Raw genomic sequence first — 57,671 nt, 5'->3', positions numbered from 1 at the left:
CGCATACTCATGAGCTTGTCCTCATGGTTCATGGTATTGGTGGGATAGGAAATGATAATGTCGCGGCCGCCGAGAAAAAACGGGTTGACCAGCTGGCGCTCAGGTGTCATCATCTGCATTCCCCAGGTTTCATCGGCGATTTCCGGGTATTGATACAGGTTGTTTTTGGTGATAAATTCTTTCGCATCGTTGTAGAGCTTCATGATCAATGCGGGTTGCTCACCTTCCGGCACAAAGCTGTTCTTTACCTTTTCCTGCGCCTTTTGCCAATCTTTACCAAAGCCCATTTCCTGCGAAGCTTTCAGCAGTTCTTTATCGCACCAGGCAAATTCCTTGTCAGCCAGTTCAATCAGCTCCTCCGGCGTATAGCTGATCATCTCTACGCCCAGTTGCCGGATCAGCTCGTCGCGACCAATTGGTACGCCTTTGATGCCGCTTTTATCCTCTTTTTGCGTGGTATTGAGTTTGCCTTTGCTTTTGATCGATTTGGCATAAACTGTCAATGCACTGTCCAGAGCCTGGTAAGGCTTCGGCACCCACCAGGTAAACATCGGGTCATAACCATTGTAAAAGTCATAAACCCCTTTCAACCGCTCCTCCATTCCCTTGATCGCGTCTTCTGCGCGGGTAGCGAGGGGCATATCGATATTGTCAACCTTTTTCAGGGATTCGGAAGCAGCATTTACTTCTTTCAAAACTGAATTAAGCTCGGCTGCTACTTTCTGTCCTTCTACGGTAGCCCCGCGCCTGCGCTGCTTTTCCAATGCATAAATTTTGTCTGCGAAAGGAATGTACTTCGTAATGAGGTTGTATTCCTTTTCTTCTTGTGCGAGGCTGAACAGATGGTCATCGATATTTCTTTTTAACAAAATATAATCCACCTTGCCGTAAATGCTCATGGCATCGAAATCCACTTTGGAAAGCCTGGCCAGATAATCCTTGTCAACTTCGGTCAGTCTTTTCCGCTGCTCGGGAGAGTTCAACACGTAGGAAGGCGCCGCAAATCCGCGACCGCGGACGAGCATAGGAGAGTAAAAAGAACGCACTGCCTGAATATCCGCATCATACTGCATCACCAGCCCGGCAGTCTCACTTGTCTGTTCGTAAAGGTTGAACTTTGACTTTTGAGCGAGGGAGTCGTTGCCGGCAATACAAGCAAACGCCAGACTGAAAAGCAGGGAGTAGTAGTGCTTTTTCAAAGGTGGGAGTTATGTTTAAAGGTTAGGAATGTATCTAGGCTGTAATGTTGCGTGGTGCACTCCCTTCGACCGCCCGGCGGCCCGGTGCGCTCAGGGTGACAAAGTGTGTTACTAATTATACCGCTCCGGATTGTACAATACCGTACTTACCGAAGTCGCGCTTCTATCTGCCAGCTCTGCTACTACTTTTCCGGTTGCAGGCCCGAGGCTGATCCCCATCATGCCGTGGCCGCCGGCTACGATCAGGTTTTTCAGTTTTTTACTATATCCCAGGTAAGGCAGTCCGTCTGGCGAGCAGGGACGGAAACCGTACCATATCCTTTCTTTCGACGGAACAGCTACATTCAGCTCCGGGTAGTATTTCGGAATCGCATTCACGATCCCTTCCACCCGGTTCATGTTAATTTTGTCGTTCACAGCCGCGAGCTCCATTGTACCGCCAAAGCGAACTTGTCCGTTCATGGGCGTCACCGCAACGCGGGCTTCGATCAACAAGGCGGGATGTACAATCGGATGCGCTGCATTGGGCTGCATGAAGGAATATCCCTTGCCAGGCATAACAGGAATGGAAAGTCCGGCGAGCTTCGCCAGCTGCGGCAGCCAGGTACCTCCCGTCATCACCACGATATCACTTTCATATTTACCCTGCGTAGTTTCAACAGCTTTTACTTCTCCATTCTGAATGGAATAACCGGTTACTTCTGCATTGGTAATAACCTTTGCACCTTTTGATTTAATAAATTTCAGGAGCTGGTTAAACAATGCAGTTGGATACAAATGCGCATCGCAATGGTAATGCACCGCGCCCGCTACATCGAGCTTCAAACCGGGCTCAATCGCTTGCACCTGCTCTTTGGAAAGCATTTCAACATCCAGCCCGAGCTTTTGCGCATCTTTGCCTACGTGGATTTCTTCCTCTCCCGCTTTTTCGGTTTTATAGAGCATTAAAATGCCTTTTTCTTCCAGACCGAAATTGAAGCCTTCTTCTTTCGCGAGGTCTTCGTACAATTTCTTACTGAGCAAGTGGTAATCGCGCAGGTAAGGTGCTGCGCGTTCGACATTGGCGGGAGTGGCCGCTTTCATAAATTTCAATCCCCACGAAATCAGTGAAAAATCAAGGGAAGGTTTTACGTAAAAAGGGCTGCGGCTATCAAACATCCATTTAATGCCTTTGGAAACCATTCCTGGTGCAGCAAGCGGAATAAAGTGGCTCGGCACGATCATACCCGCATTTCCATGTGAGCAGTTGTCGCTTAGATCACCCTTATCGAGCAAAGTCACATTCCAGCCACTTTTCTGTAAATAATAAGCCGAAGCCAAACCCATTATGCCGCCTCCGATAATGGTAGTGGTGCCTTTGTTAGCTGTCGGCTGTCGGCCATCGGCTGTCGGCCTTTCGTTGGTGCTTGCCGGAATGATCGTTTGTGTTGAGGAAGTTGACATGATGTCTTTATTATTATGCTAAATCAAAAAGCTGACTGCCGACTGCCGACAGCCGAAGTAAACCAACAGCTTCTCAAATCACCTGAAACCCATACGCATACGGATCTTCTTCGTCGTCGATGAAAATGTTGTTGTAGCCTGTCACTACGGCCCAGCCTTCGATTCCTGGTATGATGGCGGGTTTGTCGCCTATTGTTACTTCGTCTTCAACAGTTCCGGTGAATTTGGAACCGATGATGCTTTCGTGGATGAATTTGTCGCCTTTTTTGAGCTTGCCTTTTGCGTGCCACTGGGCCATTCTTGCCGAGGTACCTGTGCCGCAGGGCGAGCGGTCGATCGCCTTATCTCCGTAGAAAACGGCATTTCTGGCCGTTGATGTGTTGTCAATTACTGCGCCTGACCACAGTATGTGGCTTAATCCGTTGATATGCTCATTTTCAGGGTGAACAAATGTGTATTGTTCGTTCAGGCGACGGCGTAGCACGCGCGACCAGCTGATCAACTGGTCGGCAGAGTAGTTTTCAAGTCCTTTGAAATTCTCCTGCGGATCAACGATCGCGTAGAAGTTACCTCCGTAAGAAACGTCAACAGTCAATGTACCCAGGTCAGGGCATTCAACTGTAAGGTTTTCGGCTGCTAAAAAAGACTTGATATTAACCAGCTTGACAGAAGTTACTCTTTTACCTTCCTGCTTGTATTCCACCAGAACCAATCCGGCAGGTGTTTCCAGCCGCAGCTTTCCTGGTACTTTGGGCGTTACCAATCCTTCCTGAATGGCAATGGTTACTGTTCCGATCGTTCCGTGGCCGCACATCGGCAGACAGCCGCTCGTCTCGATATACAGCACGCCAATGTCATTCGCAGGATCCACAGGCGGGTACAAAATGCTCCCGCTCATCATATCGTGACCGCGCGGCTCGAACATCAGCCCTTTGCGGATCCAGTCAAATTCTTTCAGAAAATGAAGCCTTCGCTCCATCATGCTATTCCCATTCAGCAAAGGACCGCCGCCAGCAACTACCCGAACCGGGTTGCCGCAGGTGTGGGCGTCGATACAAAAAAAAGTTTTGCGCATAAATATGGTCACTTCGGCTTTTGGCCATCGGCTATCAGCCTTTTTTAAGATCAATAAAAAACTAAATACCCAGTCAAAAGCCAGGACATCCAAAAGCCGGCTGCCGAAAGCCGACAGCCGAAGTATCTAAACCGCCTCCCTCGTCACCTCATTATTCACTGTCCGCCATATTCCCAATGGATTGGCGTTTTGCAATTCTTCGGGCAACAGTTCGTCGGGCCAGTTCTGGTAGCTCAATGGTTTTGTGAAACGTTTGATCGAATCCGGGCCAACTGACGTGAACTGGCTGTTGCTTGAAGATGGGAACGGGCCGCCGTGGTGCATGGATTTACATACTTCCACGCCCGTCGGGAAATTGTTAAAAATGATCCTTCCGCATTTATTCCGGATCACACTGATCAGCTCAGGATTTTGTGCAAGATCTTCATTCGTCGCGAGTAAGGTTGCAGTCAGCTGACCGTGCAACTTTTCGGCTACAGCCAGTACTTCACCTGCGTCTTTGCATTGAACGATCAATGCGAACGGACCGAAAACCTCGGTTTGCAGATCGTCGTTGATCAGGAAGTCTACACCGGAAACAGTAGCAACAGTTGCTGCTCCGTAACCTTCTTCGGCTTCGGCGGTAGCAGCAGACAGGATTTGCACACCGTTCAGCCCGGTTACTTTTTCACGGTTGGTGGTATAGCCCTTCGCAATTCCCGCATTGAGCATCGGAGCGGGTAGTGCTTTTAGTATTTCTTCATTTAAGCTTTCTACAAACTGATCCAGACCAGTGCCCTGCTCAGCGATTACCAGGCCGGGATTGGTACAAAACTGACCAACACCGAGTGTCAATGAGCCTGCATATTGCTTCGCCAGCTCTGCTGCTGCGGTCTGCAATTTTCCCGAAAACAGGAAAACAGGATTGATACTTCCCATTTCGGCAAATACCGGAATGGGCTCCGCACGCTTATTTGCTGCTTCCACCAACGCCAGACCGCCGCGGTTTGAACCTGTAAATCCAACTGCTTTGATCACCGGGTGTGTTACCAGTGCCTGTGCCTCTTCATTGGTCTCGCAAAAAATATGAGAAAAGGTGCCGGCAGGAAAACCGCTTTTTTCAACTGCACGCGATATCGCGTCAGCCATTATTTGCGATGTTTTCGGATGCCCGGGATGCGCTTTTACCAGGACCGGACAACCGGCTGCGATCGCGCTGGCAGTATCTCCGCCGGCCGTCGAGAATGCAAACGGGAAATTGCTTGCCCCGAAAACAGCTACCGGACCGAGCGCTACATTGGTTTTACGGATATCAGGCTTGGGCGGAGTTCTGTCCGGATTGGCAGTATCAATGCTCGCGTCCAGGCTGTACCCTTTTTCAAGCGCTTCTGCGTAGCTTCTCCATTGGAAGATTGTCCTGGCTTTTTCGCCTGTCAGTCTCGCCTCCGGCAAATTTGATTCTTCACGGGCAGTTTGTATCAGCTCGGGGCCAAGTGCTTCAATCTCGTCGGCGATCGTGCGCATTAGCTGAATGCGGCGGGCTATCGGATATTTTTGTATTTCTACGAAGGCTTGCTGTGTTATTTGCAACAGGTTTTCTAGCGTTTTCTGGAATGTGTTCATTTTGATATATTTTGATGTGGCTTGAAACGGCGGCTCGTGCGGAGTCCTTATTTTCCAAAACTACATTTTATCTAGAAAAGTCCCCTCTGCTAGCCTTGTCACCGATGTTTCGTCACTAGGCGACTGGTTCGCTTGCGGCTGCACCTGCTTGTTACCGATATTACGTCGCTATGCGACTGATGGGTTTGCGGGCTAGTTTTAGAAATCTTAAACCTGACATCAAGCCCCATCGGGGCAACATATCGGCACCACAACTATGCATACTTCCACCTGCCCCATCGGGGCAAAATATCGGTAACAGCAACTATGCATACTCGCACCTGCCCCATCGGGGCAAAATATCGGTAACAGCTAATCCGTGACTATGCCAGAGCAGTATCCGCCGTCAGGTTAAGGTAATCGGGCAGCACTGGTTGTGTTTCAATGGCTTTATCGATAATAGCCAGTACCCTTTCTCTTTCCTCACCTTTGAGTACCATTCGGGGCGCACGTACATACGCTGAACCGATTCCGGCTCTTTCCGCGGCCAGCTTGATGTTCTGAACCAGTTTCGGGTGAATATCAAGTTCCAGAAGCGGCAGGTACCAGCGGTAAACGGCCAATGCTTCTTTGTAGTAACCTGCTTTAACGAGGTTGAAAATGGCAACAGTTTCTTTCGGGAATGCATCTACCAAACCACCTACGACACCGTCAGCACCCAGCATCACTTCTTCCATAATCAGGGTATCGACGCCGCAGAAAATACGGAAACGATCTCCGAAGCGGTTAAACAGGCGCGTTACATTGCTTACATCGCGGGTAGACTCCTTGATCGCAACAACATTCGGCTCTTTCGCCAGTTCCTCAAACATTTCGAGCGTCACCTCGATCTTGTAATCGACCGGGTTGTTGTAAATCATCAAAGGCAAAGCAGTGCTCTGCGCGATGGTTTTGAAGTAAGTTACGGTTTCTTCGTCATCCGCTTTGTAGCGCATTGGAGGAAGCACCATCAAACCATCTGCACCGATTGTCTCAGCTTCTCTGGCAATGCTCACTGCCTCGGCTGTCGATTGTTCGGCGATACACAGCACGATCGGCATGTTTGCAGGAACCACATTTTTGGCGTATTTGACCAGCTCCATTTTCTCAGCTCTGGTGAGGGTACTGGCCTCTCCCAGCGACCCGGCCACGATAGCGCCGCTGATGCCTGCTTCTATCTGGGCTGCAAGATTTTTGCCGAACAGGTCAAAATCAATTGTGTCATCTGCTTTGAATGGAGTTAACAACGCAGGAAAAATGCCGTACCAGGATTCTTTGTTCATATCAATAAGTGATGTTGAAAATTCGAATAATGAATTTATTTCAAAGGTAAACGAATCACGCGACGCTGCTTTCTCATGTTTTAATCAATTATTTACCGATTTTAACCTGGATCGAAATAGTTGCCTTCTTGCATTCATCAGGCCCTATTCTCCCGAAAAACAGATTTTATCGCTATTTTTGACACTCAAAGCAGGTTAATCCTGTTATTCCTGTAATTACAGTTCTACATTCCTTCTTACCCGAAGTCTTAACATTACTATTCAATTATGTCATCTTTTGAAAACAAAAGCGCTATCCGTGTACTGGTTGTAGGTTGCGGTAATATGGGCGCTTCGCATGCATTTGCTTACCAGCTGCTGGACGGTTTCGAAATCTGCGGGATCGTTTCTACCGGTAAAAGCAAAGAGGTTTTGAACGAGAAACTCGGCGGCGGTTACAGTCTGTACAGCGACTACGAAACTGCATTGCAGGAAACAAAGCCTGATGCCGTTTGTATTTCCACTTACCCGGATACCCACGAGGATTTCGCGATCAAAGCATTGAAAGCGGGCGCGCACGTATTTATTGAAAAACCGCTGGCCGACAGTGTTGAAGGCGCCAAGCGTGTCGTTTCTGCGGCAATCGAAGCTGGCAAGAAGGTGGTAGTGGGGTACATCCTGCGGGTACATCCGTCTTGGGCAAGGTTTGTGACAGAAGCACAGAACCTGGGCAAACCGCTGGTTATGCGTATGAACCTGAACCAGCAAAGCCACGGCTATATGTGGGGCGTACACCGGAACCTGATGAAAAGCCTGAGCCCGATCGTGGACTGCGGCGTACACTATATTGATGTAATGTGCCAGATGACGCGCTCGACGCCCCTTCGCGTGAATGCGATCGGTGCGAGATTGACAGAAGATATTCCTGCAGGAAATTACAATTATGGTCAATTGCAGATCTGGTTTGAAGATGGTTCAGTGGGCTGGTACGAAGCTGGCTGGGGACCGATGATCAGTGAAACTGCCTTTTTTGTAAAAGATGTAATCGGACCGAAAGGCTCTGCTTCCATTGTTGCCAAAGATGCGGGAGGCGCTGGTAAATCTTCTTCTGTGGAAGCGCACACCAAGACTGAGTCAATCCGCATTCACCATGCTGACCTGAACGACAAAGACGAATTTACACAGGAAGATACCTGGATTAACCTGGAAGACGAACCCGATCACCAGGAACTCTGCAACCGCGAGCAGCTGTATTTCCTGAAAGCGATTACCGAAGATCTTGATCTGTCGGAGCACTTGGAAGATGCAGTAAGAAGCTTGCAGATCGCATTTGCATGTGATGAATCGGTACGTACGGGACGCACTGTGGATTTGATCTGATCAGCCGCAAGCCGGTAAATACATAGCAGTATAAAAAAGCCTCTTTGCAATATTGCAGAGAGGCTTTTTCTGTTTAATATCGTAAGTAACCTCTTGATTATTAACGTCTTAAAGGCCTGATTAAGTTGAAATTATGCAAACGTTTGCACAAATAATTATGTTTTGGCTATCGTAATAATAAAACTATGTTATAATATTGTAACTCCTTTTTAATACTTTATAATAATTCAAGCTGACACCATCAATTTTAAAGAACACTAAAGGAGCTGTTAGCAATCTGCTAAACTTCGCACCCGTGGTCAGAAAAGGCGTTTCATCACCGTACCTCCGTGATTAATTGAAAGAACTTGCCGGATTAATTTGAAAATCTTGAAAAACAATCAGCGCATCATTCTGGCCAAACCTAAATAGGAATAAAATCACATTTAATATCACTCTCATCGTTCTATACTCAATTTAACCAAAAATCCTTCTATGACTAAAAAATGAGCCAAGCTACAAAACCTAATTTATGAGAAACGTTTAACTAACCTTTAAATGAAAAATACCAATACCAAACAATGGTTGTTCCGCATGCGGGGCATCCGGAATTCTCTAGTACTCCTGCCCGCACTTTCATGTTCGGTCGTGGCAATGGCAGGTGTAGCTAATAACAACCGCACTTCAACTGTGATCGCAGTCGATAAGACGATCAAAGGAAAAGTAACAGACAAGGAAAATGGCGAGGGACTACCTGGCGTGAACGTTGTTTTGAAAGGTACCAGCACCGGAACAACAACAGACGGGACAGGAAACTATACACTGACTGTACCTGACAATGGCGGAACACTCGTGTTCAGCTTCGTTGGATATGTAGGTCAGGAAGCAGAAGTAGGCAACAGAACTACGATCGATCTGGCAATGGAATCTGATTCCAAAGCACTTAGCGAGGTAGTTGTAATTGGTTACGGTACTGCTAAAAAATCTGATTTAACAGGTTCAGTAGGCTCGGTAAAAGAAGAGCAGCTGAGAGAAAGACCAACTCCTTCATTGAACCAGGCATTGCAGGGTAAAATCTCCGGTGTACAGGTAAACGTGAACTCCGGACGTCCGGGTGGTCGTTCCAACGTACGTATCCGTGGTTTCAGCTCGATCAACTCTTCTAACAACCCATTGTATGTGGTAGATGGAGTTATGCTGCCGCAGGGTAACCAGAACCAGCAAAGCCAGGCGATCGACTACATTAACCCAAATGATATCGTATCGGTTGAGGTTTTGAAAGACGCATCTTCTACTGCGATTTACGGAGCAAGAGGAGCAAATGGTGTGATCATGATCACGACCAGAAGAGGTAAAGCCGGCGAAGGCGTTATCACTTACGGTCTTGACCTGAGCGTACCTACTGCTGGTCCTAAGAGAGCGAAAGTTTTGAATGCCCAGGAGTATCTGGACGTTGAAGATCTTTCCTACAGAAACATGGAGAAGTTCGACAAGGCAGGTTGGGACGCCGGCAAGTATCTAACACATAATCCGCAGGTTCGCCGTGCAAAGCTGGCACTGGACCACCCTGATGTTTTTACAGTTACGACGAACCCTGACGGTACAAAAAAATACGCTCCTAACTACGACACCAACTGGTTTGACGAATCTACCCAGCACCGTGTTTCTCAAAACCACCAATTGGGTTTTAGCGGCGGTAACAACAAAACCACCTACTCGCTGTCACTTAACTACCGCGACGACCAGGGTCTGATCAAAACATCTTACCTGAAACGTTATGCAACCCGTTTCAGCATCGATGATCAGGTTAAAAAATGGCTTCGCATCGGAGGTACATTGAGCTACAACAATCAGGCGGAGAACCTGGTAGATATCAACGACGCAGTGCCTCGTCAGATGGTGGAAGATTTTCCTTTCCTTCCTGTTAAATATCCTGACGGAACATTTGCAAACAACCGTGACTATCCTGGTGCAGAAGGTGCTTTCAGCTCAGTTCACCGTTTGAACGGACGTAAATACAACCTGAACACGCAGACTACATTGGGTAGCCTTTATGGAAACGTTACCCTGGCTCCTGGTCTTGAATTCCGCTCGGTGCTTGGTGTTAACATCATCAACCAGGAAGTAAACCAGTCACAGACCCGTACTTTGACTCCCAACGAATTGGGTACTGCCAGAAAAGAGAACAGAAAAGAGACTTTCTGGTCTTGGGAAAACTTGTTGACTTACAACAAAACATTCGGAATCCACTCCATTAATTTGCTTGGAGGTATTTCATGGCAAGAAACCAATATTTCAACTACTGCTATTGGTGCACAAAGCTTCTCTACTGATTATTTCGGTTTTGATAACCTTGGTGCCGGTGCGGTTCTGCCTTCTTCGAATCCATATCTTTCAGGTGCTTCACGTTTTGCATTTAACTCTTACTTCGGTCGTGCAAACTATACCTTGCTTGAAAAATACCTTTTCACAGTAACAGGTCGTGCAGATGGTTCTTCGAAATTTGGGGATAACCACAAATTTGCATTCTTCCCTTCTGCTGCATTCGCATGGAAAGTATCTGACGAAGAATTCCTGAAAGGTAACACGCTTATTTCAAGCTTGAAACTTCGTACCAGCTACGGTTTGACAGGTAACTCGGAGATTCCTCCATACTCGTCACTTCCTTTGCTGAGATCTAACTACGCAGCTGTTTACGGTGACACACGTATCGGTGGAACTGGTATCAACAGGTTGGCAAACAACGATTTGAGATGGGAAAAAACAGCTCAAACTGACGGAGGTCTGGAAATTAGCTTCCTGAAAGGAAGAATCTCTTTCGAGGCTGACTACTACTACCGCAAAACAACCGACATGCTTCTGGATGCACCAGTTCCACGTACAAGTGGCTACGCGGTGATCAGAAAGAACATCGGTTCAATGGAGAACAAAGGTTTTGAATTTGCATTGAACACAGTAAACTTTGAGAGAGCTAATTTCTCATGGAATACCAACTTCAATATCTCGTTCAACAGAAACAAAGTATTGTCGCTGGCTACACCGGCTGATATCTTCGGAGTGGGTGGTCCTTCGATCACTAACCAAACCAGCATCCTGCGTGTTGGAGAGCCGGTGGGTGCATTCTGGGGTCTTACCCGTCTGGGTACATGGAGCGAAGCGGAGGCTGACGAAGCTGCTAAATTCACCAGCTACCGTGGTAACCTGCAAATGCTGCCTGGTGATATCAAATACAAAGACCTGAACGGCGATTACAAAATCACTGACGCCGACCGTTCGATCATTGGTAATGGTAGTCCAAAAGGCTGGGGAACACTTTCCAACTCTGTGCGTTTCGGAAACTTCGATATGACACTTGACCTGCAATTCTCGTACGGAAACGACCTGATGGACATGAACCTGCATGCTAGTGAAGACCGTCAGGCGCTTGCCAACAGCTACGCAACTGTACTGAATGCATGGACTCCGCAAAATCAGAATACAATGATTGCCCAGATCCGTGATACAAAAGCAGGTTACGTGACGAACGTAGATACGCGCTGGATCTTTGACGGTTCATTCCTACGTGGACGTAACTTGTTGTTCGGGTACAACTTCCCGTCGGAAATTGCCAGCAAAATGAAAATGAGCAGACTGAGACTTTACGTATCGGCTCAAAACTTCTTCCTGCTTAGCAAATACCCACACGGTGACCCAGAGCAAACGCCTATCCGTGGTGGAGATTCAGACAACGTATTCTCGCAAGGTATGATCTGGCACAGCTATCCAAGACCAACCACTTACATGGGAGGTATACAGGTATCATTCTAACAACCAGATTATTGGGATTATCAAAAATGAAATTCAGTATGAAACTATATAATAAAAACTTTTCTAAGCTACTGCTTTGCGCGGCGATCCTGCTCGGCCCGACAAGCTGCTCCGACTTCCTGGACGAGCAAGACCCGTCGAACCTTCAACCGGATACGTTCTATACCATTCCTGACCACGCGGAAGCGGCTGTTGCTGCTACTTATGCAGAGATGCGTTTCTACGGACAAGGTGCTGGTATTTTCTCAGCCAACTGGCAAATGCTGGAAGCCGTAACAGGTACAGCAACAACAGAAACCGGCCAGAACTCGGATCTGAACAACTTGTATGCATTGATCTACGATGGGAATACAGGTCACATTGCCAACTTCTGGAATGGTCTGTACCGCGTTATTGCGAATGCAAACCTGGCGATCGAAAAGATTCCTGGTATTCAGTTCCCTGCTGCGAATGAAGCGCAGAAAACACGCTTGATCGGCGAGGCAAGATTTCTCCGTGCATGGGCGTATTTTTATGTGGTAAGACTTTGGGGTGACGCGCCTTTGATCACAAAGCCGCAAACTGCCGGTTCAGAAGATTTCTTCCCAACCAAAGCACCTCAGGAGGAAATTTACAATCTGATCGTGGAAGACCTTGCTGCTGCCGAAGCTGCTGGTCTGGCTGATTTCAACACCAACGGACGTGCTTCTAAAATGGCTGTGAAGTCGTTGATGTCAAAAGTATATCTGACAATGGCTGGATTTCCTTTGAGCAAAGGCGCATCGCACTACAAGCTGGCTGCTGACAAGGCACTGGAAGTGATTAACTATTCAAAAGCGAATCCTTCTACGCTGAATCTGTTTGCTACCTACAAGGAATTGCACCAGGAAAACCTGAAAAACCGGGTTGAGCACATCTTCCAGATCCAGTACAACACTGTAGTTGAACCTTTCCCTTTGAATGACTTCTTCCCGAACTTCAAGGCGGTAACCTATGCGGGTCCAAGTGGAACAGGAAGTACTGTACCTACGCGTTCGTTCTACAACTCTTACGAGACAGGCGACCTCCGTACCAAAGATCAGGAAGGCTGGTTCTACACATCTTACTATGAAAATGGTACAGGAGCTAAGTTTGATCTTGGACAGCCTTACGTATTCAAGTATTTCAACATTGCAGCGCTGGGTGGACCTGGTATTACACCAACAAGGCTTAATAACCTGAATGTTAACCAAATTCGCTTTGCAGAAGTATTGCTGATTTATGCAGAAGCTCAAAACGAACTTGGTGGCCCGAATGCAGAAGCATACGATGCCTACAAGCGAATTCGTGACCGTGCACAGCTGAAAACACCTGCAATGGCAACATTCTCGAAAACGAGTTTCCAGGAAGCAGTTTGGCGCGAGCGCTGGTATGAATTTGCATACGAAGGTATTACCTGGTTTGATATGGTACGTCTTCGTAAAGTGTTCAACGAAACCACTAAAGGCTTTGACAATTTCGTTGGTCACCGTAACCTGAACGTGTCAGGCGGAGCTCCTTTGCTCGAAAGACACCTGCTGTTCCCCATTCCCATCCCGGAAATCAGAAACAGCCCGAAACTGACCCAAAACCCGGGTTACGACGGATAGTCTATAAAGTTTTGCAGGAGCCGGTTCCAATTTGGGGCCGGCTCTTTTTGTTTTAAGCTATATATTGGCAGGATCAATCTTGAAAGAGAAAAAGCGTTATAAAGTCTGCGGCAAGAAGATCATCGTATGAAAATTTGGAAGTTTACTTTCTGGCTCCTGTTAATCCTTGCATTGCATACTGCAAAGGCGCAGGTTGCGGTCTTCTCGCCGGTCAACAACCAGGTCATGCAGCGGGATAGCAATGGCCGGGCGCGCATTCCGGTTACAGCTTACGCCTATTTTCCGTATTCCAGTATTAAGGCTTCGCTCTTTCCTGTTGAAGGTAACTCCAATGCGGTAAAAGAAATGACATTGCCAGGAGAGCAAATCAGTCAGGGGTTTCTCCATTTTGATTTCAATGTAGAAAGTGGCTGGTACCAGCTTAAAATAATCGCCCGCTCCGATCAGGGCATTGTGGATTCGGTTATAGTACCGAGAGTGGGTGTCGGAGAAGTTTTTCTGATATCAGGTAACTCCAATGCAATGGGACTGCCCGGCCTGGGTGCCAAAGATGCTTCTTCCAATGTGATCTCTTTCAACAAAACCAACAAAACACTCAACAGCGAAAATATCACGGTAGCCCCTGATGCGCCGATGCCGGCACCTGCATTTGAAATACTCAAAAAAGACAATTATGTATTCCCAAATGGCGAAACTGCCTGGTACTGGGGCGAACTGGGCGTAATACTCTCCCAACGCTGGAAATGCCCCGTATTGTTTTTCAACACTGCCTGGGCTGCCGCCAATTCAGAAAATTACCGCGATGCGGCAAGTGGCAAAGATGCTTACAATCTTTATGTAGGTAAGTTCTGGCCGAACCGTCAGCCTTACAGTAATATTATCAATACCATCAAATACCTGACAGCTTCTTCCGGCGTGCGCGCTATCCTGTTCTCTCACGGTGAAAACGACGCGCAACTGGGCTTCAAGGAAAATGATTATTTCAATTCGATCCGCACATTGATTGAAAACAGCAGGCGCTATACGGGCTACAACATTCCCTGGCTGGTGGCGCGGAACTCGGTGAGCCAGCTGCTGCCCAATCCCTATCTGCCCGTTTTGGAGGCGCAAAACCGATTGGCAGAGTTACCCGGTTTTAATGTATTTAAAGGACCTTACCTGGATACGGTACAGATCCCCAGACCAGTTTCCGGCCATTTTGAAAGTCTCCCTGGCGGAGTACCCGGACTTACCCTGGCCGCGACAGCCTGGAACCGCAGCCTGTCCGACTCGCTGGTTAAACAGCTTCATCCGGTACAGCCCGCATACTCCATTCACACCGGCGTAGTGCCTGCACTAGCCTATCCCGGCGCTGCTTTTTCACTTCCCTACACTGTGAATGAGAATGTAGTTAATCCATTGATCCAGGCGGAGCTGCTTGATCGGGAGGGAAATTTTGTGGATACATTAACTATTGCAAATAACAACCCGCTACGCATTCAGCTCCCGCGGGACCTTGCCAACGGGACTTACCGCATCAGGCTGGCGGGGATAAATCCTACCATTCCCGGCAGCGTTTCCGATTCATTTTATGTAGACAGGAGCTATTTCCAGGTCGATTTTGTCAGCAGGATTTCAGCCCGGCTTGCCGGTACATCGATTTATGTTTCGTGGCTCCTGGCAGTAGACCCTCAACTTCGTGAAATAACGTTACAGAAAACAACCGACGGGATCAACTACTCCGATCTTCAAACATTCAATACGTCACAGACACAGTCGGAGGTATTTGGTTATCGGGACACTGACGCAGAATCCGATGCTATTTTTTACCGGTTAAAGATGCAGTACAATAGCGGCAGTACCTCGTTTTCGCGCGTTGTCACATCCTTTCGAAACGGTGGCCCTGCAGATTTCACGGTATTTCCGAACCCAGTAGGTCGCGGCATTTTTTACCTGAAAACCAAAGAAGAAGAACCTGTCTCATGCAAGCTATTTGATGCAGCCGGGCGGCAGCATCCCATTCATTTTTCAGACCGTGAAACGATCGGATTAATTACAGTACGGCCAGTTGAGGTACTTCCGGCGGGTATTTACATTCTGAAAATTACCACCGCAACTAGCAGCGTTTCCCGGCGGGTCCTGGTAAAATAAAAAAGGCAGAACCAAGTTCTGCCCATTCTTATTCTTACATAACTTTTCTCTATTCAAACAGGTTGCCCAAGCCCCCGATAATGGAGCCGCTTTCCTTATTTGCATTCGGTCCGGCAGTGGAAAGCCGCTGGATCAGCTTGGAAATCGGCATAGACTGGATCCAGCAACGACCGGTACCGCGCAAGGTTGCCAGGAACATTCCCTCGCCGCCAAATACCATGGATTTGAGTCCGCCTGAACGCTGGATATCGAAGCTCAGTGATTGCTCAAACGCCACCACGCAACCTGTATCTACGCGCAGTGTCTCATTGTTGAGCTGGCGTTCCATTACCACGCCTCCGGCATGCACAAACGCCATTCCGTCGCCTTTGATCTTTTGTAAAATAAAACCTTCCCCACCAAACAACCCTGAACCAAAACGCTGGTTGAAGTGGATTTTCATGCTGGTACCCATTGCAGCGCAGAGGAAACCATCTTTTTGCACGATCAGCTCATTTCCATAAATCTTGGAAAGGTCGATCGGCATAACAGTTCCCGGATAAGGAGCCGCAAATGCCACCTTTTTCTTGCCTACACCGCGATTCGTAAAGTGCGTCATAAAGAGCGACTCCCCGGTTATCAGACGGGTACCTGCCTGGAAAATCTTGCCCATGATGCTCTGGTTTGCTTCGGAACCATCGCCCATCTTGGTTTCAAACTGGATACCGTCCTCCATGAAGAGCATTGCGCCGGCTTCTGCAATCACGGTTTCGTTAGGGTCAAGCTCGATTTCTACAACCTGAATATCGTCGCCGATAATCTTGTAATCAATTTCGTGTGAGATCATTTTTCGTAAAGGTTATCAGTAAAATATCAATCACTACATTAAACCACGTCAATCCTCGCTACTCCTCTTCTTCCTCTTCTTCTTCAGATGTTTTCTTCTTCGACTTACGCGTTTTTCTTCCCGGAATATCCTCCCGGTCGCGCAGCTTCTTGTCGTCCACATTCTTGTTCAGAAATTCATTGATCTTATCCATATCGAAGCTCGTTGTAATCTCTCCGAATGAATTGATCTGAATGTCAAAACCATCCAGGTCTTTATGCACCCTCGGTTTCTCGGAAACCGGTTTGGAAGAATCGTTTTGTTTCTTTTTAGCCATTTTGTTTAAAGGGCAACAGAATTACTCGCGTAACCTGGATTTCAATGTTTACGAAAATAGATATTGTCAACCTGCAACCAACAGAAATTGATTGTTCGGTAATATAAATGCTATGCCAATCGTATTTGCTGTGACAGGCGGTTCAAAGCGTTTTCGAGCCGCTGTACTACTTCCTGCTTCCCTAGTATTTCCATGATGATCATCAGGTCGGGGCCGGCACCTGCGCCGGTAACTGCAAGCCGGAGTGCCTGCATTACTTTACCCATTTTGATTCCAAGCTGCTCCATCGTTGCCGATATCACTTCTTTGATCTCATGCGCTGTAAAGTCTCCGTTGTATGCTGCGAAAGCATCTTTCAAACCATTGATCGCGGTAACAGCTTCTTCATTCCATTTTTTCAATGCAACCTCCGCGTCGTAAGTCTCAGGCGCGCTGAAAAGGAAGAGCGACTCGCTCACGATCTCTTTCACAAAATGCACCCGCTCTTTCAGTAAATGAACGATCTGGGTAAGCTGGCCGCTGGTCACTTCTATACCTTGTGCAGCGTAAAGCGGTTTAAGCTGGTCAATCACAGCCTCGTCGCTCAACTGTTTCAAATATTGCTGATTGAACCAGTTGGCTTTTTGGATATCAAACCTGGCACCCGCTTTATGCACTCTTTCGAGGCTAAAAGATTGGATCAGATCTTCCATACTGAACAGTTCCTGCTCGGTACCTGCATTCCACCCAAGCAATGCAAGGAAGTTCGCAGTAGCATCTGGCAGGTAACCTTCCTCCCGAAACCCTTTTGCTTTGTCACCCGTGTTAGGATCGGTCCATTCCAATGGGAAAATCGGGAAACCACCCAGGTCTGCGTCACGTTTCGAAAGCTTTCCGTTTCCGTCTGGTTTGAGCAAAAGCGGCAAATGCGCAAACTGCGGCATTGTACTCTCCCAGCCCAGGTATCTGTATAACAAAACGTGCAGCGGAGCAGAAGGAAGCCATTCTTCCCCGCGGATCACGTGGGTAATTCCCATTAAATGATCATCCACAATATTGGCAAGGTGGTAAGTCGGCATACCGTCGGATTTCAGCAGGACTTTGTCGTCGATCTGCGAGGAATGCACCACTACCCAGCCGCGTACCAGGTCATTAAACCGGATTTCTTCTTTCGGACTGATCTTCATACGGATCACATAAGGATCGCCGCTTTCAATTCTTGCCTTGGTTTCGCCGATAGACAATGTCAGTGAATTGGTCATTTCCATGCGTGTGATCGCATTGTACTGTGCTGCTGCAACTTTGGCTGCTTCCAGTCGCTTCCGCATTTCGTCGAGCTGCTCGGGGGTATCGAAAGCATAGTAGGCCTTTCCCTCCAAAACCAGGCGCTCGGCGTATTCACGGTATATTTCTTTTCTTTCTGATTGCTTGTACGGCGCATGCGGACCGCCTTGCTGCGGACCTTCATCGATCCCGATACCCAGCCAGGAAAGCGCTTCCAATATGTAGTTTTCAGCGCCGGGAACAAACCGGTTCTGATCTGTATCTTCAATACGGAGCAACATTTGCCCACCTTGCTGCCGTGCAAAAAGGTAGTTATACAAGGCGGTACGAACTCCACCAGCATGCAGCGGCCCCGTAGGGCTGGGCGCAAATCTTACTCGAACTTGGGGTTTTGACATTGGTTGGAATATTAATACTTAAATTTTGTCATTATTGCTCGGTTGTTGTCATCAATGACAATAACAACACACTACTCTACTGCAATCACTGAAATCTCCACATTCACATCCTTTGGCAGTCTTGCTACCTGAACTGTTTCACGCGCAGGAGGCTCCTGGGTGAAAAAGCTGCCGTAAATTTCATTAACAGCGGCAAAGTCGTTCATATCCTTCAAAAAGATGCTGGCTTTCACCACGTTCTGAAAGCCAAGCTTCGCTGCACCCAGAATATGACCGATGTGCTGCATGACCAAACCCGTTTCCGCTTTGATATCGCCCGACTTGGCAGCTTCGGCAGCGATCTGGCCCGACACATAAAGTGTTCCATTCACTTTTACAGCCTGGCTGTAAGGACCAATCGGTGCCGGTGCTTTATCTGAGAATATAATTTCTTTTGGCATAAGTAATAAAGAGTTGAACCGTAAAATTACCAAATAATGGATGCAGATGAAGTTAGCCGGCCTGAAAAAGCGCTTTGAGCTCAGTAGCATCTGCGGGGTTCATCCTGTTGGCGAGTACCAGCCGCAATTGGCGTCTTCTGAGTGCGCTGAGATACAGCTCGTGTTCCTCGTCGGTTTCAGGTTCCAGCGGCGGAACTTCAATGGGCCTTCCATTTTGGTCTACGGCGACGAATGTGTAGAATGCACGATTGGTACTCACCCGCTCGCCTGCCGGTATATCCTCCGCCCAAACTTCCAGAAAAACCTCCATCGAAGAATTGAAAGCACGCGTAACCTTGGCGCGCATGGTCACGATATTGCCCAGGCGGATCGGTTCGGAAAAGGACACATTATCCACTGAGGCTGTCACCACAATGCGGTTGGAATGCTTCTGCGCTGAAATTGCGGCACAAATATCCATCCAATGCAGCAGCCGCCCGCCCATCAGATTGTTCAATGTATTGGTATCGTTTGGAAGTACCATTTCGGTCATTGTTACCTCCGACTGGTGCGGGTGCTTTGGTTTCAGCATGATGTTTTTTGAATAAACTTAAAATTTAGGGCAACGTGTTTTCTTTCTTTCCCTGGCCTGCATCCGGTTCCCAATCCGGTAAGCTGCCTTGGCCTGCAGAAATAAGTAGCTGTCTTTGCTGTCCGGATTTCCCCGGCTGAATCCCGGCTGCCGGGCAGGCTGGCCGATCTCGGGAGCTCGGTCGGAAAGTCGGCGCGCGAGATCGCTGGGCAGTAAGTCGGGACTTGGGTAAACGGTACTTACATCGTCGAGGTAATCAGAATTGACAAAATTACTGCAGATCTCAATACCCAGATCAAACCGCTCGGTTACCTGAAAAGATACGCCGATACCCGCTGTAAAAACGAGCGGGAGCCTTTTGTACTTGACACCTTCGGTAGTTAGCGGCGCCAGTTTTTGCCAGGCACCGTCGATCTCTGCTTTCGGGTTCAGCAAGGTAAAACCAATGCCGCCGAGTAGATAGGGATTAACCCGCGCCTGCCGGTTAAAGGAAAAAAGGTCTGCCTTGATGCCGATATTGAGATCCGGGTTGAATGTCTTGAAAGAAAGGTTATTCTGGAAGTTCTTGGAGTATTGCTGATCTGCCTTTACGCCATAAAACCGGAGCTCTCCTCTTGCACTGAAATGCTCTGTCAACCGGTACAAGGCACCAATGGAAATGGCTGGCCCTAATCCCAAATGCTTCATACTTACTCCGTCACGCAAATCGCCCATGTAATAGGCAACGCCCACGCCGGCTGTTAAACTCAGATCCCCGAACGGACTAACATACCGCCCTCCAAACCGGGACCTGCCTTGTGCATTACTGTTTGAAATTGTTCCAAAAACCAGGATCAAAATGGTTGCCGCAACCAGCCGGAACGTTTGGGTAGACTTACTTCTCATCCCTCAAAAATTTTAATACTTACTAGAATAATGGCTTATCCGAATAGTTTGTAATAACGACCAATTTCAGAAAAAGAGGGAAGGTTAACGTGCGTAAATATATTACTCTTGCCTTAATAAGTTGCTTTTGGGATTTGGCATAAAACAAAAAAGCCGGACTAAGCCGGCCTTCTTCTTCTTCATGGTGAACTTGAAACGATCACTCCCCTCTTTTCACAGAGCTCGCTCCGGAAGTACTGGAATGAATATCTTTTGCGCCGCCCGAGTAGCGGACGCTGCTTGCGCCGGAAGCTTCTGCGTGCACGGCATTGCTTGCAAATACTGCCGCGCTGCTCGCTCCTGATGCATCTATATTAACTTCTTTGGTTTGAAAATTGCTGCCGCGGAATGAAGAAGCACCCGATACTTCTCCGTCCAGAATATCACAATTCCCATTCAATGTAAGCGACGACGCACCTGACAAGTCCATAGTCACCTTCGCAGCCGTGAGTTCCATATTGACCTTGGAGGCTCCACTCACTTCGATTTCCATGTTTTTAACGCCGGAAAATTTAGCTACCTGCGCATTGCTGGCTCCTGAGAAATCAACACCCTGCAAATTCGGCATTGTAATACTTACATTCACTGTTTTACGGTTTCTGTTCCAGCCATTTCCCTTGTAACCCAGTTTCAGCTCGCCACCCGAGATATTGGCTTCCATATCCTGAAGATCCTCTTCCCGGCCCGTTGCGGTTACACTATAGTTACTGCCTTGTTTCACATCAATTTTGAATGCACTGCCCATCGCCAGCCTGTTGAAGTTCGAAACGTTGAATTTCCTGGTGGTCTGCGCTATCGAACTTAGTGAAACTGCAACGAGCGCGAGCAGGGTGATGTGAAATACAAGTGCCTTTTTCATGATAATGATCTGTTAGTTTTTTCGAAAGATGATTCCGCTTTACTGAAAGTTGCACGAATGCATTTACTCCTGGATATTAATTTTGCTCGCTCCGCTGGCGTTTCTGTCCAGATTAGGAATCCGGCCCAGCTCTACCTTGGAAGCACCCGATGCATCTACATCCGCATTCTGAATAATCATTTCATTGGCAGTCAGCTTACAAGCTCCGTGCACATCAAGCGAGGCCGACTTGGCAGATCCGCGCAATGTAGCTTTTGAAGCACCAGACAGGCTCAGTGTCAGCTGATCGACGTCCACATTGAATTCCGATTTGGATGCGCCGGATACCTCTACATTCAGCTTAGGCAGCGCTTTGAAGCCGGATACCAGCGTTTTATTAGCTCCTGACAGGTTTACCGATTCCACCGTTGGCATTGTGATCACCAATCCTATTCTCTTCCAGTCGTTTCCAAAAAGGTTGAAATCAGCAGAGCGTTTCACTCGTAACGTACCTTCCTCAACTGTCACTTTCAGATCGTCGATCTCCTCCTGTCCCTCTGAGTCAGCGGTTACATTGAACTCACTTCCCTGACGAACTACGATCGAGTATGCACCTCCGATATCTATTTTGGTAAAATTGCTTACTGGGAACTGCTTGATGTAGTTACCTCTTTCTCCCAGATCGAGATCACTGTTGTAGTCATTTTCAAAAGAATAGTTCGCATTTTCATTATCCTCCTCACTTCTCAGGAAACGCGCAGGTATATTGGTACATACCAGTCCAGAGTCACGTTTTACAACCCAGATCAGGTTATCCCATTTTACATCTTCATCATCCAGACTATACCGCTCCATTCCCTGCGACCCGGATTCCCATTCATTTAACGAATAGTAAAAATCGCGGGACATAATGAACGGTTTGTTATAAGGCACATTCAAAGTCAGATCAATGCGCTGGTCGCGGAAAAGGCGGTTTGACAATGCAGGTCCGTCATTAAACAGGAAGACAGAATCTTTCACTTCCACATTGTATTCCAGCATTTCGGCATTATGCTGTGCATCTTCCCTCGTGCGGCCACGGGCATGGAGTGTTTTTACAAGTTCGAGACTGTCTGATGCATTGAATCCGGCCAGCCTGATATCTATGTCCACATTGTCATCTTCGTAGCTTGGATTATAGTTGAGCGTCAAAGTACCATTGGGAACAGGGTAAAATACGGATTGTACCACTTCACCCCGCTTCGCAAAATTCCTCTGAAACGAAATCCCGCCGATCGTCGAACCGATGATACCTACGATCCAGAGCCCCAGCATGGTCAGCCACACCGTACCGCCCACAATCCTTTTATTCGACAGAAGTGTCAAGCCCAGGATCAGAAAAGTAGCCAGCGGAATAGCAGCTACCAGCATTCCCGAGAGAACGAGCGTACCCGGAAGTTCCTGAAAAATACGGAATCCGATAGGCAGATCATCAAAAACAACCTCGTTGGCCAGCCCGAAAGCAACTCCCATTCCCACGATCAGTGAAAACAAACCAAGTACCGACATCGCGATCAGGAATGCGCCAATGGTAACCCTGAGAATGGGACCCAATCCTTTAAGCAACTTCCCCAGCGCAGCGATGATCAATGCAATGGCACGAAAAGGGAAAAGAAGAATTTTGGTAATCCCGTGCTCCTCGCCCCCTTTTTCTTCCAGGTTAAGGCTTTGTTTGATATTTGATTCGATATTGGATAATGTGATCGGCTCCCCCTGCATTTCCATTTTCTCGGTAAGGGTATTCGCCACCGGAGCGATTACCCAAAGCACGATATAAATGATCACACCAGTTCCGAATAGAAGAATGGACAATACCCATAGAAACCGCACAACACCCAAGTCAACCCCGAAATAGGAAGCAACGCCCGCCGCTACACCCCCGACCACTTTTCTGTCCGGATCACGATAGAACTTCTTGATCTGGGTATCTTCCTCCAAAGTGGAAGATCCCGGAAATGCTACCCACATGGCAATGTAGACCAGCACCATAAACCCTGCAAACGGGCCAAACTCGTCTTCCATGTTCAGGCCCATCATACCCGAGCCGGCGGGTAAGCCGATTACTGCAAACAGGAACGCAAGTCTGACCCAGATCGGATCAATGGTAAAATGGTGCGCCAGCCCGGCCGCTACACCACCCAGCAGCTTACGGCGCAAATCGCGGTACAGCTTGCGGGGCGCTACGGGCTTGACAGGCTCTGTAACCGGTGGAATGTAAGAAGAGGATGAAGTACTTTCAAATGACGGACCTGCATTCGACGAGTAAGCCGAAGAAGCTGTTTCCTGAGCCGGTACCGCAGTTCTGCCAGCTGTTTCCAGCGGATCTGCAAGAATATCTTCCGCTTGTTCGATGGCTTCAAAATCGGCTACCGTACCCATTGCAGCAATCAGCTCGTCTACATCCGAGAGCGAGATTACCTGCTTTACTTCTGCTTTTTGTTTGTTGATAAACCGTTCTGCGACGCGGCCCTCAATATCCGACACGATCTCCTTGCTGTCTGCAAACGAGGAAAAGTACCGCTGGATCGAGTTGAGATAACCTTTTAATTTCTCGTACCCGTCCTCCTCAATATGGAAGATGATACCGCCAATATTTATGCTGATTGTCTTTTTCATGGTTGAAATAATCGAATGTCTTGTATGATCAGTTAGGGTCAGGAAGATTGCCAGGAGCTGTTTTGCTCAATTCCTCTGTACGCCGAATAACGGTTGTGACCGATTCTGCCAGCTCAAACCAGGTAGCTTGCATCGCATCGAGAAATACCTTCCCCTCATCCGTCAAAACATAATATTTCCTGGGCGGTCCCGAAGAGGATTCCACCCATTTGTAGTCCAGCCAGCCCGAATTTTTTAACCTTGTCAAGAGAGGGTACAACGTGCCTTCCACCACCATGATGTGAGCCGATGTAAGTTCATCCAACATATCCGAGGCGTAAACCTCGCCCCTGGATATGATGTGCAGAATGCAGAACTCCAAAATTCCCTTTCGCATCTGCACTTGGGCATTTTCAATATTCATGTGGTTTCATGTGTTAATTAAATGAATAAGTTCATGGCTAATAGATAGAAATTCATTCTAACACAACAAAGGTATACACAGGTACTTTGCGATGCAAGGTACCATGCGAAAAAGATGTGATGCTTGTGAGGAATGGTATTTTTGTTTGATGACCGGTAAATAGTAATGATCATGACTGAACAACCCTTTAACACGAGCTCCCCATTAAGCCGACCCGCACTCTATATCATTGCCGCAATGAGTGAAAACCATGTGATAGGGAAAGAAAATCACCTTCCCTGGCACCTGCCTGATGAATGGAAGCATTTCAAGGAAGTTACCGCAGGCAGGGCATTTATCATGGGCCGCACCAGCTTTGAGGCACCGGATGCGCTGCATTCTTCCAGGCTGAATGTAATCCTGTCTTCCAGAACGGATCAGCCGGAAACACCTGGAACCGTGTACGCCAAAGATATTCCGCAGGCACTTGCGTTACTTTCCGGCGAAAAGGAAGTATTTATATTAGGAGGCGCGCATGTATTTGAACAAATGCTGCCGCTTGCCAGTAGACTATATCTGACCATTGTTCACGCTCAGCTGGAAGGCGACGCGTTTTTCCCGGTAATCAATCCGAATGAATGGAAACTGACTGATTCTGAGTACCACGGAGCAGATGAAGCGCATTCCTATTCGTTTTCGATGAATTTATATGTGAGAAAAACAGCGGACTGACCTGCCGGATTTTCTCAAACCAAATGCACAAAAAGCAAGTACACACTATCTTCCTGTTTCTGATCGCTGGTGTTAAAGCCTTCGCCCTGCAATATGCAGGTGATGAATGGATCAACGATCAACAGAATTATTATAAGGTTTCTATCGTAAAAACAGGTTTTTACGAGCTTAGAACTTCCCAGCTCCTGAACGCAGGAATTCCTGTCTCCGCCATTCCATCAGGCGCATTTCAGATCTTCACAGGCGGAAAGGAAATTGAACTTGAGGTATCACAAGATGCCGGACAGCCGCTTTCCGGTGACGGCAACATTCGCTTTTTTGGAAAGGGCAACGACGGCGCAAACGATACCTCACTTTACATTCCACCCGCTGTAATGCCCCATTCACATTATAGTTTGTATTCAGATACGGCATATTACTACCTCACCTGGAAACCGGATGGTAAAGCTGGGAAAAGAACCGCGTCAGTGGCAGGAGATTCCACTTCCATTAAATTCAGAGAGGTACTGCAATTGTACAACTCGCATTACCTGCCTGGCAGGTTTTATCCAAAAGGCAGCGGCTTCGATAGCGGCTCTGTTATGTCGGTTTATGATACCGGCGAAGGCTGGACGGGGCCGGAGTTAATGGAAAATAAACAGTTCGGGCTCACGATTCCCACAGAGGATGCAGATTTCAACAGATCAGATTCTATTTCATTTGAAATGCTGCTGGCAGGGTGGTCAGCCGGCCGGCATTTGTTTGAGTTTTGGTTAAAGAAGGAAGGCAGCTTGTTACGAAAACTGGCTGACGTTCAATTTGACGACTACGATACCCATTTGATCCGGTTGAAAATCAGCCGCGCAGACCTGGATAATGCAGGAATTTTCCACGCAGCCCTCGTTCCGGCCGGTGCAGGCGGGCACATTTCAGTTTCTTACTATCAATTTACTTACCCACAAAAGCACAATCCTGAGGACAAGGTTGTCTATGAACAACTTACTGAGCTTACTCAGGTACATTTCCGCCAGATAGAAGCTGGAAAGGCCGACTACCTGATTATCACACATCCGTCCATGCGCATTCCGTTACTAGGCGAAGATCCCGTAGCTGCTTATGCAAAATACCGCGCATCGTCCGCTGGCGGCAATTATAAGCCTCTGATTGTTCATACGAGTGAAATTTTCGACCGGTTCAATTATGGGCTACCCGGACCGGCCGGCCTGAAAAACCTGATTAACAAACTGGCGCCGGATTTGAAGTTTGTACTGCTGATCGGCAGGTCGGTAGATCCGCAAAAAGCACGGAAAATCTCAAACCCTCGTGAGGCAGATATGGTGCCCAATGCGGGCTGGCCAGGGTCGGATCTTTTGCTCGCCATTAACAAGAAGTCTCTGGTTCCCGTCGGCCGGATCAATGCAGTGACTTCGCGGCAGGTCTGGGATTATTTACAGAAAGTAAAAGCAATGGAAGCCCAGCCAGCAGCAGCTCCCTGGCGAAAAAAGATATTGCATTTGAGCGGCGGCAGGTCACGGCAGGAGCTCTCTGTTTTCAAAGATTATGTAAAAGGTTTTGAACAGAAAATCAACGGTTCGGCTCTCGGCGCGGCTGTTGAAACCATCTCGAAGGAAACAGACGATCCGGTTGAGAAAATACCGCTTCATAAACAATTGAATAAAGGCGCCGCATTATTGACCGTTTTCGGGCATTCCGGCCCGGACGTAACAGATATCGACATTGGCTTTGCCAGTGACCCCTCGCAGCAGTATCGCAACAAACCTTTCTATCCGGCCGTGATCGTGAATGGTTGTGCGTCCGGCAGCATCTTTTATTCACCCAAAACCCTCAGCAGTGACTGGATATTTGCTCCTGATAATGGCGCAGTTCTTTTCCTGGCGCATACTTATAATGGCGTTTCGACGGCGTTGAGGCGGTATACCGACTTTTTTTACGAAGTATTGGCCGACCCTGCATTCACCAGTCTTCCTTTTGGAATGATCCAGCAGGAGGCGATCAGGCGAAACCTCACAGGCGGGGCGAACATCTATGATACAATTACTACGCAGCAGATGAACCTCCACGGTGATCCTGCAATCCGCATTTTCCCTGCCCGGCTTCCGGATTATACCATCGACTCCACTTCGCTGGTCATTTCAGATGGTACTGGTGGAACTTTCAATGCAAAAAGTGACAGTTTGCTTGTCAGCCTGGCTGTTCTGAATAATGGAAGGTACCGGAATGATCCGTACGGTTTTTCGTTCCGCATCATTCGTGGCTCTACCATTCTTGCGACTTATAAACTGAACAGGCAGGCGGTTACTTTGTCGGATACGCTGCAGTTTTCCATTCCTAACCATTCGCGATTTCAAGAAACCGATTTACTGGACTTTGAAATTGATGAAGACGATGTGTTAGATGAAGAGAATGAGAGAAATAACCGGTATACTGTCAACATTTCCAAACCCGGAAACAGCGCTGCGCGACCCGACCGCAGCCCGCCTGCGCTACTCGTCAGGCTGGACGGAAGGTTTATCGAAAATGCTGATCAGATTGCAAACGGAGCTCTAATCGAACTATCATTAACAGATCCGGGCGCTACGGTTGCCAGGCAAGATACCGCCGGCATTGTTATGTGGCTCAAACCTTTGTGCGACGGCTGCGAGGAACAGCGGCTTTATTTCACAGGTGCTGCCTGGCAGAATGCAGGTCCCGAAAATTTTTATCTCACAAAAAAACTGCCAGACTACCTTGCTCCCGGAACCTACCTTTTGACGGTCAGAGCACGGGATTTGAACGGAAACTTTGCACCGGATTACCAGATTACATTCAATATTTCGGAAAAAGCGTCCATTGGACGCATTGAACTTACACCTAACCCGGCTACAAAAGCGTTTGTATTCAGGGCGACGATCTCCGGATCAAAAGCACCGGAAAAGGCAACATTAATAGTCACAGACCTTTACGGACGAACAATTTCGACGTTGCACCTCCGTCCGCATATTGGACGTAATGAATGGGTTTGGGAACCCGGTAACCTTGTAGCGGGCGTATATATCTACAAAATCGCATTCAATGACCTGGTGCCTGTATTTTCATCAGCGGGCGAAAGCGGGGTGAGCGGCAGATTATTATGGTTTCCTTAAAGATTTCTTTCGGTAAAAACTTCTTATTTTTGTCCATTACATAAATAATCCATTGTCTTGAAAGAATACGGTAGTAACGTACAAAAGCTTGCCGACCACATTGTTAAAATGGAGGATAAGGCAAAACGCAACCTTTACGCGCACATCCTGATTGAACTAATGCGGCAGATCCATCCTAATATGAGGGATAACCAGGATTACACCAACAAGTTGTGGGATGACCTGTACATTATTTCCGGTTTTGAGCTCGACGTTGACAGCCCGTTTCCCCCTCCATCCAAAGAGGCGCTTGGTAAAAAGCCCCTCAAAGTAGGCTACAACCAGCAAAATCTGACTTATCGCCACTACGGCAGAAATATCGAGCTGCTGCTCGAAAAGGCAATTCAAACCGAAAACCAGGAGGACAGGCTTGCTTTTGTTTCCTACATATTCCGGCTGATGCGCTCATTTTTCAATGCCTGGAACAAAGACAATCCCGAGGATAACGTATTGCTGGGACAACTCGAACAACTTAGCAAAGGCGCTTTAACAGAAGAAATCGACTACATTCGCCAGAACGGTCCGGTGGATGCTGCTCCTAAAGACCGCAACAACAATGGCGGCGGACAGGAAAGAAACCGCGGCAATCACGCAGGCGGCGGATTTAAAGCACAAGCCACTCACAATTCGGAACGCCAGGGCGGCAATAGCCAGGGTAATTCAAACAGGAACAGGCCAAACAAATTTGCTGGCCGCAACGGTAACAACAACCGTAACAACCGCAAAAAATCCGGAATGTAAATTCCGGTGCATTGTATTTCTTCAACTGCCCAACCAATCATGGCTTCATTTAAAATAACCGGGGATAGACGTCTCAAGGGTGAAATCGTACCGCAGGGAGCGAAAAACGAAGCGCTCCAAATTATATGCGCTGTACTCCTGACCAAAGAACCTGTAACAATTCATAACATTCCCAACATCCGGGACGTAAACCAGCTGATCAACCTGCTGGGCGACCTTGGTGTTCAACTGACCAGATTGAGTGAAAGCTCCATTCGGTTCGAAGCAAGTAATATCAACCTCGATTATCTTGAATCTGATTCATTTCGCCAGAAAGCGGCTGCTTTAAGAGGCTCAGTAATGCTGCTTGGCCCAATGCTGGCACGTTTCCGCAAAGGCAGGATTCCTCGCCCGGGAGGTGATAAAATCGGCCGTCGGCGACTTGATACGCACTTTCTAGGTTTTGAAAAGCTCGGTGCAGAATTCAGTTATGACGAAGAAGACGGCGGTTTTTACAAAGTCGATGCGGCAAATCTGAAAGGAGCATATATGCTGCTGGACGAAGCCTCTGTTACCGGAACTGCCAACGTATTAATGGCAGCGGTAATGGCCGAAGGAACCACGACCATCTACAATGCCGCCTGCGAGCCTTACCTGCAGCAACTTTGCAAAATGCTCAACAGAATGGGCGCCAAAATTTCAGGTATCGCATCCAATTTACTCGTAGTGGAAGGTGTAAGTGAGCTGAATGGTACAGAGCACACGATGCTGCCCGACATGATCGAGATAGGCAGCTTCATCGGTCTTGCCGCAATGACGCAGTCGGAAATTACGATAAAAAATTGCCAAATTCCTCAGCTTGGCATTATACCGGATGTTTTTCAGCGATTGGGAATTAAAATGGAGTTTCGCGGAGATGATATTTTCATACCTGCGCAGGAACATTACCGCATTGAAAATTACCTGGACGGATCAACATTATCTGTTGCTGACGCTCCCTGGCCTGGCTTCACGCCCGACTTGCTCAGTATTATCCTGGTAACAGCTACACAGGCGCAAGGCACTGTGCTGGTTCACCAGAAGATGTTTGAAAGCCGGTTGTTTTTTGTAGATAAACTGATCGAAATGGGTGCGCAGATTATTTTGTGTGATCCGCACCGCGCTACTGTCATTGGTCACAACCGCGAAACGCAGCTAAGAGGAATCCGCATGACTTCCCCTGATATCCGCGCCGGAGTAGCATTGCTGATCGCTGCAATGTCTGCAAAAGGAGTAAGTATCATCGACAACATCGAACAAATCGACCGCGGCTATCAGAATATCGATACCAGACTAAACGCGATCGGGGCGGAGATTGTGAGGCTTTAATAGGCTATCGGCTGTCGGCGGTCAGCTTTCGGCTATCAGCTTTAAAAACAATTTTGTCACACTGAGCGTACCGGGCCGCCGGGCGGTCGAAGTGCTAGCACTTCGACTCCGCTCAGTGTGACAAACAAAAACTGCCTTCATTAGCTGATTGCCGATAACCGACAGCCGAAAGCAAAATCACTTCTTCCCGTAGCTACACTTCCCATTATCCGCCTTCACGAAATAACTTTTGTAGTTAGTTGCTGTCGGGTCCATGCAGCCTTTCAGGTCTAATATCTCTACTTTCCTGAACTCTACCGGGTGGCTTTCGCTTTGCAGGGAAATGGAGCCGTGATCCAGTAACTTGCCGGCGATGATCAACGAAGGATCATTTCCGCTTACATTGCCACCGCCAAGCTGCGGCTTATTGTACTCCAGTACCATTTCACCATTTGCAAAATGCTGAATAAGCGAGTCGCCCAATACAAGTACTTCTGCTTTTACCCATTGATCCCCATTGTAAGTTTTCGATTTGGAGTTCACACAATGCTGGGTGATTAACTTTCCATCCATTACCACATTCGTCCCCGGCGTGCATAGGTTGCAGGTAGTGCGTACTTTGTCATTTCCTCCCAAAAGCTGTACCTCAATGGAGGCAGGAAAATCCTGGTCTTTGCCCATTGTTGCTGCGGGCTGTCCGTGTACCATGATACCGCTGTTGAGCCACGCCCAACCTTCTCCTTTCGGCGCCTGTTCGCCTACAAAGCGATATTCTACTGAAATGCGATAGTATGAAAAATCTCCTTTGTAGAAGATATGCCCGTATTTCTGTTTAAAATCATCATACTTGTCATACCGTACCACCATTTTTCCATCCTCAACCCTGAACGTGTTATTGTAGTTATCGTTGAGTTCATACCCGCGGATCTTGATATCCCACCCGTCGAGGTTCTTTCCATTAAAAAGCTGCTTCCATTCCTGCTTGTCGGCATTCTTTTGCGCAGATACACTCAGCCAGATCAGGCTGAAAAGCATGGTTAATTGTAATTTCATCTGGTAAATGGTTTTTAAAAGTTTTGGCCGGGTTTTTATGTGATATACTGAGCAACCCGCCGCATTGCCGGATAAATATAGTTTACTTCGGATTTATTCGTGCCTTGCCGAACTCATTACGTTAGAAGATTTCATGAGCCTGACAAAAAAAGAGAAAATCACACTATTCTGGTTCCGCCGCGACTTACGGCTGGAAGATAACGCCGGTCTCTATTATGCATTGAAGTCGCCATACCCTGTTGTCCCACTGTTTATTTTTGACAGGAACATCCTCGACGATCTTGATGGAAAAGACCCCCGCATTACATTCATTTACAACGCCATTGAAAAAATCAGAAAAGAGCTAAAACAACACGGTTCAGATATCCTGGTCTATTACGACTATCCACTGAAAGTATGGAAGCGGCTCAGTGAAGAATTTGAAATCGCCGAAGTATATACCAATACGGACTATGAGCCTTACGCGCTCGAAAGAGATCGCGACGTTTTTAATATTTTAAAAGAAAAAAAGACGGTTTTCAAAACAGTAAAAGACCAGGTGATCTTTGAAAAAAAGGAAATCCTCTCTGGTCAAAATACGCCTTATACTGTATTCACGCCTTATAGCCGCGCATGGAAAGAGAAACTGAATGACTTCTATCTTTCCTCCTACCCCACTAAAAAGTACCTCAAAAATCTGCAAAAGTGGAGCGGTTCTTCCATTCCGACGATGGGGGAAATGGGCTTTGAAGTTTCCGAATATCACTTTCCTGATGATGAAGTAAGTGAAACGCTTTTAGAGGATTATGCAGAGCAGCGGGACTTCCCCGCATTGCAGGCGACCAGCAGGATCGGCATACACCTCCGTTTTGGCACGGTGAGTATCCGCCAGCTGGCGCGAAAAGCAAAAGACCACAGTGCGGTGTTTTTAAGTGAATTGATCTGGCGGGATTTCTATCAGCAGATTTTATCCAATTTCCCCGAAGTCGGGAAAGGAAAAGCATTCAGAAGCGCATACGACCTGATCAGGTGGCGCTATGATAAGGATGATTTTAAAAAATGGTGTGAGGGAAAAACAGGCTACCCTCTCGTAGATGCAGGAATGCGGCAACTCAATGCGATCGGCTTCATGCACAATCGCGTCAGAATGGTTACGGCCAGCTTTTTATCCAAACATTTATTGATCGACTGGCGGCTCGGAGAAGCTTACTTTGCCGAAAAGCTGCTTGACTATGATATGGCGGCAAATAATGGTGGCTGGCAATGGGCAGCGGGATCAGGTACGGATGCCGCTCCTTACTTCCGCATTTTCAACCCCGCAGCACAGGCACAACGCTTTGATCCCAAAGGCGAATATATCAAAAAGTGGGTACCTGAAATCGGAACATCAGAGTATCCCGAGCCTATGGTTGACCATAAAATGGCCCGGGAGCGATGCCTTGAAGCATACAAAAAAGCGCTTGATAAGGCGAGGTAATTACTTACCGCCTGCAATGACCACAATCATATCTTCCGGTTGCAGGTACAAATTCGCCATGGAAATAACGTCCTCACTTGTTACTGCCTGGATCTTATCTATATAATGATTAAAAAAGTCACCTGGCAGTCCGTCCAGCAAAAGGATTTTCTGACGATCCGCTACCTCGAAGGCGGTATTTAGTGAACCGGCAAACTCTCCGGCCATAAAATTCTTGACCGTTGTCAGCTCTTCCGGACTTACCGGTTCTGTCTGCAGGCGATTGATCTCTTTTTTCATTTCGTCAATGGTAAGTTGTGTAAATTCTTTCTTCACATCAGTCCCGATCATGAAATAGCCTGCATTGCGAAGGGTAACCACGTGAGAGGAAATCCCATAGGTAAGCCCTTTTTCTTCCCGTATGTTCTTCATCAGCCTCGACCCGAAATAGCCGCCCAACAGTTCGTTGGTAACAAGCATTTTGAAATAATCTTCGTGGTGCCTGTTGAAAAGAACGCGCCCCATTCGGATAGAGGATTGCACGCTTTCTGCCTTTTCTATTACTTTCTCTTCGCCCTGGTAAGACGTAGAAACCAGGAAAGCAGGTTTAACCTGTCCTCCTTCCACGGGATCTTTTCCGAGGGTTTGGTTAACCAGCGCCACGTCACTTTCACTCACCTGCCCGGCCAGTACAACTGTAAACTTGCCGTTTCTGATAAACCGGTTATAATGGTCGAGAATCGCGTCAAGTGTCAATCGCTCAATGTTGGCTTCTTCCTGGCTTTGTCCGTAGGGATGGTCGGTACCAAACAGCCGCGCCCGGAATTCTGTTGTGGCCAGGTATGCGTTCTTTTCTTTGTTTACTTTGAGATTTTGCAGCGTGATATTTCTCAGCTCCTGCAACTCGTGCGCCGGGAAGCTGGCTTCGTGGATCAGCTGGCTGATCAATGGAAGAACCTCAGGTAAAAAGCGTGAAACGCAGTATACGACCACTCCTATACGGTCAGATGTATGTGTAAGTTCAGTAAATGCACCCAGCCGGTCAAAGGCTTCACTGATCTCGCCTGAGCTTAGTGAAGTGGTACCTTCCGGCAGCATTTTTATCGCAAAATAAGAGGCGCCTATTTCCTTTTCATACCAGTTACCTGCTTCAAAAATACACTCGATCCGTATTACCGGCTGTTCACCAATGTTGATCACATGCAGCGGCACACCATTGTCCAGGGTATGAGTCTGCGCTTCCGGCAAATGAATGGAGTTGATTACTTTAAAATCAGGAGCTATGGTGCGATCGAGTAGCATTACAATGGGGATCAAATAAAAAACGAATGACATTGCAATAACGCCATTCGTTTCGAAAAAATTAAAATATAGTATTCTTAGTTATCCGTGTCGCTCACATCCAGTTTCTCCGCTTTGTTCAGGCCAAGAGAAAGTGTGATACGGAGTGTGTTGGCAAGTGGACTTGTTTGTGAAACAGGGAAAAGGTAGGCGAAATCCACCGAGTACCTGTCCATAAAATGAATCCCGGCACCAGCAGTGAAGAATTTGTTATCTCCTTTCAGCTTGTTTTCGCCGTGGTAACCGCCTCTTAGTGCGAAAATGTTATTGTACCAATATTCAACACCTGCTGAAATAGCTACTTCCTGCATTTCTTCTTTGAAACCGTCTGGTGCGTCAGAGAATGAGCCAAATACGCCTTTGAGCAATGGTCTGGCATTGTAATCCGTTCCATCCGGAGTAGGTACCATTAATTTATAAGCGTCAACGATGAAGTTGAATTTGTTACGTCCGTCGCCAGTGAATGAAAGTCCGGCTCCAAGTCTGAGGTTGGTAGGGATGAAGTTTTCAGTATCCGTACCTGAGCCGTAATTGATTTTACCACCAAGATTGGAAAGTACAGCACCCAGCGACCAGGTAAGTTCGCTGCCAGTATCTTCATTCCTGATCTGCTTTCTGTAATATGCGCTGATATCACCAGCCGCAACACGCGCCGGGCTTAATGAAACCCCTTTGATTACGGCATCGCCGGCAAGGTTAGATGAAATGTATTTCAATGTTAAACCCATTGAAAAGTTTCTTCCAAGCTGGCGGGAGTAAGTACCGTTGATTGCCAGCTCGCGTGAATTGAAGTAACCCAACTGCGTACCTATCGCGTCACGCAGATCAAGCTCGCCATTGTTAAAGTAATTAACCGATAATGCAACTGCCTGATTGTCGCCCAATTTTTTGTAAGCTGACAAATACCCAAGCCACATATCATCTACTAAATTTCTCAACCAGGGAGTATAAGAAGCTGAAATACCGAAATCCTTGGTGTTATATGGAAGCTTTGCCGCATTCCAGTAAGTTGCATTCGCATCCGGGCTTGAAGCGACACCTGCCTCTCCCATCGCTGCGCTTCTTGCGTCAGGAGCAAATGTTAAAAAAGTAAGTGGAGAAGCGGGGATTCTGGCTGAATCTTGTTGAGCAGAAACTGAGCCTAGTGTGAGAATAGATAAAAAAGAAAATGCGCCAAAAAAAATTTTCATATAGAATGGATTTGCGATAGGAAGTGCTTTGTATCAGCTTCTTTTAAAGGGTCAAAAATACAATGAAAGATAGTTATTACTAAAAATTTGCTAAGTTTTATTACATTATTGAGAGCGTATCAACTTCCCTGATTTTTGGTCGAAGGTACTATCTTTTAATGATCGTATCAACAGCTGGTAAACCAATGGAACATGATAGGGAACCCCGCTTCCAAGTTGCTGAGCGCTCAGCGTTTCTTTTATGTTCGCTTCGCTGTTATAATATGACCACTTGAAAGTACCCAGACGCTGCCCGTTTACAAGCAAAATATTTAAAATTAATTCGACATCCTCATTCGCACGATCATGGTTTAATTCAAAAGACAGATCGTTTATAAAAGGATTGGGGAAAACTTTGGCTGCATTGAGCCGGATACCCCCTGGTTTCACTACCTGAAATCCGAACGATGATTCAGAAAAGTTAGTATACGTATCCCACACTTTTAGCCTCACATTATATTCACCGGCTGGCAAATTATCAAACGGATACCGGATTGTACCAGCCCGGTAATTATCCAGATCCGCTGTGAAGTACTCGTTGAGCACGGTTGTCAGCGTGTCATTTAAAGTCAATGTAATATCATGACCAATGCCGGTTGCTGAGAGGCTCACGCCATTATCATCCTTGATATGCGCGATCAGCACGGGAGAAGTGCCAACCCGGTCTCCGCTCCGGAACGCTGGCTCATCCATATAAGCTGAGATTTCCGGCGGCGTATTATCAACAAGCAATGCAGCGCTGCCTCCTACCGTCAAGGTAAGCTGAGCAGACGCGTCGGCTGTACTGTCATTCCGTACAGCGTACACATTCGCCCTACCCGGTCCGACTCTGTAATCAATATCTTTGGGCATCACAAACTGGCAAGTGAATACACCGTCTTTCACGGTGACAGCGCCGTCAAATAACCTGCTTCGAAACTCCGAATAACTTTCCGGGTTGCCCTCATTCCCCAGCGTTTCAAACTGGACCTGTTTATCATAAATAACCACGCGCGCTTTTCCGTTAAACTGCGTGTCACGCTGGTTATTTACCTTGCTAAAAACCTCGCCTGTCAAACTCACCTTCTGCAATGCACGCAGCGTGTCAGGCGCCTGCAACCACCGGATTCCCTTCTGCCCGCTGCCGAGCCGCATTGATGGATCCCCCAATAGCGTAAAATTCCTGTTGAGACTGCCTACAAGTGCCTTATTCTTGGTTTCCCGTATCAAATCCCCCATTAACCTGCCCTCCCCTTTCGTGATCAAGGCTTCATAAAAAGCTTTGCTCAGCGTGAAATTCGTACTTGAAAAAACCGGTCTTGTCGTACTTATTGCGCCTATCGCCGCACCTTTGGGACTAAGTACCATCGTTTCGGCGCCAGATACTGTGCCCGGATCATCGTACCTGCCAAAGTCGCAGGTTGCAGTAAACAGCAGCGGCAGATTGTTCATTCCCCTCGCGCTCAGCATATCCGAGAGCGTCAGCACCTGCTCTTCCGCCCAGCCACCCACTCCTCCGTGACCTGTGTAGTTGATGATCAGCGTTCCATTGTCAATTGCATTCCTGATCTGCCTGTTTACCTCCGGTGCTTTCTGACCTTCGGGAGTAGTAGTTTGTGGATATTGATCAATGAAAATCCGCTTCGAAGAAAAATCGTTTTCGATCAGACTAGCCAGCTGATCAGCGTGTCGCTGGTGAATATTCCCGTCTCCGTCATCCGCAATGAAGCGCACGATATTCTTCCAGCTGCCCTCCGAGCTGAGTGCTTCATAGCGGATCAGCTTGTCAACTACTACCTTGGCCTCGGCTACCGATTTTACCGGTAACCTTCCTACGCCAATTTCCAGCGTGTGGTCGCCAGCAGCCTGCTCGCTCCATTCTCCTTCATTTGGCTCCATAAAACCAAAATAATCGTCGGATGAATAAGTGTAAACCGGATTCAGCGACTCCCGGCTTTCATATACCGGAACCCAGTTAGCATTTTGTGATGGCGTCTGGCTTTTTGTCAGATTTTTATAATCAAAACTGGCGTCGCCGAAAAGAAGCAGGTACCGGAGCTTACCCGGAGATTTTAAATACAAATGCCGAACATAATTCCGGATCGCAGTTACATCGGGCCGACCTCCCGCAAATTCAGGATAGATCTGCCGGGTTGTTACCACGAGTGTTTTTAAATTGTTGCGACTGCTGCGAAATGCTGCAAGCCGCTTTGCTTCACTTTCCCAAGCAGCCGGTGTGATAATCAGCAAATCGGGGGTTTCAGCGGAAGCTATGTCCTGGCTTGCAACCGGTTTCCAGGACACCGGCGCAAAAGCCTGATCTCCCCTGAACCCGATATAGCGCGCAGGTTTCCGTCCGTCTTTTCTGGTAAATGTAAATGGACCGGAAGTATTTTGATTTGAAACAGAGGCCGGTCGTGCAGCGTTACTGACATTCCAAAGGTTCCATTCTGCTGACGGATCGGTAAACTGGTAAGTTGCTATGTCTGTGGATTGCGGCAAGAGGTAGTAAATCTGCTGTTTTTCGTCAAAGCGGAGCTGCCTTTTTACCTGCAATGCAAAATAATTGAGATAACCTTGTGCAGCAGCCTGCCCATTCTTGTTGTGTGTGACTGACAAACGAAAAACGCTGGAAGGATTTGAAGGGGCTGTTAACGCTGTCGTATAATCAGACCGCAGTGCTTTTACATCGTAAGTTCCTGCACCTACCGTCCCGACAGCGGTTTCACCCGCGGTCTCTCCATTCAACTGCCACACAAACCGTGTATTTACCGGCCCCGCAGCAATCGCCGAGCTCCTGAATTTGATTTCGGAAGCCGGCAGTACGCCCGGTAGCTCAGCCTCAACAGTGAGTGGCGCGCTGCTCAGGTATTCCCCCCACCATTCCCTGCCGGATTTCAGCAGGTTACTTGCATCCTGCTCGTGGTACCAGTAATCGTCAAAAAAGTTGATCACCTTCCCCGAAGCTACGACGGGATTCTCATTCCTGATTCGCAGACCCGCTTTCTGACCGAAATTCAGGAAATAATAAGAAGTATCTGAATAGTAGTTAATCTGGTGCCTCAGCTCGGCCTTTGCAGAATCGTATGAAATGACGTGCGGACCTTCTGCATAAAAGTAGATTACATCGGAATTATCAAACCTGCCATCTTCCTCTCCCTGAACCAGAATTGCATTTTCAGTCAGGCCAGCGACCGGCGCCTGGTTGGACTGAGGCAGCATTGCGCCGCCCGTGCCGAAAACACGTATTTGAGCTGGGTCGATTGTAGCTGGTGCCACGCCCATTTGACGCAACAGTGCCGCATCAATCTTGTGAATACCAGTTTGCGTTACTGCGAGCTTGTACCACTCACCGCTCGCCAGCACAGATTGTGCAACCAGCGAGATACCAGGCGAAATGCCCAGGTAAATCAGAACCGTAGAAAGTATTAATTTGAAATAATCAGCACGCTTCCACCAATGCATGGGCAGGTATTGTATATAGACGCTGTGAAGCTTTATCAGTGCAAAGTACCCGTGTTCTCCTCATCGTACCCCGCGTAAACACCCTGTTTTGAAACATGAAACTGGTACCCTCGTGGAGCTGCGCCAACGTTATCCTGCCGGTATCTGCTGCGTGCTCGTCATAGCTCCGGAGTGCATTGAAAAGCAGCTGGTCTCCACCGGTAGATGCAGCGGGGTTTTTAGCATAACGAACCAGGTGCACAAGAATGTCTTTGGGAAAAATATTTTCGTTCAGAACTGGTTGCAGCAACACACCGAATTCGTACTTCCACTCAGGCCCGTGCGGGGCGACCCTTTTCCTTAACTTCGTTTTGTATTTATAATGAACGACGCAATGTGCTACTTCATGCAGGTAAGTAACCAGAAAACTGTATGGATTCAGGTTGGCATTTACAGTTATTTTTGGGATTAATCCGGGCTTGACCGTAAAATCACCAAGCCTTGTGCGACGTGGTCGTGATAGGGAAAATGCAAAGTGATTGGTATGAAAGAGCTCGGCGCAGTAGCCGCTCGCGGCCGGGGGAACATGCAGGCCAAAGGATATGTTTTTCATCCTTAAATAAAAAAAGAAAAGCCCTATTTTCATAGGGCCTTTCCAAGATTTCGACTTGTACGTCTGATTACTTAACTGAGTCAGCAGCAGCTGAATCAGTAGCCATTGTATCAACAGCAGTTGTATCAACAGCAGGAGTTTCAACAGTTACAGCAGTAGTGTCAGCAGACTCGTCAGCTGGCTTGCTAGTACAAGAAGCGAAAGCTACCATCCCGGCAACAAACGCAAATGCAAAGAATTTTTTCATTTCTTGGGTGTAATTAAGGTTCATTACAAAGGTAACAGGATTGAATTGAATATTCCTACATTTTGAGATTGTATTTTTCCAAGAACTTAAAAATTCCTTAGAAAAAACTTAAATCTCTTACCTAAGTCCAATATTTTCCTGGTGAATTATCAAACCTGTTCAGGCTTGGTGTTGTAAGCGTGCACGCAGGCAGCAATTTCGGGAAGTAGTTCTGGGTTTTGTTCAATTCCATTTCCAACTACAATTACATCAGCACCGGAACCTAATGCGATATCCGCTTTCTCGTAAGAGTTAATCCCGCCACCAACAATAATAGGCGTACCTACTGCTCCGCGAACCGCAGCAATGATTTCACCGGGAACTGGAAACTGGGCGCCGCTTCCGGCATCGAGGAAAATGTTCTTGAGACCCAGGTACTCGCCCGCCATTGCGGTACAGGCCACGATACCCGGCTTGTCGCGGGGCAATGGGGTAGTCCCGCTGATATAGGAAACAGTAGTGAGTTTGCCGCTCTCCACCAGCATGTAGCCGGTTGGAAGTACTTCAAGGTTGCTGCGCTTCAAAAGTGGTGCTGCAATCACGTGCTGCCCGATCAGCAATTCTGCATTGCGGCCGGAGATCAGCGAAAGTAAAAGAATGGCGTCGGCAGACGGATCAATGTGCAGGCTGCTACCCGGGAAAAGGATAGCAGGTATATCTGTGTACTCGTGAATTGCTGAGATCAGCTTGTCAATAGCATAGTTGGTGATCAGGCTGCCTCCTACGAAAAAGAAGTCAACACCATGACCAGCCGCATATTCAAGGAATTTCGGAAATGTAGAAAGATTAACTTTATCTGGGTCTAAGAGAACAGCAAACGATTTCCTTTTTTCTTCTTTACGTGTCAAAAGGAGGTCTGCGATTTGATGCTTCGCTGTTTTCATTCAGTTCTTCGTTCGTCTTCAATTAAATGCTTCAGCTTGTGCCGGGCCCAACCCACAGCCAGTGTCCAGGCCAAACTTTGAACTGCCTGCACCACCTGTGACTGTTTTTTTTCCTCTTTAAGCTTTTTATGGCTTATCAGGAGCAGTTCGTTATCTCTTTCCTTTTCCCTGGCTTTTCCGAGTTCTCTTTCCCTGTCTTTTTTGGTTTTAGGCAAAAAAGCATTCATCACAACGAATGTAGTAGCCAGTACGCCGCCGATCACAAGTGCCTGCTTACCGTACGTAGTTGCGTCTGTTTTAAGGTCGCTCCACTGGCTTTCCAGCTTATCACGGTAGATCTCTGCATCAAGCAGAAGATCATGCTTGGCTTTGTCAGTGTCTGACGAAAAAGGTTTGACTTTTACCGAAGAATCTATTGGAGTACTCATTTCATTACTGTTTAATGGTGCCCGGGGATTCAAAAGGAATCCAAAAATAGCAATTCAAGATTATTTATCAGCTAATATGCGGCTAAAAGCTTGGTCACTCTTTGTCCCCCATAAACTTTACGAGAACCGAGCGGATCATATGAACAAACTTTTCTCTCCATACAATCCAGATAATCAGTTTGATAACAAATACCCCAAGCAAAATCAGATATCCCAGGTAATCACTATCCAACCACCTGTTCAGGAAAGTTCCTAATAAAATAACGACCAGTATAAGGATTGTCAATGCAATGCAAAGTATCAGCGCACCGTACACTGCCATTACAGCGGCGCGCTCGATCTTATCCCTGGTTTCAATTTTAAATAAATCGATACGTGTCTCGAAATACTTAAAAAGCGTGTCTTTAATCTCCTCTAGTTGACTTAGCATAATCAGTAGTTTTCAAATCATGTGTATCCATTTACGACCTGATTTGCAGGTCGTTCATACACTAATCCAAAAACATACCAAGAATCGCGGAAACTACTGAAACTACCAACCCGAAGAAAAGAGCCGACAGGAAGTTACTCACGTAAAATCCATCAACCAGAAAGCTGGCGAGATAAATAATGAATACGTTAACGACAAAATAGAACAGTCCCAGCGTAAGAATGGTAATGGGGAGTGCGAGTATTTGCAGTACCGGCTTTAAGAATGTATTGAGGATTCCAAGAACAATTGCCACGATGATGGCCGTAGTAAAACTTTCAACTGCAACCCCGGGAATTAAATTGGCGCCGATGAGCACTGCCAAAGCACTGATTACAAGTCGTAGGAGTAATTTCATTCGGTAAGCAATTATTGGTGACGGCTACGAAGTACGTCAATTACCTCATCTAAGTCAATGTTTTTTTCCTCCAGAAGAACAAGCAGGTGGAAGAGCAAATCGGACACTTCATTTTTAAAAAGATCCACATCATCGTCCTTCGCCTCTATCACAACTTCGACCGCTTCTTCACCTACTTTTTGGGCGATTTTGTTGATCCCGCGCTTAAAAAGGCTGCTGGTGTAGGACTCCTCCGAAGGATTTATTTTTCGCTCTCTGATCACTTTCTTTTGAAGATAGTTGAGAAAAAACGCCTCCCCTATTCGGGCATCCTGACTATTTTTTTCCCCAAAACAGGTATCTGCGCCTGTGTGGCATGTTGGCCCTGCCGGAGTGGCTTTGATCAGCAATGTATCGCCGTCACAATCCGCAATGATCTCGTTGATAAAAAGGAAATTCCCAGACGTTTCACCCTTTGTCCATAAACGCTGTTTGCTGCGACTGAAGAACGTAACCGTACCTTCTGTCTTTGTTTTTTCAAGCGCTTCCTTGTTCATATAACCAAGCATCAGCACCTTGTCTGTATGAACATCCTGGATGATGGCGGGTACCAGCCCGTCGGTTGACTTATCAAAGTCGATGGTAGAAAAGTTATCGTTCATTTCGTCTGGTTTATCTTGTCAATCTAATGGGAAGTTTCCTGTCGCCCAGGTAGGCTTTCAGATCCGGGATGTTTATTTCCCTGAAATGAAAAATGCTTGCCGCAAGCCCGGCGTCGGCTTTACCTGTGGTAAATACATCGTAAAAATGCGCCATTTCTCCTGCTCCGCCTGAGGCGATGACGGGAATGTTGGCATTACCTGAAATCGTTGCTGTCAGTTCAAGAGCAAAACCGTTTTTGGTACCGTCTGTGTCCATGGAAGTCAGCAAAAGCTCGCCTGCTCCCCGGTCTTCCACTTCTTTCGCCCAGGGTATCGTCCTGAGGCCGGTCGGCTTGCGGCCACCGTGCGTGTGGACGATGTGCTCTTTGCCGTTTTCAGTATCTATATAACGTGTGTCGATCGCCACTACAATGCATTGACTTCCAAATTCAAGTGAAAGTTCATTGACAAGGTCCGGATTACGCACCGCAGCTGAGTTAATAGAAACTTTGTCGGCGCCGGCGTGCAGCAATGCAGAAACGTCAGCAATGGAGGATATACCGCCTCCTACCGTAAAAGGTATATTGATCGTTTGCGCAACACGTTTTACGAGCTCAATGAATGTAGAGCGGCCGTCGATCGTGGCGGTAATATCCAGGTACACCAGCTCGTCGGCACCCTGGGCGGCGTACAATGCACCCAGCTCTACGGCATCGCCTGCGTCGCGCAGGTTCACGAAGTTGACTCCCTTGACAGTCCTGCCGTCCTTTACATCCAGGCAGGGGATAATCCTTTTAGTTAGCATATTATCAGGCGGAGAATCGCATTAGCTCGGCAAGACTGATCCTGTTTTCATAGATCGCCTTTCCGATAATAACGCCGTAAATGTTCATTTCAGCTAATTTTTCAACATCTTCAATCCCGCTGATCCCGCCGCTGGCAATGATATGCAGTCCGGGACATTTATCCTGAAGATTTTTATAGAGGTCAAACGAAGGTCCCTGCAGCAAACCATCTTTCGCCACATCGGTACTGATCGTGTACTTCACCCCCTTTTCTACGTACTCTTCCACAAAATCATAAACCCATAGTGCAGTACCTTCTTCCCAGCCGCTCACCGCGATTTTCTCATTCTTGGCATCTGCCCCGAGAATGATCTTTTCGCCTCCGTAAGTTTTCAGCCAGTTTTCGAAGATCTCAGGTTTTTTAACTGCGATACTGCCACCGGTTACCTGCTTTGCGCCACTTTCAAAAACAACCCTCAGATCATCGTCAGACTGTACACCGCCACCAAAGTCTACGTGCAGGCTGGTTTTGGAAGCAATGGCTTCAAGTACCTTCCAATTGACGATTTTCTTGGCTTTTGCCCCGTCAAGATCTACCAGATGCAACCGCTTCAATCCTGCATCTTCAAACTGCAATGCAACTTCGAGCGGGTTTTCGTTGTAGATTTTCTTTTGGCCGTAATCCCCTTGTGTAAGGCGCACGCATTTTCCTTCTATCAGATCAATGGCGGGTATTATTTCAATCATGCTCGGAGTGGTTATGATTAGAGTTTCAGGAAGTTTTCGATGATCTGCTGACCTGCATTGCCGCTGATCTCGCAGTGGAACTGTGCCGCATAGAAATTATCCTTATGCAGCATTGCGCTGAATGGAAATGTGTAATCGCAGGTAGCAACTGTATACTCACAAACCGGCGCTGCATAGCTGTGTACAAAGTACATGAATGCATTCTCCGGAATGGAGTCGGTGAGAGGAGTTTTGTAGTCAGATATATTATTCCAGCCCATGTGCGGCACTTTCATGCCGGCAGTAGCGGGAAACCTTTTTACATCCACATCAAAAATCCCCATGCAGGTCGTGTCGTTTTCTTCCGAGTACCGGCACATCAGCTGCATTCCCACGCAAGTACCGAAAACAGGCTGCTTCAATGTAGGAATAAGTTTGTCCAGGCCGGTTTGCCGGAGGTAGTTCATGGTGGTGCTTGCTTCTCCCACACCCGGAAAAATGACTTTGTCCGCTGTGGTAATTTCGGTCACATCGTCGGTATAGATGTACCCTGCGCCCAGCCTGTCCAGTGCATACATGACCGACTGCACATTACCTGCATTGTACTTAATAATTACGGTTTTCATCCGGTTATACTGTTGGAAAGAATAAAAAAAGCCCGATTAGAAAATCGGGCTTCCGGGGATACTATGTATTCAACCTTATTACAACACTACTTGCAAAAACATATCACCCAAGACGACCGAAAGCCAGATGGCTATGATGAAAATGATGATATGTTTCAGCGATTATCATGACACAAATGTAAGGAAAAATGTAAATAATGTTGCCGCTACGCGTAAAAATTGCATTAAAATTTGCTTAGAGTTTTCTTCGTACCTTGCGTTTGAAAATGGCTTTATACCATCATGGAACTATCTATTTCACGTCTTTTTTTATTACTCCTTACATTGATCACCTCAAATTCCATGGCACAGTCTGACGATCTGGCCGAGAAGCTTTTCAAAGCACACCCAACCTACCGCGAAGCCGCATTGACGCAGCGAAGGTTCAAACAAAAAGATATCCTTCCCCTGATTACAAAGCGACAGGGCAATGGAATGTACACGATCGAAAAGGTCGGTGAGTCGTTTGAAGGACGCACAATCCAGATGATCAAAGTAGGTACCGGCAAGAAAAAGGTACTGCTCTGGACGCAAATGCATGGAGACGAGCCCACTGCCACAATGGCGAGCTTTGACATATTCAATTTCCTGGAAGGAAAGAATGACGGATTTGACAGCTTCCGTAAAGAGCTGCTGGAAAAAACCACGCTGTACTTTGTACCCATGCTCAATCCCGACGGTGCCGAAAGGTACCAGCGCCGCACCGTGCAGGGCATTGATATGAACCGTGACGCCGCCGCCCGGCAAACACCGGAAGCAGCTATATTGAAGGGCCTGGTGGATAAACTGAAACCCGATTACGGTTTCAACCTCCACGACCAAAGCCCGCGTTACTCCGCAGGCAGGAGCCCAAAAGTGGCTACGATTTCATTCCTTGCGACTTCCTATGATTACGAATTGTCGATCAACGATGTGCGCCAGCGCTCTATGCAGCTCATCGTGGGGATGAATAAGATTTTGCAAAAGTACATTCCCAGTCAGGTAGCGCGGTACGCCGACGACCATGAGCCGCGCGGGTTTGGTGATAATGTACAAAAATGGGGAACTACGCTTGTACTGATAGAGTCAGGCGGATATGTAGGCGACCCGGAAAAGCAATTTATACGCAAGCTGAACTTCATGGCAATATTGTCTGCATTGGGTAAGATCGCTGACAACTCCCTTACCAAGGAAAATCGCGAAGATTACTATAAGATCCCCGAAAACGGCCGCTGGGTTTATGACCTCGTAGTCAGGAATGCGACTGTGAGGCAGTCAGGGAAATCCTTTACCGCCGACCTGGGCATTAACCGTAACGAAGTCAGCTACTCGAATGCGACCAGGTTTTTTTATTACAGTAAAATAGAAGATTTCGGCGACCTGCACCCACAATACGGAAGCCAGGAGCTGGACGCAAAAGGATATACCATCGAAAAAGGCAAGGTGTACCCTACTACCTACAAAAACGTGAGCGAAATCAGCAAGCTGAATGCATTGAATCTCCTGAAAGAAGGCTATACCTACGTGCGACTTGCTGCCGACGCCAACACACGTGCACTCGGGCTTTATTTTACCACTACTCCATTGCATATACTCAGGAGCGGTCAGCCTGTACCTTCGGGAACTCCCGGCCTGGGCAATACGGCTACCTTTATCCTCAAAAAAGCAGGTAAAGTAAGGTATGCAGTGATCAATGGGTTTGTGCATGACCTGGAAGATTTCGGAGCGGAGAAGGGACAGGGAATTGTAGAATAAGTCCTTGATTTATAACAAAAAAAGCGTTTCCGAAATAACTGAGTCGTAACATACGGTTAACATTGGGGTAATATTGGCGATCTACTTTTGTGTCATAAATCTGACACAAAAACATGAAAGCTAATTTATCCCTCTTATTCATTCTCCTCTTTACTACTTCACTCGCTTTCGCGCAGACAGGCTCTGTAAAAGGCACAGTAGTAGATTTTAAAACAAAAGAAGCTGTTATCGGTGCCAGCGTGGTACTGAAAGGCTCTACTCCTCCCATTGGTACTGCAACCGACGTCGAAGGTAATTTCGACATTTCCAATATTCCCACAGGAAAGCAGACGGTTATCATCAGCTATGTATCGTACAAGCCCAAAGAAATTGCGATCGAAGTTTACCCGAACCAGGCTGTTCTGATCAATACCACCATTGAAGAAGATGTGGCAAACCTGGAAGAGGTAAAGATTGTTGGCCAGCGTCAATCCTTTACTGATGTTTCAGTAATTACCGAGATCAAGCAGGCTGAGCAGATCGCGGTAGGTATTTCGGCACAGCAGATCCAGAAGTCGCAGGACCGTGACGCTTCGCAGGTTGTGCGCCGCGTGCCGGGTGTTTCTATTCAGGATGATCGGTTCGTGATTATCCGCGGGTTGAATGAGCGCTATAACACGGTAATGCTGAATGACGCGATTACTCCTTCTACCGAGGTTGACGTAAAATCATTCTCATTTGACCTGATCCCAAGTACGGCTATCGACCGGATGATGATCTACAAATCCGGTGCACCTGAACTTCCGGGTGAATTCGCAGGAGGTATTATCAAAATTTACACAAAAACAATCCCCGACGACAACGGATTTACATTCAGCCTCACAGGCGGCTACCGCGGAAATACCACATTCAAGAATGTGCTCGACTACAAAGGCGCTGCATTGGACTGGACAGGTTTTGGCGCCCCGGACAGAGCGCTTCCAAATGGCTTTCCTTCGACAAGAAGGTTGCAAAGCGAAAATACGCCATCGGAAGCATCATTGAACCCATTCCGCAAGCTGCCTGAGTTTTATGATTTGAAATCAAAATCGGTAACACCTGATTTGCGTGCTTCACTGGGTTACAACCATATATTTGAATTGGGTAATATGAAGTTGACAACATTCAATAATGTCAACTATTCATCTACGAACCAGTTTTTACCGACAACCCAGTTCCGTTACCTGAGCTTTAATAAAGAAAAACAGAAATCAGATATTCAGAGCTCTTATCAGGACGAATTGTACCAAAACAATGTCCGCCTTGGAGTGATGTCAAACTGGGCCCTGATCATCAATCCAAATCACAAGATTGAGTTCAGGAACCTCTTCAACCAGCTGTCTAACAAAGAGACTAACTTCCGTCAGGGCTACAATACAGACAATGATGTGGAAGTTCAGAACTACGCATTCCGTTACGAGTCGAAGAGCATTTACTCAGGCCAGCTAGGCGGTACGCACGAGCTGGGCGCACGTACAACCGTGAAATGGCTGGGTGCATTGGGAACAACGTTCCGCAGCGAGCCTGATTACCGCCGCTTTATTTCAACCCGCGCAATTGGCAGCACCGGTCCTTTCCAGGTTGAACTTGTTCCGGGAAGCAACGCCAGCTTAACAAGAGGCGCAAGATTTTATTCTGAATTGACCGAATATACCAGCTCTTTCCGCGCTGATATTGAACACCGTATTGAACGCAATGGCTACGAAGATGACGAGAGCATGCAAATCAAGTTGCGTGCAGGCGCTTATGGCGAGCTAAAAGACAGGGCTTTCAAAGCAAGATGGTTTAACCTGACCAATTCCGGCAATGCTCCTCAGGAATTGCTCAGCCAGGCACCAGCGCAGCTTTTTGATTCACAAAACATTGCAGCAAACCAGCTCTACTACGCAGAAAGAACCAACACGGACGACAAGTATAATGCTCAGAACTCTTTAATGGCGGGATACCTTGGCGCTTACATTCCTTTCAGCAAAAAATTCAATGCGTCTGTTGGTCTGCGTGTTGAGAACAACATTCAGAAACTGCAAAGCAGGCAGCGTGGTGGTGGCGACCGGATCCGCGTTAACAACCCGATCTTCCGTTTCCTGCCTTCTGCAAACTTCGCCTACAACTTCACCGAGAAATCACTGGTGAGACTGGCCTACTCTGTTTCTGTGAACCGTCCCGAGTTCCGCGAGCTGGCTCCGTTTACTTACTATGACTTTAACTTCGATGTGTCCCGCGTTGGTAACCCGAACCTGAAAACACCTTCGATCCAGAATGTGGACCTGCGTTATGAATTCTATCCGAAAGATGGAGAGATGATCTCGGTGGCTGCATTCTACAAACACTTCAAAAACCCGATCGAAACACGTATCCGCTACGCAGGTTCAGGGGTATCGTTCTATGTTGACAATGCAAAATCGGCTTACACGGCTGGTGCGGAGATCGAGCTTCGTAAATCACTCAAAAACCTGACCGTATCTCCATTCATGGATAACCTTAGCGTAGTGCTGAATGCATCGGTAATCCATAGCAATGTACTGACTGGCTTTGCCGGACAGGAAAACGACCGTCAGTTGCAGGGCCAATCGCCTTACCTGATCAATGCAGGACTTTACTACAATGACGTAAACCGTGGCTGGCAGGTGAATGCACTTTATAACGTGGTAGGCCGCAGGATCTTCCTGGTTGGAGATAAGGATTTGCAGCCAACCGTGTACGAGATGCCGAGAAACATCATCGACCTGAACATAGTGAAGGCATTGGGAGAACACCTTGAAATCAAATTGGGAATCCAGGATCTGCTCAATCAGCGCTTCCGCCTTATCCAGGATAGTAACCAGGACCAGAAAATTTCCGATGTGGATGAATCTTACCAAAGCTTCAAAAGAGGCAGCTACTCAACCATTGGCGTGACTTATAAATTTTAATAAAACCGCAAGTCGTAAACCGGCTCTCTTATCAAAAAAGAACTTTAAAACAGAAAACAAACAATTGAATTTATGAAAAACACAGGTAAACTTTTGAGCTTGCTGATGTTGGGGCTTACAATGTTCGGATCCATTTCTTGTACGAACGACGACGATGATGATGACGAGGATATTGTAACTCCGGTAGGTGAAATGAAAACCGTCACTGGCAAAATCACATCCAACACTACCTGGTCGGCTTCCAACCAATATTTACTTTCAGGATTTGTATATGTTGAGTCTGGCGCTACATTGACTATCGAGCCGGGAACGATCATCAAAGGAGACGGAAAGCAGAAAGGCTCACTGATCGTTAAGCCAGGCGGAAAGATTATTGCCGTAGGAACTGCTGATAAGCCTATCATTTTTACATCAAGCATGCCAGCCGGACAGCGTAAAGCTGGTGACTGGGGAGGCTTGATCCTGCTTGGAAAAGCGCCTGTTAACAAACCTGATGCAGTAATTGAAGGTGAAAACCAATCTGTATATGGCGGAACAGAAGCAGCTGACAACTCAGGACAACTTAAATATGTGCGTATCGAGTTTGCTGGTATCGCATTTGAAACGGATAAGGAGATCAACGGCCTTACATTCGGTGGCGTTGGTTCAGGAACTGAGATTGACTACGTACAAGTTTCGTACTCAGGTGATGATTCATTCGAATGGTTTGGTGGATCAGTGAATGCAAAGCACTTGATCGCTTACCGTGGTTTGGACGATGATTTTGATACAGATAATGGTTTCTCAGGAAACGTACAGTACGGTTTCATCTTGCGTGACCCAGCTGTAGCTGACTTAGCTGGTGATTCAAATGGCTTTGAGTCTGATAACGACGGAACAGGTACAGCTGCAACTCCCCAAACTTCTGCGAAATTCGCCAATGTTACTATCGCTATGGCAGAAGGAACAGTTAATGCCAAATTCAACTCGGCAATACGTATCAGAAGAAATTCTGCGATCTCGGTTTACAACACGCTGATTACAGGCGCATGGCCACGTTCTGCTGTCAGAATTGAAGGTGACGCTACTCTCGCAAACTTCGTTGCAGGCAGAATTAAAATGGACGGAAATGCAGCTGCTATCACAGGAACTCCTGCACAAGGCGTAATTGAAGGAATCACGCAAGCACTTTTCATTCCGGCAGGAAGCAAAAACATGGTTGGCGCTGTTGCAGATCTGAAACTGGCGACTGGTTACAACTCAATCACTGCGAAGCCAGGTTTGCTTCCACAAGCTGGCTCTTCATTGCTGACAGGTGGCGCTACGTTGCCGACAGGATTTGAAGCCAACACAGTAGTTGGTGCATTCGGAACAACTGACTGGACTGACAAATGGGCGAACTGGGATCCACAGAACGCAAACTACGAGATCAAAAAATAATAATAGTCTTATATAATTGGTGTCAGAATTTAGAAAGGCCGTGAACACATGTTCGCGGTCTTTTTTCTTTTATACGGGTAAATTTCTCTTCCTGACCACAAAACCCGTATTGCATTCCTCCATCGAAAAGGATAACTTCGTTTCCGTTATTTTGTCTTGACAATTAATTTGTCAGGATTGCTAATCTTAATTCTACTGAATGTCCGAATTCCAAGCTTACCTGCAATTAGGTTTTGAACACATCACAGATGCCAATGGCTACGATCACATTTTGTTTATCATGGCACTTTGTACAATATATACCCTGATTGACTGGAAAAAGGTGATCGTGCTGGTAACTGCTTTTACAATCGGACATTCGATTACACTGGCGCTTTCAACGCTCGGCCTCATTAACATTGATCCGGCCTGGATAGAGCTTCTTATCCCCGTTACCATCGTAATTACCGGCTCTTTGAATTTCTTTTACAAAGTCCCCAAGGGTTCTTTTGGTAAAAAAGAGGAGAACTCGACAACCAGATATGGACTTGCACTTTTCTTCGGCCTTATCCACGGGCTGGGTTTTTCAAACTACCTCCGCGCATTGCTGGGCAAGGAAGCCTCGATTTTCAACCCGTTGCTCGGGTTTAACATCGGACTCGAACTGGGTCAGCTGATCATCGTTTTTGTAATCCTTTCCATTGCTTTTGTGGTGATTGAAATCCTGCGGGCACAGCGCCTCAGCTGGATTCACATACTTTCCGGGATTATTGTAGGAATGGCGTTTTCGCTTATCCTGAACAATGAGCTTTTTGTAAGCCTTACAGGCGGAAGTGCCGAATAACAAGAATTTATTACATCTGACTAACTAATTATGAGAAAACTCCTGCTCCCGTTACTCTTTCTGCTGGTTTCCGTAGCTTCCTATGGTCAGCAGCTGCCGACTTCCGCCACTTACCAGTACAACGACCGTTTTGAACAGCTGGGCCCCATGCTGCCAACGCCAAATTCAACACGCGCGGCTTCCGGTGCACCGGGCCGCGAGTACTGGCAACAACGCGCCGACTACGACATCAAGGCCGAACTGGACGACGAAAAGCGCCGCATTATCGGTTCTGAAACCATTACCTTTTACAACAATTCCCCCGACGACCTGAAATATATCTGGCTGCAACTGGATCAAAACCTTTTCAAAAAAGACGGAATCGCAGCGATGTCACGTACCGGCGCGATCAGTGACAAAGGAATGACCACCAGCCAGCTTGCCAATATCAACAATGGAAGAGGATCCTCACTGGATCCGGAAGTGGAATATGGCTACAACATTACCGCAGTAAAGGACAAAGCAGGCAAGGCACTTCCGTACAAGATCAATGGTACTATGATGCGCATTGACCTTCCGGCAGTGATGAAGCCCGGTACCAACTTCGTTTTTGGGGTTGATTGGAACTATAACATTACCGAGTACTATGGTCGAAGCGGATATGAATTTTTCCCGAAAGACGGAAATGCCAACTACTTCATTGCGCACTGGTTTCCACGCCTTGCTCCTTATGATGATGTAAATGGCTGGAACCACAAACAGTTTCTCGGCCAGGGAGAATTTGCATTGATCTTCGGTAACTATAAAGTTGCCATTACAGTACCCGCCGACCACGTGGTAGCGGCCAGCGGAGAATGCCAGAATTATGCACAGGTACTTACTGCTACCCAGAAACAACGTTTGAAGAAAGCTGAAACTTCCAAAACACCGGTAATCATCGTAACGCAGGCCGAAGCAGAAAAGGCTGAAAAGCGGGAGAATAAAAATCCAGGCAAGAAAACGTGGATTTACAAAGCTGATAATGTGCGCGATTTTGCATTTGCGAGCAGCCGGAAATTTATCTGGGACGCCATGCAGACCGATGTTTACAAAAGCGGCCGCAAGATCTGGTGTATGTCCATTTACCCGAAAGAAGGTAACCCGCTTTGGGAACAATATTCAACCCGCGCAGTGGCGCATACTTTGAAATCTTACGGGGACCGCACTTTTGAATATCCTTATCCGGTTGCGATTTCCTGCCACTCGGTAGCAGGCGGCGGAATGGAATATCCGATGATCAGCTTCAATGGCGGTCGCCCGGAAGAGGATGGAACTTACAGCGAAGCAGTGAAATACGGAATGATCGGTGTGATCATTCACGAAGTGGGCCACAACTTTTTCCCGATGATCGTTAATTCTGATGAACGTCAGTGGGCTTGGATGGACGAAGGTTTGAACACATTCTGCCAGTACCTGGCTGAAAAAGAATGGGATTACAACTTCCCTACCCGTCGCGGCGAGCCTAATCAGATCACGGATTATATGTCTTCTGACAAATCGGTACTAACACCGATTATGGCTTCTGCCGAGAATGTGATCGGGCTGGGACCAAATGCTTACGGGAAGCCCGCAACTGCATTGAATATCCTGCGTGAAACAGTAATGGGCCGCGCGCTTTTTGATCATGCATTTAAAGAGTATGCAAACCGCTGGCGCTTTAAAAGTCCTACCCCGGCTGACTTTTTCCGTACCATGGAAGACGCGTCGGGTGTTGATCTTGACTGGTTCTGGAAAGGCTGGTTTTATGGAACCGAAGCTGTTGACCAGGATCTGGTGAGTGTAGATTGGTTCAGCATTGATACCCAAAATCCGGATATCGAGAAAGAGCTCGCCCGTCAAGAATTTGCGCGCAAGCAGAATACAATGAGCAAAATCCAGGATGCAAAAGCCAAAGGAGAAACCGTGGTAGCACAGGATTCCACGATGGCGGATTTCTATAACCGCTACGATCCGTTCAAGGTAACAGCGGCTGATAAACAAAAATATGAGCAGTACCTGGCTTCGCTTTCGGAAAGTGAGCGTGCATTGATCCAGCAGAACACCAATTTTTATACACTTTCAGTCAAAAACAAAGGCGGACTTCCGATGCCTGTGATCGTGAAAATGGGCTTTGAAGACGGAACTGACTCTGTTGCGGTATTTCCGGCAGAAATCTGGCGCTTCAACGATCAGCAGATCAATAAGGTAATTTCTACCAAAAAGAAGGTGGTTCAATGGACACTCGATCCTTACCAGCAAATCGCGGACATCGACACGGAAAACAATGCATTCCCGCGTGTTTCCAAACCAACCCGCTTCCAGATCTACAAACAGCAAAGCAGAAAAACACCGAACCCCATGCAAATGGAAGGTGTAGGTGCAGGAAAAGTCAGCACTGATCCGAAGAAGTAAGCTTCGATTTTTATCTGTAAAAAAGTCCGCTCCGGCTTCGCGCCAGAGCGGACTTTTTTTTATGTAATTTCAAAGTCAAGGCTATGTAATTTCAAAGTTAGATCTATGTAATTTCAAAGTTTAGTTTATGTAATTTCAAAGTTTAGTTTATGTAATTTCAAAATAGAAGTTATGTAATTTCAAAGTTTGATTATCTTTACAAAAGACATTTCAGGCAGTATGAACTTTGTAATCAGGGACATAGCGAAAGTAGTTTGGGAACAAAGCACTAAGTTCCCTGTCATTGCATTGACCGGGCCGCGGCAGTCTGGAAAGACTACACTTTTGAAGACACTCTTCAAAGGTTATAAATACATTTCGCTGGAAGATCCAAACAACCGCGCCTTCGCGGACATCGACCCGGTTGCGTTTCTGAACCTTTACTCAGATAAGGTAATATTGGATGAAGTACAGCGGGTTCCTTCATTATTTTCTTATATCCAAACAATCGTAGATAACTCTGGTATGATGGGCCAGTTTATACTCTCGGGCTCACAAAACTTCCAGCTTCTTAACAGTATTACCCAGAGTCTGGCGGGGCGGGTTGCGCTGTTCAAATTGCTGCCTTTCGATTTTAGCGAAATGAAATCCGGGAATTTGCTGGCGGATGATGTAGCTGATGTATGCCTGAACGGTTTTTACCCTGCTGTATTTGACCGCTCGATCAAGCCTGGTATTTTTTATTCCAACTATATTCAAACCTATGTGGAAAGGGATGTTACTGAACTTACCAGTATCAGAGATACGCGACAATTCAGGACATTTGTTAGTCTTTGTGCGGGCAGGGTTGGGCAGCTGCTCAATCTGAATTCACTTGCAAATGAATGCGGTATCTCACAGCCGACAGCCAAATCGTGGTTATCGGTACTTGAAAGCAGTTACATTATTTTTCAGCTTCAACCTTACTATCAGAATTTTAATAAACGCGTTGTAAAAACTCCCAAGCTATACTTTTACGATACCGGGCTGCTTTGTCACATTCTCGGGATCAGAAATGCAGAGACTTTTCATACCAGTCCGTTCAAAGGAAATATCTTCGAAAACCTTATTATTGCCGAGTATCAAAAGAAAAATGCACATCAGTATCTTCACAATGATTACTGGTTCTGGCGTGATTCCAACGGGCACGAGATTGACCTTTTGACTCAAAACGGGAATGCGTTTGACATTTTTGAAATAAAATCAACACAAACCGTGCTGACTGAGCATTTCAAAGGAATGAATTTCTTCAATGAAGTAAGTAACGGGCTCGCGGGTACCAAAACGCTTGTTTACGGCGGGGATCAAAATCAGAAAAGGACTGACTATTCCGTACTGGGCTGGCGCAATATTTAACTGAAACCGAACCATGAACATTGTAATACTTGACGGATATACTTTGAACCCGGGCGATCTGGACTGGGCCCCCGTTTCAGAGCTGGGGAATATTGAAATATACGACCGTTCCAGGCCGGAAGAGATCGTGGAGCGGGCGAGCGACGCCGAGGCGATTTTGGTGAATAAGGTAGTACTATCGGCTGCCACGCTATCGCAGCTGCCGAAGTTGCAGTACATTGGTGTTACAGCTACCGGTTACAATAACATCGATATGGAAGCCGCCAAAAAGCAGGGTATCATTGTAACCAATGTAAAAGCTTACAGCTCTGCCTCTGTTGCCCAGCAAACCTTCGCATTGCTCCTTGCACTTGTCAACCGGGTTGAAACACACAGCCAGAGCGTCTTTGCGGGTGAATGGGCTTCTTCGCAGGATTTCAGCTACTCAAAATCGCCGCTCACTGAACTGGCTGGCAAAACAATGGGACTGATCGGTTTAGGAGATATCGGATCGAATGTGGCCGAAATTGCACTGGCTTTCGGCATGAAGGTTATCGCTTACCGCAAGCATCCAAAACCGGTGCAGGGAATTGAAATGGTTTCGCTGGAAGCACTTTTCAAAAACAGTGATGTGGTTAGTCTGCATTGCCCGCTGACGGAGGAGACAAAGGAAATTGTCAACAAAAACAGCCTTGCCTCCATGAAACCGGGCGCGCTGCTTTTGAATACAGGTCGCGGCCCGCTAATCAATGAACATGATCTTGCAGAAGCTTTGACAAACGGTACCATTGCAGGGGCCGGTCTGGATGTACTTTCGGTAGAGCCGCCAAAGAATGATAATCCACTGCTATCAGCACCGAATTGCGTGATCACACCGCACGTGGCCTGGGCGACGTTTGAGGCGCGGCAAAGGTTAATGCAGCTGACTGCCGATAACCTGCAAACTTTTCAAAATGGGTCACCCGTCAACGTTGTCAGCTAGCGCTTCTTTTTACCGCTTTTCTTTGTCTTTTTACCTTTTTTGCGGCCCCAGTTTTTTTGCATTCTGGCGTATGCCTTCTTACTGACCGTCTTTTTCTTTTTAGATCTAGAAGTGCCTTTCTTTTTTCGGGCATTGATATTATTTACCAGCGAGTTTTTCACTCCAAGTTTGTTCTTCTTGGTGCCTGATTTCTTTGTTTTTTTCTTAGCCTTTGCCATTTGCGATGAAGTTTAGGGAACCGAGCATAAATTTTCATGCCGAGAAGATATTCAACGTAAATTGTCTCTCAGATATGAACGCTCGCTTAGCCCGCTTAAATTGACTACAAATCGACGCTATATTCAATGAAATATCCGAACCGACTTTCTTCTGGTGCTAACAATATTGTGATTGCACTTTCAGAAACTGAAGTAGCCAAGCTTTTCGTGGGCGACACGCGCTCGGATATTGGCTCCGAGGCTGATAAAATGAAGTATGCCAACCAGGTTAATGATTTGGTTGTAAAATTCGTAAGGCTGGATTTCCGTGAAGAGTTTGAGGCAGAAATGCTTGTGATGGAGCGGTTGAAACCTATCGACTTCCGCGCTTTTGAAGTTGGTAAAAGGGAATTATGGCTGGATGTGTTTGAAGACGAACTCAACCAGCTTCACAAAAGCGGCTTTGTTCACAGGGATCTCAGACGCCCCTCAGGTATCGGCGGTTTGTATTACGATAATATCCTGTTGACAGATACCGGATTAAGGCTGATCGACGTCGGAATCTCCGCACTGCGGGAGCAGGTAGGCGACAAGATCTTTCAAAAGTTCCTGGAAACTGAACGATCAGAAATGGCTTCATTCAGGGAATTTTTTATAAATCGATGAGATCGGAAAACCCTTGAAGCGAGCCTGGGACAGTTTTTGTACAGTATGGTTTTCAGGTTAATTTTGTTTACTAAAGTTCAGATTAAAGCTTTTCCCCTTGAATAATCGACTTGCTATCCTATTATCAGTGCTGTTCCATCCACTGATCCTCACAACTTACCTATTTGCATTACTTTTCCTGCTTTCGCCAGACCTGGTCGGTGTCAGCGCATTTGAATTTCCGGCATTGGGCAGCCTGTTGACGCTTTTATTCTTAAACACCTTTGTCGCACCGGCGGTAGTTACCTATTATTTTATGAAAATGGGGGTGATTACAAATTTGTATGTTGACGACGTAAATGAGCGGCGATTGCCTTATCTGGCGACGGTTATCATTTATGGGCTCGCCACTTATCTTTTCGGGTGGCAATTGCAGCCGGTTGGAGAAATGGCGCCACAGATATCGGTGATACTTGCCAGCGTGACCCTGTCGCTTGTGGTCGTGACCTGTGTGAGTTATTTCTGGAAAATCAGTGCGCATGCGACGGGCATAGGCGGTGTTATCGCTATGCTCGCGGGACTGATGATCCGTTTTGATGAAGTTGCGTTGCTCAATCCATTGCTTATCGCGATCTTGCTGGCAGGCTTACTCCTGAGCGCCCGTTTGCAACTGAATGCACATAGTCCGGGGCAGGTTTTTGCTGGCTTTCTGTGCGGCGTACTGGTAAGCAGTCTGACTGTCTATTTCTATTTCTGATCCAAGAGCCTAAACGCGCCATTTCATGTACG

The 57,671-nt window shown here is 47.1% G+C and carries 48 protein-coding genes (2 of these 48 cut by a window edge); 19 read left to right on the top strand and 29 right to left on the bottom strand.

Annotated elements, in window-relative coordinates; genetic code table 11:
• The 5 genes from AC1XTG_RS05700 to AC1XTG_RS05680 all read right to left on the bottom strand — a co-directional run.
• A protein-coding gene (locus tag AC1XTG_RS05700) for a DUF885 family protein (RefSeq protein ID WP_484841519.1) crosses the window boundary here: on the bottom strand, positions 1–1,073 show its 5' portion. The gene continues 583 nt to the left of window position 1, outside the view; only the first 1,073 of its 1,656 coding nucleotides appear in the window; it begins with the start codon at positions 1,071–1,073; its stop codon lies beyond the left edge, outside the window.
• Positions 1,074–1,310: 237 nt separating this feature from the next.
• Positions 1,311–2,642: an NAD(P)/FAD-dependent oxidoreductase gene (locus tag AC1XTG_RS05695; RefSeq protein WP_484841327.1), complete on the bottom strand. Its 1,332-nt coding sequence runs from the start codon at positions 2,640–2,642 to the stop codon at positions 1,311–1,313.
• 73 nt (positions 2,643–2,715) lie between these two features.
• Positions 2,716–3,717 (bottom strand): 4-hydroxyproline epimerase, encoded by a 1,002-nt coding sequence (locus AC1XTG_RS05690; protein WP_484841326.1) that lies wholly within the window; start codon positions 3,715–3,717, stop codon positions 2,716–2,718.
• Positions 3,718–3,843: 126 nt separating this feature from the next.
• A complete protein-coding gene (locus AC1XTG_RS05685; RefSeq protein ID WP_484841325.1) occupies positions 3,844–5,319 on the bottom strand; it encodes an aldehyde dehydrogenase (NADP(+)) in 1,476 nt (491 codons plus the stop codon).
• Between the two features lie 362 nt (positions 5,320–5,681).
• A complete protein-coding gene (locus AC1XTG_RS05680) occupies positions 5,682–6,620 on the bottom strand; it encodes a dihydrodipicolinate synthase family protein (RefSeq protein ID WP_484841324.1) in 939 nt (312 codons plus the stop codon).
• Positions 6,621–6,887: 267 nt separating this feature from the next.
• Here AC1XTG_RS05680 and AC1XTG_RS05675 point away from each other — a divergent pair, with 267 nt between their 5' ends.
• From AC1XTG_RS05675 to AC1XTG_RS05660, 4 genes are all read left to right on the top strand, one after another.
• Entirely contained in the window at positions 6,888–7,979 is a 1,092-nt protein-coding gene (locus AC1XTG_RS05675) for a Gfo/Idh/MocA family protein (RefSeq protein ID WP_056279897.1), read from the top strand.
• Positions 7,980–8,516: 537 nt separating this feature from the next.
• Positions 8,517–11,765 carry a SusC/RagA family TonB-linked outer membrane protein gene (locus AC1XTG_RS05670; RefSeq protein WP_484841323.1) on the top strand — a complete coding sequence of 1,083 codons (3,249 nt, stop codon included), beginning with the start codon at positions 8,517–8,519 and terminating at the stop codon, positions 11,763–11,765.
• A gap of 38 nt (positions 11,766–11,803) precedes the next feature.
• Positions 11,804–13,372, top strand: coding sequence for a RagB/SusD family nutrient uptake outer membrane protein (locus AC1XTG_RS05665; RefSeq protein ID WP_409012495.1), 1,569 nt, complete (start codon positions 11,804–11,806; stop codon positions 13,370–13,372).
• 126 nt (positions 13,373–13,498) lie between these two features.
• Complete coding sequence (locus tag AC1XTG_RS05660; protein WP_484841322.1) at positions 13,499–15,502, top strand: T9SS type A sorting domain-containing protein; 2,004 nt, start codon at positions 13,499–13,501, stop codon at positions 15,500–15,502.
• Between the two features lie 49 nt (positions 15,503–15,551).
• Here AC1XTG_RS05660 and AC1XTG_RS05655 read toward each other — a convergent pair whose 3' ends face one another.
• From AC1XTG_RS05655 to AC1XTG_RS05615, 9 genes are all read right to left on the bottom strand, one after another.
• On the bottom strand, positions 15,552–16,328 hold the full coding sequence (locus tag AC1XTG_RS05655) for a TIGR00266 family protein (protein WP_056279888.1): 777 nt from the start codon (positions 16,326–16,328) through the stop codon (positions 15,552–15,554).
• Between the two features lie 58 nt (positions 16,329–16,386).
• Positions 16,387–16,644 (bottom strand): hypothetical protein, encoded by a 258-nt coding sequence (locus tag AC1XTG_RS05650; RefSeq protein ID WP_484841321.1) that lies wholly within the window; start codon positions 16,642–16,644, stop codon positions 16,387–16,389.
• A gap of 110 nt (positions 16,645–16,754) precedes the next feature.
• Complete coding sequence (gltX, locus tag AC1XTG_RS05645) at positions 16,755–18,305, bottom strand: glutamate--tRNA ligase (protein ID WP_056279885.1); 1,551 nt, start codon at positions 18,303–18,305, stop codon at positions 16,755–16,757.
• A gap of 71 nt (positions 18,306–18,376) precedes the next feature.
• Entirely contained in the window at positions 18,377–18,745 is a 369-nt protein-coding gene (locus AC1XTG_RS05640; protein ID WP_056279883.1) for a Rid family detoxifying hydrolase, read from the bottom strand.
• Positions 18,746–18,797: 52 nt separating this feature from the next.
• Entirely contained in the window at positions 18,798–19,316 is a 519-nt protein-coding gene (locus AC1XTG_RS05635; protein ID WP_056279880.1) for an acyl-CoA thioesterase, read from the bottom strand.
• Between the two features lie 18 nt (positions 19,317–19,334).
• Complete coding sequence (locus AC1XTG_RS05630) at positions 19,335–20,201, bottom strand: outer membrane beta-barrel protein (protein WP_484841320.1); 867 nt, start codon at positions 20,199–20,201, stop codon at positions 19,335–19,337.
• A gap of 199 nt (positions 20,202–20,400) precedes the next feature.
• On the bottom strand, positions 20,401–21,099 hold the full coding sequence (locus AC1XTG_RS05625) for a head GIN domain-containing protein (protein ID WP_484841319.1): 699 nt from the start codon (positions 21,097–21,099) through the stop codon (positions 20,401–20,403).
• 63 nt (positions 21,100–21,162) lie between these two features.
• Positions 21,163–23,733, bottom strand: a complete 2,571-nt coding sequence (locus AC1XTG_RS05620; protein ID WP_484841318.1) for a PspC domain-containing protein — start codon at positions 23,731–23,733, stop codon at positions 21,163–21,165.
• A 28-nt stretch (positions 23,734–23,761) separates the two neighbouring features.
• Complete coding sequence (locus tag AC1XTG_RS05615) at positions 23,762–24,136, bottom strand: PadR family transcriptional regulator (RefSeq protein ID WP_056279874.1); 375 nt, start codon at positions 24,134–24,136, stop codon at positions 23,762–23,764.
• Between the two features lie 171 nt (positions 24,137–24,307).
• Between AC1XTG_RS05615 and AC1XTG_RS05610 the strand changes: the two genes are divergently transcribed.
• From AC1XTG_RS05610 to murA, 4 genes are read left to right on the top strand one after another with little or no spacing between them, the layout of a single operon-like run.
• A complete protein-coding gene (locus tag AC1XTG_RS05610) occupies positions 24,308–24,847 on the top strand; it encodes a dihydrofolate reductase (RefSeq protein ID WP_484841317.1) in 540 nt (179 codons plus the stop codon).
• Between the two features lie 23 nt (positions 24,848–24,870).
• On the top strand, positions 24,871–27,969 hold the full coding sequence (gene porU2, locus AC1XTG_RS05605) for a putative type IX secretion system sortase PorU2 (protein WP_484841316.1): 3,099 nt from the start codon (positions 24,871–24,873) through the stop codon (positions 27,967–27,969).
• A gap of 57 nt (positions 27,970–28,026) precedes the next feature.
• Complete coding sequence (locus AC1XTG_RS05600; RefSeq protein ID WP_157474534.1) at positions 28,027–28,749, top strand: DUF4290 domain-containing protein; 723 nt, start codon at positions 28,027–28,029, stop codon at positions 28,747–28,749.
• A 39-nt stretch (positions 28,750–28,788) separates the two neighbouring features.
• Positions 28,789–30,096: a UDP-N-acetylglucosamine 1-carboxyvinyltransferase gene (gene murA, locus AC1XTG_RS05595; RefSeq protein WP_056279870.1), complete on the top strand. Its 1,308-nt coding sequence runs from the start codon at positions 28,789–28,791 to the stop codon at positions 30,094–30,096.
• 177 nt (positions 30,097–30,273) lie between these two features.
• Here murA and AC1XTG_RS05590 read toward each other — a convergent pair whose 3' ends face one another.
• Positions 30,274–31,128: a 3-keto-disaccharide hydrolase gene (locus AC1XTG_RS05590; RefSeq protein WP_484841315.1), complete on the bottom strand. Its 855-nt coding sequence runs from the start codon at positions 31,126–31,128 to the stop codon at positions 30,274–30,276.
• 133 nt (positions 31,129–31,261) lie between these two features.
• On the opposite strand from AC1XTG_RS05590, the gene AC1XTG_RS05585 reads away from it, so the two are divergent.
• The gene (locus tag AC1XTG_RS05585; RefSeq protein ID WP_484841314.1) at positions 31,262–32,584 is read left to right on the top strand and encodes a cryptochrome/photolyase family protein; all 1,323 of its coding nucleotides are present in this window, start codon (positions 31,262–31,264) and stop codon (positions 32,582–32,584) included.
• Here AC1XTG_RS05585 and AC1XTG_RS05580 read toward each other — a convergent pair whose 3' ends face one another.
• From AC1XTG_RS05580 to hisH, 13 genes are all read right to left on the bottom strand, one after another.
• Positions 32,585–33,865: a M16 family metallopeptidase gene (locus tag AC1XTG_RS05580; protein ID WP_484841518.1), complete on the bottom strand. Its 1,281-nt coding sequence runs from the start codon at positions 33,863–33,865 to the stop codon at positions 32,585–32,587.
• A 77-nt stretch (positions 33,866–33,942) separates the two neighbouring features.
• The gene (gene porV, locus AC1XTG_RS05575) at positions 33,943–35,094 is read right to left on the bottom strand and encodes a type IX secretion system outer membrane channel protein PorV (RefSeq protein WP_056279863.1); all 1,152 of its coding nucleotides are present in this window, start codon (positions 35,092–35,094) and stop codon (positions 33,943–33,945) included.
• A 105-nt stretch (positions 35,095–35,199) separates the two neighbouring features.
• The gene (gene porU, locus AC1XTG_RS05570; protein WP_484841313.1) at positions 35,200–38,577 is read right to left on the bottom strand and encodes a type IX secretion system sortase PorU; all 3,378 of its coding nucleotides are present in this window, start codon (positions 38,575–38,577) and stop codon (positions 35,200–35,202) included.
• On the bottom strand, positions 38,555–39,169 hold the full coding sequence (locus AC1XTG_RS05565) for a hypothetical protein (RefSeq protein ID WP_484841312.1): 615 nt from the start codon (positions 39,167–39,169) through the stop codon (positions 38,555–38,557). The genes porU and AC1XTG_RS05565 overlap by 23 nt, the downstream gene beginning before the upstream one ends.
• A 67-nt stretch (positions 39,170–39,236) precedes the next feature.
• Positions 39,237–39,440, bottom strand: a complete 204-nt coding sequence (locus tag AC1XTG_RS05560) for a hypothetical protein (protein WP_484841311.1) — start codon at positions 39,438–39,440, stop codon at positions 39,237–39,239.
• Between the two features lie 125 nt (positions 39,441–39,565).
• Entirely contained in the window at positions 39,566–40,339 is a 774-nt protein-coding gene (locus tag AC1XTG_RS05555; RefSeq protein ID WP_056279860.1) for a phosphoglycerol geranylgeranyltransferase, read from the bottom strand.
• On the bottom strand, positions 40,336–40,767 hold the full coding sequence (locus AC1XTG_RS05550) for a hypothetical protein (RefSeq protein ID WP_056279858.1): 432 nt from the start codon (positions 40,765–40,767) through the stop codon (positions 40,336–40,338). Before AC1XTG_RS05550 ends, AC1XTG_RS05555 begins: the two co-directional genes overlap by 4 nt.
• A 94-nt stretch (positions 40,768–40,861) precedes the next feature.
• Positions 40,862–41,197 carry a phage holin family protein gene (locus tag AC1XTG_RS05545; protein ID WP_056279856.1) on the bottom strand — a complete coding sequence of 112 codons (336 nt, stop codon included), beginning with the start codon at positions 41,195–41,197 and terminating at the stop codon, positions 40,862–40,864.
• A gap of 61 nt (positions 41,198–41,258) precedes the next feature.
• Positions 41,259–41,594 carry a phage holin family protein gene (locus AC1XTG_RS05540; protein WP_056279854.1) on the bottom strand — a complete coding sequence of 112 codons (336 nt, stop codon included), beginning with the start codon at positions 41,592–41,594 and terminating at the stop codon, positions 41,259–41,261.
• 11 nt (positions 41,595–41,605) lie between these two features.
• On the bottom strand, positions 41,606–42,235 hold the full coding sequence (gene hisIE, locus AC1XTG_RS05535; protein WP_056279852.1) for a bifunctional phosphoribosyl-AMP cyclohydrolase/phosphoribosyl-ATP diphosphatase HisIE: 630 nt from the start codon (positions 42,233–42,235) through the stop codon (positions 41,606–41,608).
• Between the two features lie 10 nt (positions 42,236–42,245).
• Complete coding sequence (gene hisF, locus AC1XTG_RS05530) at positions 42,246–43,019, bottom strand: imidazole glycerol phosphate synthase subunit HisF (RefSeq protein WP_484841310.1); 774 nt, start codon at positions 43,017–43,019, stop codon at positions 42,246–42,248.
• A 4-nt stretch (positions 43,020–43,023) separates the two neighbouring features.
• Positions 43,024–43,746, bottom strand: a complete 723-nt coding sequence (hisA, locus tag AC1XTG_RS05525) for a 1-(5-phosphoribosyl)-5-[(5-phosphoribosylamino)methylideneamino]imidazole-4-carboxamide isomerase (RefSeq protein ID WP_484841309.1) — start codon at positions 43,744–43,746, stop codon at positions 43,024–43,026.
• A gap of 17 nt (positions 43,747–43,763) precedes the next feature.
• On the bottom strand, positions 43,764–44,351 hold the full coding sequence (gene hisH, locus AC1XTG_RS05520) for an imidazole glycerol phosphate synthase subunit HisH (RefSeq protein WP_056279846.1): 588 nt from the start codon (positions 44,349–44,351) through the stop codon (positions 43,764–43,766).
• Positions 44,352–44,693: 342 nt separating this feature from the next.
• Here hisH and AC1XTG_RS05515 point away from each other — a divergent pair, with 342 nt between their 5' ends.
• The 7 genes from AC1XTG_RS05515 to AC1XTG_RS05485 all read left to right on the top strand — a co-directional run bounded on the left by AC1XTG_RS05515 (position 44,694) and on the right by AC1XTG_RS05485 (position 56,040).
• A complete protein-coding gene (locus AC1XTG_RS05515; RefSeq protein WP_484841308.1) occupies positions 44,694–46,124 on the top strand; it encodes a M14 family zinc carboxypeptidase in 1,431 nt (476 codons plus the stop codon).
• A gap of 113 nt (positions 46,125–46,237) precedes the next feature.
• Positions 46,238–49,054, top strand: coding sequence for a TonB-dependent receptor (locus AC1XTG_RS05510; protein WP_484841307.1), 2,817 nt, complete (start codon positions 46,238–46,240; stop codon positions 49,052–49,054).
• A 72-nt stretch (positions 49,055–49,126) separates the two neighbouring features.
• Positions 49,127–50,473: a T9SS C-terminal target domain-containing protein gene (locus AC1XTG_RS05505; RefSeq protein WP_484841306.1), complete on the top strand. Its 1,347-nt coding sequence runs from the start codon at positions 49,127–49,129 to the stop codon at positions 50,471–50,473.
• A 199-nt stretch (positions 50,474–50,672) separates the two neighbouring features.
• Positions 50,673–51,296 (top strand): HupE/UreJ family protein, encoded by a 624-nt coding sequence (locus tag AC1XTG_RS05500; RefSeq protein ID WP_484841305.1) that lies wholly within the window; start codon positions 50,673–50,675, stop codon positions 51,294–51,296.
• A 30-nt stretch (positions 51,297–51,326) separates the two neighbouring features.
• A complete protein-coding gene (locus AC1XTG_RS05495) occupies positions 51,327–53,705 on the top strand; it encodes a M1 family metallopeptidase (protein WP_484841304.1) in 2,379 nt (792 codons plus the stop codon).
• 219 nt (positions 53,706–53,924) lie between these two features.
• Entirely contained in the window at positions 53,925–55,079 is a 1,155-nt protein-coding gene (locus AC1XTG_RS05490; protein ID WP_484841303.1) for an ATP-binding protein, read from the top strand.
• A gap of 13 nt (positions 55,080–55,092) precedes the next feature.
• Positions 55,093–56,040 carry a D-2-hydroxyacid dehydrogenase gene (locus AC1XTG_RS05485; protein WP_484841302.1) on the top strand — a complete coding sequence of 316 codons (948 nt, stop codon included), beginning with the start codon at positions 55,093–55,095 and terminating at the stop codon, positions 56,038–56,040.
• Here AC1XTG_RS05485 and AC1XTG_RS05480 read toward each other — a convergent pair.
• Complete coding sequence (locus AC1XTG_RS05480; protein WP_484841301.1) at positions 56,037–56,258, bottom strand: hypothetical protein; 222 nt, start codon at positions 56,256–56,258, stop codon at positions 56,037–56,039. The genes AC1XTG_RS05485 and AC1XTG_RS05480 overlap by 4 nt on opposite strands.
• Positions 56,259–56,384: 126 nt before the next feature.
• Between AC1XTG_RS05480 and AC1XTG_RS05475 the strand changes: the two genes are divergently transcribed.
• The 3 genes from AC1XTG_RS05475 to AC1XTG_RS05465 all read left to right on the top strand — a co-directional run.
• On the top strand, positions 56,385–56,903 hold the full coding sequence (locus AC1XTG_RS05475) for a hypothetical protein (protein WP_056279827.1): 519 nt from the start codon (positions 56,385–56,387) through the stop codon (positions 56,901–56,903).
• Positions 56,904–57,000: 97 nt separating this feature from the next.
• Positions 57,001–57,639: a hypothetical protein gene (locus AC1XTG_RS05470; RefSeq protein ID WP_056279825.1), complete on the top strand. Its 639-nt coding sequence runs from the start codon at positions 57,001–57,003 to the stop codon at positions 57,637–57,639.
• A gap of 25 nt (positions 57,640–57,664) precedes the next feature.
• A protein-coding gene (locus AC1XTG_RS05465; protein ID WP_056279823.1) for an enoyl-CoA hydratase/isomerase family protein crosses the window boundary here: on the top strand, positions 57,665–57,671 show its 5' end (the start). It continues 773 nt past the right edge of the window; only the first 7 of its 780 coding nucleotides appear in the window; it begins with the start codon at positions 57,665–57,667; its stop codon lies beyond the right edge, outside the window.

The organism is Dyadobacter sp. HNCC25DJ183 (genome assembly GCF_056895175.1).
The sequence above is the reverse complement of the archived record's forward strand: the minus strand, read 5'-3'. Positions and strand labels throughout refer to the sequence as shown.

Excerpts from the sequence above, each read along its gene's own strand:
- AC1XTG_RS05560 (WP_484841311.1), bottom strand. The coding sequence starts at position 39,440 with ATGAACCTTAATTACACCCAAGAAATGAAAAAATTCTTTGCATTTGCG.
- AC1XTG_RS05540 (WP_056279854.1), bottom strand. The coding sequence starts at position 41,594 with ATGAAATTACTCCTACGACTTGTAATCAGTGCTTTGGCAGTGCTCATC.
- AC1XTG_RS05500 (WP_484841305.1), top strand. The coding sequence starts at position 50,673 with ATGTCCGAATTCCAAGCTTACCTGCAATTAGGTTTTGAACACATCACA.
- porV (WP_056279863.1), bottom strand. The coding sequence starts at position 35,094 with ATGAAAATTTTTTTTGGCGCATTTTCTTTTTTATCTATTCTCACACTA.
- AC1XTG_RS05615 (WP_056279874.1), bottom strand. The coding sequence starts at position 24,136 with ATGAATATTGAAAATGCCCAAGTGCAGATGCGAAAGGGAATTTTGGAG.
- AC1XTG_RS05635 (WP_056279880.1), bottom strand. The coding sequence starts at position 19,316 with ATGCTGAAACCAAAGCACCCGCACCAGTCGGAGGTAACAATGACCGAA.
- porU2 (WP_484841316.1), top strand. The coding sequence starts at position 24,871 with ATGCACAAAAAGCAAGTACACACTATCTTCCTGTTTCTGATCGCTGGT.
- AC1XTG_RS05675 (WP_056279897.1), top strand. The coding sequence starts at position 6,888 with ATGTCATCTTTTGAAAACAAAAGCGCTATCCGTGTACTGGTTGTAGGT.
- porU (WP_484841313.1), bottom strand. The coding sequence starts at position 38,577 with ATGCATTGGTGGAAGCGTGCTGATTATTTCAAATTAATACTTTCTACG.
- AC1XTG_RS05580 (WP_484841518.1), bottom strand. The coding sequence starts at position 33,865 with ATGCTACTCGATCGCACCATAGCTCCTGATTTTAAAGTAATCAACTCC.
- AC1XTG_RS05545 (WP_056279856.1), bottom strand. The coding sequence starts at position 41,197 with ATGCTAAGTCAACTAGAGGAGATTAAAGACACGCTTTTTAAGTATTTC.
- hisA (WP_484841309.1), bottom strand. The coding sequence starts at position 43,746 with ATGATTGAAATAATACCCGCCATTGATCTGATAGAAGGAAAATGCGTG.
- AC1XTG_RS05640 (WP_056279883.1), bottom strand. The coding sequence starts at position 18,745 with ATGCCAAAAGAAATTATATTCTCAGATAAAGCACCGGCACCGATTGGT.
- AC1XTG_RS05510 (WP_484841307.1), top strand. The coding sequence starts at position 46,238 with ATGAAAGCTAATTTATCCCTCTTATTCATTCTCCTCTTTACTACTTCA.
- AC1XTG_RS05695 (WP_484841327.1), bottom strand. The coding sequence starts at position 2,642 with ATGTCAACTTCCTCAACACAAACGATCATTCCGGCAAGCACCAACGAA.
- AC1XTG_RS05630 (WP_484841320.1), bottom strand. The coding sequence starts at position 20,201 with ATGAGAAGTAAGTCTACCCAAACGTTCCGGCTGGTTGCGGCAACCATT.
- gltX (WP_056279885.1), bottom strand. The coding sequence starts at position 18,305 with ATGTCAAAACCCCAAGTTCGAGTAAGATTTGCGCCCAGCCCTACGGGG.
- AC1XTG_RS05625 (WP_484841319.1), bottom strand. The coding sequence starts at position 21,099 with ATGAAAAAGGCACTTGTATTTCACATCACCCTGCTCGCGCTCGTTGCA.
- AC1XTG_RS05505 (WP_484841306.1), top strand. The coding sequence starts at position 49,127 with ATGAAAAACACAGGTAAACTTTTGAGCTTGCTGATGTTGGGGCTTACA.
- AC1XTG_RS05685 (WP_484841325.1), bottom strand. The coding sequence starts at position 5,319 with ATGAACACATTCCAGAAAACGCTAGAAAACCTGTTGCAAATAACACAG.
- AC1XTG_RS05565 (WP_484841312.1), bottom strand. The coding sequence starts at position 39,169 with ATGAAAAACATATCCTTTGGCCTGCATGTTCCCCCGGCCGCGAGCGGC.
- AC1XTG_RS05480 (WP_484841301.1), bottom strand. The coding sequence starts at position 56,258 with ATGGCAAAGGCTAAGAAAAAAACAAAGAAATCAGGCACCAAGAAGAAC.
- hisH (WP_056279846.1), bottom strand. The coding sequence starts at position 44,351 with ATGAAAACCGTAATTATTAAGTACAATGCAGGTAATGTGCAGTCGGTC.
- AC1XTG_RS05650 (WP_484841321.1), bottom strand. The coding sequence starts at position 16,644 with ATGGCTAAAAAGAAACAAAACGATTCTTCCAAACCGGTTTCCGAGAAA.
- AC1XTG_RS05660 (WP_484841322.1), top strand. The coding sequence starts at position 13,499 with ATGAAAATTTGGAAGTTTACTTTCTGGCTCCTGTTAATCCTTGCATTG.
- AC1XTG_RS05610 (WP_484841317.1), top strand. The coding sequence starts at position 24,308 with ATGACTGAACAACCCTTTAACACGAGCTCCCCATTAAGCCGACCCGCA.
- AC1XTG_RS05585 (WP_484841314.1), top strand. The coding sequence starts at position 31,262 with ATGAGCCTGACAAAAAAAGAGAAAATCACACTATTCTGGTTCCGCCGC.
- AC1XTG_RS05515 (WP_484841308.1), top strand. The coding sequence starts at position 44,694 with ATGGCACAGTCTGACGATCTGGCCGAGAAGCTTTTCAAAGCACACCCA.
- hisIE (WP_056279852.1), bottom strand. The coding sequence starts at position 42,235 with ATGAACGATAACTTTTCTACCATCGACTTTGATAAGTCAACCGACGGG.
- AC1XTG_RS05690 (WP_484841326.1), bottom strand. The coding sequence starts at position 3,717 with ATGCGCAAAACTTTTTTTTGTATCGACGCCCACACCTGCGGCAACCCG.
- AC1XTG_RS05495 (WP_484841304.1), top strand. The coding sequence starts at position 51,327 with ATGAGAAAACTCCTGCTCCCGTTACTCTTTCTGCTGGTTTCCGTAGCT.
- AC1XTG_RS05590 (WP_484841315.1), bottom strand. The coding sequence starts at position 31,128 with ATGAAATTACAATTAACCATGCTTTTCAGCCTGATCTGGCTGAGTGTA.
- AC1XTG_RS05555 (WP_056279860.1), bottom strand. The coding sequence starts at position 40,339 with ATGAAAACAGCGAAGCATCAAATCGCAGACCTCCTTTTGACACGTAAA.
- AC1XTG_RS05475 (WP_056279827.1), top strand. The coding sequence starts at position 56,385 with ATGAAATATCCGAACCGACTTTCTTCTGGTGCTAACAATATTGTGATT.
- AC1XTG_RS05665 (WP_409012495.1), top strand. The coding sequence starts at position 11,804 with ATGAAACTATATAATAAAAACTTTTCTAAGCTACTGCTTTGCGCGGCG.
- hisF (WP_484841310.1), bottom strand. The coding sequence starts at position 43,019 with ATGCTAACTAAAAGGATTATCCCCTGCCTGGATGTAAAGGACGGCAGG.
- AC1XTG_RS05655 (WP_056279888.1), bottom strand. The coding sequence starts at position 16,328 with ATGATCTCACACGAAATTGATTACAAGATTATCGGCGACGATATTCAG.
- AC1XTG_RS05550 (WP_056279858.1), bottom strand. The coding sequence starts at position 40,767 with ATGAGTACTCCAATAGATTCTTCGGTAAAAGTCAAACCTTTTTCGTCA.
- AC1XTG_RS05490 (WP_484841303.1), top strand. The coding sequence starts at position 53,925 with ATGAACTTTGTAATCAGGGACATAGCGAAAGTAGTTTGGGAACAAAGC.
- AC1XTG_RS05620 (WP_484841318.1), bottom strand. The coding sequence starts at position 23,733 with ATGAAAAAGACAATCAGCATAAATATTGGCGGTATCATCTTCCATATT.
- AC1XTG_RS05485 (WP_484841302.1), top strand. The coding sequence starts at position 55,093 with ATGAACATTGTAATACTTGACGGATATACTTTGAACCCGGGCGATCTG.
- AC1XTG_RS05680 (WP_484841324.1), bottom strand. The coding sequence starts at position 6,620 with ATGAACAAAGAATCCTGGTACGGCATTTTTCCTGCGTTGTTAACTCCA.
- AC1XTG_RS05670 (WP_484841323.1), top strand. The coding sequence starts at position 8,517 with ATGAAAAATACCAATACCAAACAATGGTTGTTCCGCATGCGGGGCATC.
- murA (WP_056279870.1), top strand. The coding sequence starts at position 28,789 with ATGGCTTCATTTAAAATAACCGGGGATAGACGTCTCAAGGGTGAAATC.